This is a genomic window from Streptomyces sp. PsTaAH-124, assembly GCF_000373685.1.
GTDB classification, from domain to species: Bacteria; Actinomycetota; Actinomycetes; order Streptomycetales; family Streptomycetaceae; genus Streptomyces; species Streptomyces andamanensis.
In genome coordinates, this window is the sequence record NZ_KB892158.1 from 453,113 (window position 1) to 493,759 (window position 40,647).

Sequence of the window (40,647 nt, forward strand, 5' to 3'; positions counted from 1 at the left end):
CCGTGGAGACGCCCTCGGACGTCACCAGCCGGTACGGGGTCGTGTCCTCACCCTGGGGGAGCAGATCGGTGTACGCGAACTCAGGCATCTCAGCCCATTCCTCACTCTACGGACGGCCGCCCGTCGACGCCGACGGGCACCGAACAGCGTAGGACCTGCCGCGCGGGGCGGGCTTGTGAGGTCAGGCTCAGTTGCTCGTCCCCAGAGGTGTCGCGATCTATCGTGTTTGGGTACGCTGCTTCCGTGGACCTTCAGAAGCAGACCGCTCCCCCCGTCACGGAGTTGCGCGCCTCGGACGCCGACCGGGACCGCATCGCCGACATGCTGCGCGACGCCCTCGCCGAGGGCCGCCTGACCGCGGACGAGCACGCCGAGCGCGTCGAGGGGGTGCTGAACGCGAAGACGGTGGGTGAGCTGGAGGTCTTCGTCCAGGACCTGCCCGCCGCCCACCGGGGCCGCCCCGCACCGGCGTACGCCCCCCGGCGCCCGGCCGAGGACATACCCCAGCAGGCCGACGAGAACGTGGTGGCGGTGTTCAGCTCCGCGACCCGCCGGGGCCGCTGGCGCGCCGGGCGCAGGGTGCACGCCTACTCGGTCTTCGGCAGCGTCGAGATCGACCTCAGCGAGGCGGTCTTCGAGTACCAGCAGGTCGTCATCAAGGCCGTCTCGGTCTTCGGCGATGTCCAGATCCGGGTCCCGGAGAACGTCTCGCTGCGCGGCACCGGCGGCGGCGTCCTCGGCAACTTCGAGGTGGACACCCTGGACGCCACCGACCCCGACGCCCCCGTCGTCTACGTCGACGGCTGGGCCATCCTCGGCAATGTGGAGGCACGGCCCAAGCGCGGCAAGCTCGTCGCGGACATCCTCGACCGCGTGCAGCGCAAACTCGACAAGCATGTGCGCAAGCACCTGTGAGCAAACGGCCGGTTCACAACTGAGTGCATAGGCCCGCGCACAGCGGGTAGGCCTTGCTGCATCGTCTCTCGCTCGCGAAGCCGTCGTCAGGAGTAGACCGTGCTGCAACCGCCGCCTTCGTCCCCGCAGATCGCCGTCGTCCCGGCCCAGCGGGTGCCGATGCGAGACAGGGACCAAGACGCACCCTGGCACACCGAGGCGGTGTGCAGGCGCGACGAGGCCGGGCTGTTCTTCGCGCCCTCGAAGGAGCCCACCGCCGCCCGGCTCTCGCGCGAGGAGGCCGCCAAGCGGGTCTGCGCCCGCTGTCCGGTGATGGTCGAGTGCCGCGAGCACGCGCTGCTCCAGCCCGAGCCGTACGGCGTCTGGGGCGGCCTGACCGCCGCCGAGCGCCGGGTCGTCCTGGCCCGCCGCCGCCGGCGTGACGTGGAGCTGAAGAACGCCGCCCGCGCCACGGGCCGCATAGCGGCGGCAGGCTGACACACCGGCTCCGCTGCTCCCGGTCTCCGGCCGCTGCCCGGTCTCCCGCCGCTGTCCGGTCGTCTGTCGCTGTCCGGTCTCCTGTCGCGGCGGAGACCGTCCGGAGCGTGCGGTACGACTGCGGGGCGCCCCCTCCGCACCGGGAGCGCCCCCATGGCCGTGGACATGGCCGTACGCGCACGTGCGCCGGCCGCCGTCGACCGGCTGCCGCTGCTGCGCGCGGGCTACTTGGCGCGGTCGAAGTCGATCGCGCTGTACGCGCGCAGCTTGCTCAGCCGGTGCTCGGAGTCGATCCGGCGGACCGTGCCCGACTTGGAGCGCATCACGATCGAGTCGGTCGTCGCCGTCTCCGAGCGGTAGCGCACCCCGCGCAGCAGTTCGCCGTCGGTGATGCCGGTGGCGACGAAGAAGACGTTCTCGCCGGTGACCAGGTCCTCGGTGGTCAGCACCCGGTCGAGGTCGTGCCCGGCGTCCAGCGCCCGCTGCCGCTCATCGTCGTCCTTGGGCCACAGCTTGCCCTGGATGGTGCCGCCCAGGCACTTCACGGCGCACGCCGAGATGATGCCCTCGGGCGTGCCGCCGACGCCGAGCAGCAGGTCGATGCCGGTGCCGTCGCGCAGCGCCAGGATCGAACCGGCGACGTCACCGTCGGAGATCAGCTTGATCCGGGCCCCGGTCTCCCGGATCTCCCGGATGATGCCCTCGTGCCGCGGCCGGTCCAGGACGACCACGGTGACGTCCTCGGGCGTCGCCCGCTTGGCCTTGGCGACCCGTTTGATGTTCACCGACACCGGCGCGTCGATGTCGACGAAGTCGGCGGCCTCCGGGCCGGTGACCAGCTTGTCCATGTAGAAGACGGCGGACGGGTCGAACATGGCGCCGCGCTCGGTGGCGGCCAGTACCGCGATCGCGTTGTGCATGCCCTTGGCGGTCAGGGTGGTGCCGTCGATCGGGTCGACGGCGATGTCGACCTCCGGGCCGGTCCCGTCGCCCACGCGCTCCCCGTTGAAGAGCATCGGGGCCTCGTCCTTCTCCCCCTCGCCGATGACGACGACGCCGTTCATCGAGACGGTCGAGACGAGCGTGCGCATGGCGCGGACGGCCGCGCCGTCGGCACCGTTCTTGTCACCGCGCCCGACCCAGCGGCCCGCGGCCATCGCGGCGGCCTCGGTCACCCGGACCAGTTCGAGGGCGAGGTTGCGGTCGGGAGCTTCGGAGGGAACGTCGAGCTCGGACGGCAAGTGATGATGTTCGGTCATCGGAGCGCACCTTTCTGATACGACGACGGCCGGATGAGGGTTATGGCCATGACTCTATCCCCGGGTAGGCACTATGAGCAGGGGACCCCACGGATGAGCGCTGCGGGCACCTGCGACGATAGGGGGCGTGGCAGGCTCGAACGGCAAGCAGAAGACAGTCCGGGGCACGATCCTCACCCTGATCGTGATCGTGGCGACGGCGGCGGTCGCCTACCTCTTCGTCCCGCACGACGACCACGCCCCCGACATCAAGCGGGTCGACTACCGCGTGGAACTGATCACGGCACGCCGCGCCGCCTCCTACCCGGTGGCCGCGCCCGAGGGCCTGCCCGACACCTGGAAGGCCACCTCGGTCCGCTACCGCGCCGACGAGGGTGACCGCTGGCACCTCGGCTTCCAGGACCCCGACGGCCAGTACATCGCCGTCGAGCAGTCCACGGCCAAGCGCAAGGACTTCATCGACGACGCCAGCCAGGGCTCCCGGGCCACCAAGGTCACCCAGGAGATCGCCGGCCGCACCTGGACCCGGTACACCGGCGGCCGCTACGACGCCCTGGTCGACGAGGGCGCCAAGGGTGCCACCACGGTGGTCGCGGGCACCGCGTCCTTCGCCCAGCTCACGAAGATGGCGGAGGCGCTGAAGACGTCCTGACGGGGCGGGCGGGTGCGCTCTTCCGCGCGCGCTACTCCTCGTCGCCGTCCGCCGCGTCCGCGTCCTGGGCGGCCTCCTCCGCGAGGGCCGCGTCCAGCCGGGCGCGGGCGCCCTCCAGCCAGCGGCGGCAGGCCTTGGCCAGTTCCTCGCCGCGCTCCCACAGGGCGAGGGACTCCTCCAGGCTCGTCCCGCCCGCCTCCAGCCGCCGGACGACGTCGATCAGCTCGTCCCGCGCCTGCTCGTAGCCCAGCGCCTCGTCCGCCGGTGCCGCCGCTTCGCCCGTCATGTGTCCATCCCTGTCGGCTCGTCCCTGTTCATGGTTCATGGGGGGGTTCATACGGGTTCGTATGCCGCTCATCGGTCTGTGTCTGTGTCTGCGTCCGCGCCTGTGTCTGCGTCCGCGGCCGCGTCGACCCGTACCCGTACGGTGAACTCCCCTTCGGAGACCCGCGCGCGCAGGGTCTCGTCCGCCGTCACCTCGGCGGGATCGCGGACCACATGTCCGTCGGCGCGCTGGAGCACGGCGTACCCGCGCCGGAGCGTGGCGGCGGGGGAGAGGGCCACCACGCGCGCGCGGGTGTGCGCCAGCTCGGAGTCGGCGCGGTCCAGCAGATGCCGCAGGGTGCGCCGGCTCCGGTCGAGCAGCGCGGCCACCTGGTCCGCCCGCTCGTCGACCATGCGGTGCGGATCCTCCATGCACGGGCGCGCGAGCGCGTGCGCGAGCCCGCGCTCCTCGCGCTCGACGTGCGCCTGTACGCACCTGCGCGCCCGGTCGCGCAACTGCCGTACCCGCTCGGCCTCCTCGCCGACGTCCGGCACGACCTTCTTGGCGGCGTCGGTGGGCGTGGAGGCGCGCAGGTCGGCGACGTAGTCCAGCAGCGGAGTGTCCGGCTCGTGCCCGATCGCCGAGACGACGGGCGTACGGCAGGCGGCGACCGCGCGGACGAGCTGCTCGTCGGAGAAGGGCAGCAGATCCTCCACGCTGCCGCCGCCGCGCGCCACGACGATCACATCGACCTCGTCGAGCGCGTCCAGCTCCTTGACGGCCTGCACGACCTGCGGGACGGCGTGCACCCCCTGCACGGGCACGTTGCGCACCTCGAAGCGGACGGCGGGCCAGCGGTGCCGGGCGTTCTCCAGGACGTCCCGCTCGGCGGCGGAGGCCCGGCCGCACACCAGTCCGATCAACTGCGGAAGGAAGGGCAGCGGCTTCTTGCGGTCCGGCGCGAAAAGGCCCTCCGCCGTGAGGCTCTTCTTCAGCTGCTCCAGGCGGGCCAGCAGCTCGCCGACGCCGACCGGCCGTATCTCGGCGGCCCGCAGCGAGAGCTGCCCGCGCGGGGCGTACCACTCGGGCTTGGCGTGCACGACGACCCGGGCGCCCTCCCCGATGACGTCGGCGACCGCGTCGAACACCTCGCGGAAGCAGGTCACGCCGACGGAGATGTTGTACGACGGGTCGCGCAGCGTCAGGAAGACCACGCCCGCGCCCGGCCGCCGCGACAACTGCGTGATCTGCCCCTCGACCCACACCGCGCCGAGCCGGTCGATCCAGCCGCCGATGAGCCGGGAGACCTCGCCGACGGGCAGCGGAGCGCCGGGGGACGTGGAGAGAGCCATGCCCGCGAGCGTAACGGTCACCGCCGACACCGCCGGCATCACCGGCGCCACGGGGACGGTCCGCGCCCCCCCCGGCCCGCCGCCCGCCGCCCCGCCTCCCGGGCCGCGCACCCTCGGGATCTTCGGCGCGGCACGGACGGCCTTACGATGGGGGCCATGACTGCTACGTCTGGCCGCCGTGTCCTGCTCGCCGCCCCCCGGGGCTACTGCGCGGGTGTGGACCGCGCCGTGATCGCCGTCGAGAAAGCCCTGGAGCAGTACGGGGCTCCGGTGTACGTCCGGCACGAGATCGTCCACAACAAGTACGTCGTGCAGACCCTGGAGAAGAAGGGCGCGATCTTCGTCGAGCGGACGGAGGAGGTGCCGCCGGGCAACATCGTGATGTTCTCGGCGCACGGCGTGGCACCCGTCGTGCACGAGGAGGCCGCGCGCGGCCGGCTCGCCACCATCGACGCCACCTGCCCCCTGGTCACCAAGGTCCACAAGGAAGCCGTCCGCTTCGCCAACGAGGACTACGACATCCTCCTGATCGGCCACGAGGGCCACGAGGAGGTCATCGGCACCTCCGGCGAGGCGCCCGACCACATCACGCTCGTCGACGGGCCCGAGGACGTGGCGAAGGTCGAGGTGCGCGACCCGTCGCGGGTGGTGTGGCTCTCGCAGACCACGCTCTCCGTCGACGAGACGATGGAGACGGTCGACGCCCTCAAGGAGAAGTTCCCGCAGCTCATCTCGCCGCCCAGCGACGACATCTGCTACGCCACGCAGAACCGCCAGCTCGCCGTCAAGCAGATGGGCGCCGAGGCGGACCTCGTCATCGTGGTCGGCTCGCGCAACTCCTCCAACTCCAAGCGCCTGGTGGAGGTCGCCAAGCTCGCGGGCGCGGACCAGGCGTACCTGGTGGACTTCGCCGACGAGATCGACGAGTCCTGGCTGGAGGGCGTCAGCACGGTCGGCGTGACCTCGGGCGCCTCGGTGCCGGAGATCCTGGTCGAGCAGGTGCTCGAATGGCTCGGCGCGCGCGGCTTCGAGGACGTGGAGATCGTCAAGGCGGCCGAGGAGTCCATCATCTTCTCGCTGCCCAAGGAGCTGCGCCGGGATCTGCGCGAGGAGGCGGCGACCCTGGCGGCCGAGCGCGGCGGCTCGGGCGCGTCGGAGGGCTGAGGGCCGTCCAGGGCCCCTCAGGGCGGCACGTGACTGTCGGTGGCGCGTCGTAACGTGGTGCCATGCAGATCTTCGGTGTGGACATCGGCGGTTCGGGGATCAAGGGCGCCCCGGTGGACCTGGACAAGGGTGACCTGGCCCAGGAGCGCCACAAGGTGCTCACCCCGCGACCGGCGACGCCCGACGGGGTGGCCGACGGCGTCCGGGAGGTCGTCGCCCACTTCGGCTGGACCGGCCCGGTCGGCCTGACGTTCCCGGGCGTGGTCACCGGCGGCGCCACCGTCCGTACGGCGGCCAACGTCGACAAGAGCTGGATCGACACCGACGCGCGCGCGTTGTTCGGCGACCGGCTGGGCGGCCTCCCGGTGACGGTGGTCAACGACGCGGACGCGGCGGGCGTCGCCGAGATGCACTTCGGCGCGGGCCAGGGCCGCAGGGGCACGGTGATCCTGCTGACCTTCGGCACCGGCATCGGCAGCGCGGTCTTCGTCGACGGCGTCCTCGTCCCCAACACCGAGCTGGGCCACCTGGAGCTGGACGGCCACGAGGCGGAGAAGCGGGCCTCCAGCAAGGCCAAGGAGGACCACGACCTGTCCTGGGAGCACTGGGGTCACCGCGTCCGCGCGTACCTCGCCCATGTGGAGATGCTCTTCTCCCCCGAGCTGTTCATCATCGGCGGCGGCGTCAGCCGCAAGTCCCACAAGTTCCTGCCCTACCTGGACGGCATCCGCGCGGAGATCGTCCCGGCCCGCCTCCAGAACAACGCGGGCATCGTGGGGGCGGCGATGCGGGCGGGGGAGAGCGGGGCGGCGTAGCGGCTCCCCGCACGGCCCGGCGGCACCGGTCACCCGTCTACCGACCCACCGGTCTACCGGCGGGTGCGGCCCCGCACGCGGGCGGACACGGACGGTGCCGACGGGGACGGCGCCGGGGACGAGGCCGCTGGCCGGGACCGCTGCCGGGACCGGGCCGGGGCGGCGGCACCGCGCGCGGCCCCTCGTGCGGCACCGCGCCGTACGAGCGCGACGACCCCTGCGAGCAGCGTGCCGCCGTACAGCCATAGGGCCTGGGTGGCGAGGCCGGTCACCAGACCCGTCAGCATGCCGAGGACACCGCTGCCGCCGTCGGCCACGGGCAGCAGGCCCACGGTGAAGCCGAGGGGCGCCACCACGGGCGCGGTCAGCACGTCGCCCGGACGCATCCAGAACGCGGTGAGGACGCACACGGGCAGGAACAGCACGCCGTAGACGGCCGGCGAACCGCCCAGCAGCAGCGCGTCCAGGCAGCCGAGCACGAGCATGGCCGCACCGCAGAAGAGCCCGCCCCCGAGACCGGTCAGCCGGGGGTTCGGCGACTGCCGCAGCCGCCGCACGAGGGCGGCCGGGCCGTGGAGGCCCGGCCCGGCGGCAGGGCGCGGCGCCCGCGCGGCCCGGCCGGGCCCGCGCCCTCCTGCCCGCTCCGGGTGGGGAGCGCCGGGGCGGCCCCGGGCTCCTTGTCCGGGCAGGGGCGGCCTGCCGCGTCGCGGTCCGTGCTGCTGGGGTCGCGTCCTGGGTTGCTCCACTGGTCCAACCTAGGTCTGTTTATGTGTTGAATAGGCCGTTTGACACGCCGCACGGCCCGGCGGGACGGGACACCGGCCAAGCGTTCGAACCGCCGCGAGGGGCGGGGCGCCGCACGCCGTAGACTGGTGGATCGGCCGCCTGGCCCCCAGTCTCCTCACGTACGGGAAGTCGCAACGTGTCGCTCACGATCGGAATCGTCGGTCTGCCGAACGTCGGCAAGTCGACCCTGTTCAACGCCCTGACCAAGAACGACGTGCTCGCGGCCAACTACCCGTTCGCCACCATCGAGCCCAACGTCGGTGTCGTGGGCGTCCCGGACGGTCGCCTCGCCCAGCTCGCCTCGATCTTCAAGTCGGAGCGGATCCTCCCGGCCACCGTCGACTTCGTCGACATCGCCGGCATCGTGCGCGGTGCCAGCGAGGGCGAGGGCCTGGGCAACAAGTTCCTCGCGAACATCCGCGAGTCGGACGCGATCTGTCAGGTCATCCGCGCGTTCAAGGACGAGAACGTCGTCCATGTGGACGGCAAGGTCTCGCCCAAGGACGACATCGAGACGATCAACACCGAGCTGATCCTCGCCGACCTCCAGACCATCGAGAAGGTCCTGCCCCGCCTCCAGAAGGAGTCGCGGATCAAGAAGGACGTCGCCCCGAAGGTGAAGGCCGTCGAGGAGGCCCAGGCGATCCTGGAGAAGGGCGACACGCTCTTCTCCCAGGGCATCCTCCAGGGCACCGAGCGCGCGGAGCTGCTGCACGACCTCCACCTGCTCACCACCAAGCCCTTCCTCTACGTCTTCAACGTCGACGAGGACGAGCTGACCGACGAGGACTTCAAGAACGAGCAGCGCGCCCTGGTCGCCCCCGCCGAGGCGATCTTCCTCAACGCCAAGCTGGAGGCGGACCTCGCCGAGCTGGACGAGGAGGAGGCCCTGGAGCTGCTGGAGTCCGTCGGCCAGCACGAGCCGGGCCTCGCCACCCTCGCCCGCGTCGGCTTCACCACCCTCGGCCTCCAGACCTACCTGACGGCGGGCCCCAAGGAATCCCGCGCCTGGACCATCAAGAAGGGCGCCACCGCCCCCGAGGCCGCCGGTGTCATCCACACCGACTTCCAGAAGGGCTTCATCAAGGCCGAGGTCATCTCCTTCACCGACCTCCTCGAAACCGGCTCGGTGGCCGAAGCCCGAGCCAAGGGCAAGGCCCGCATGGAGGGCAAGGAGTATGTGATGCAGGACGGGGATGTGGTGGAGTTCCGCTTCAACGTCTGATCGCGTACCGAGAGACGGCCTGGCCTGCGACGATGCAGGTCAGGCCGACGTGCTGTCCGCACCAGTCCGCAGAACCCAGCCTGGGTGAGTCGTTCTCAGTCACACAGACCGATGTCGGCGGCCAGGGCGGCGGAAGCGGCGAGTACTCGCGCAAAGCTGGCTACAGCTGCCTTGTCCAGGTGCTCAATCGCCCCACGGAGGTGCTCCTCCCAGTCGAGGCGGAACTCGTAAGCGAGTAGGTATCCCTCTCGGTGGGTGGCCGGGCTGACGCCGAGCAGGGCGTTCAAATCGGGCGCCGGAAAGACTACGGGGGATCGGAAGATCTCGCGCTCCGCAGCACCCGGGGCGAGCCGGCTCTGGCCGATCAGGAGGGCCGGGTCCACCAACCGTGCTGCTTCCTCGCACCAGACGGTTACGTGCCCCCGGACCTCCCCCTTCTGTGTGACCACGGGCGGAAGCCCCCAGTCCGGCAGGTCGACCGATCTGCCATCGCTCCGGGACACCCGCAGCGCCGTAGGGATCAGTCGGCACTCCAGCCCCAAGGAACGTAGGGCGGCGCTGAATGCCAGCACGAGGAAGACAGGAGAGGGCGCCGCTTGCCCACCTAGGTGATAAGAAGCGGCCCCAAGCAGGCTATAAAGCGAGCGCGCATCGAGTGGAACAGCCCGGGCGAGAGCTACGGCGTTGTGCCAGGGGTATTCGGCTATCGGATACGTTCCACTGCCCCCCGATGGCGGCAACGGAAAGCGAGCAGGCCCCTCCAGGGCCAACGTTTCGGAAGGCTCGTCGTGGAGATCCTCTTCACGCAGCTCCAGGAACTGACGGGCTGTGACCGCAAGCGGTACGTGACCCCGCCCCGCGGCCTCGAACAGCTCGAGGCTCTCTCGCATCAGGGCGCGGCTCAGCTCCAGGTCACCGTCTGGATGCCCCAGAAGGTATCGGGTCCAGGCGAGCACAGCGCGTCGGTGCGGGACATGGGCCAGTACGTCCGGTCCGGCTTCGGTGTGTGCCACAAGCAGCGCCTCAGCCTGGTCGATCAACAACCCTGCGGCTTGCAGGATCCAGGCATCAACGGGCAGTCCCTTCTTCTGCCTATGGAGGCTGCCCACCATCAGGGCGTGGGCCGCGTCCACCATATGGTCCGCGTGGTGGCGCATGATGTTCACGGCTTCCCGCTCGGCGGGCTCGGGGATTCCCGCAGTGACAGCAAGGGCCTCCTCCAGCCGACCCGTGGATGCCTTGACGATGGCGTCCAGGAAGCGCAGTTCCGCACTCTTCTCGGCGTCTGCCGGAGCCGCTGCCTTGGCCTGGTCGATGGCCATAGCCGCGTCGTCCCAGTTCTGGAGCCACACGAGCGACTGCACCTGTTCCAACCGGATCCCCAAGGCAGTCGAGGGAGTCACATCCTCGCGCTGCAGAACCGCCTCGAGCCTGGCGTTGGCGCGGGCGAAGTCAGCGAAGCGGTCCGTTGCCACTGCTGCGCGCATGTGGGAGACGTGGGCCAACAGCAGATGCTCGACGCCTTCGGCGTCGAGGGCGCCCATGCCTTCCAACAGAGTCCAGGCAACCTGTGCCGCCTGCGCGCCCTCATCGAACCGCGACTGGTTTATCAAGCACTGGGCCAGTGTCGTCATCGTGGCGGCTCGCCGGTAGACGGGATCGTCGATTGCCTCTTGGCCGACGTGCTCCGCGATTGTCAGAGCCTCACGCAACAGTCCCTCGCTGCGCGCCAGATCACCATGGATGTTTGAGATCGCTCCTGCAACATTGGACAGCAGGGCCACGGTGTTGGTGTCCGCGTGGCCGCTGCTCGTTACGCAGTGCGCCACATGAACTGCATGCTCGATCAGGGTGGCGGCCTCGGCCCATGAGTGCTGTTTCTGGCAGTCCACCAGTCGCTTCACCAGCTCGTACTGGAAGCGTCCTTGCATCGCCTTGACGGCCTCGCTGTCCATCATCGCGCGGATAACTTCCTGGACGATGCGGTGGATTGCAAGGAATCCGTCTCGGGGGTCGACCAGGGAGAATCTACGCAGCTCCGCCACAGCTCGGTAGACGGCGGATCCGGTCGGCAGATCGAGTGTCGCGAGATGGAGCGGAATGAAGTCTGGGGCGAGCAGGGCGCAGCGGGCGAGCAGCGCAGCGGGGAGATGCTGTCCCAGGTCGTCGGACGAGTGCAGTGCCTGATCGAGTACCCGTTTCACGCTGAGGGTGACCGCCGCGGTCAGCGTCGCGCCCTCCCGGTAGTCGAGCGGTACGAAGCCTCGGTCGTCGAGCAACTGGGCGCGACAGTCCGCGAGTTCAGTCAGGTAGACACCGACTGGGCATTGGGTCGCCGCGATGTAGCCGATGGCCTGGGCGATGCCGAGCGGGATTCCCTCCACTGCGTTGACCAGTGCGGATGCCTCGGACTCGCAGATATGTGGCAGCCGTTCTCCAGCCCAGACAGTGGCCTCCTCGGCCGTCATCCGTTCAACGACTAGCCCGCCGTCCGCCGCAGCCCAGGCCGAGTCGCGGGTGGTGACCAACACATGCGCGCCCTCGCAGGTCGGCAGCAGACCTTGCAGCTGCTCCTGGTCCGCGACGTTGTCGTAGACGAGCAACAGCCTGGAGCCTAGGTGCGCTAGTCGAAGGCCGACCTGAGTGAGGATCTCTATGTCGGTGGCTGGCCCGGTGTCCTGCCGCTCCTCGGCGACCATCCGCCGATACGCGGCGATGACGTCCTCCCTGGTGTCGGACGGGATCCACCAGACAAAGTCGTACTGGTCTCGGTGTCGGTGGGCATACAGCCGTGCGATGCTCGATTTGCCGATCCCGCCGAGTCCGGACACGACCACCCGGGGTGTCCCAGCATCGGGCTCTTTACTGAATCGTTCCCTGAGCGTTGCCAGCTCCCTGCTCCGACCGCGCACACCGGCAGCCGAAGGGACCTCACGGAAGAGCGCATGGCCGGGCCCGGGCAGCTTGACCGCCTCGGCCGCAGGCGTGCCACGGCGTCCGCGCAGGAGGCTCGGAAGCTCGGCCAACCGGAACGTGCGCCTGCCGAGCAGGTGGTCCCCGGACCACTGAAACATCCTCACAAACAGCGCGTCGATCGTGCTGTCGATGTCCTCCGCAGCCATGGCGACGGGTGACAGTCGCAGCAGCTCCAACCGGGCCTGGTCGAGGATCTGCTCCCACGGTCCGATCCGGGTATCGATCTCCAACTGGCGGAGTAAGGCGTGGTCGTTTACGGACAGCCCGATCGAGGTCGGCGCTTCGCCCTTGCACTCTGCCAGCCATTTGTCAGGGTCCGGCATAGACCGGGCACGTGCCACCGCGTTCCGCAGGGCATGTCCCGACGAGTGCACGGGAGCGTCCGAGAGGAACCGCAGCACCGCCGTGCCTTCGGGATCTGCAGAGCCCCAGCGTCTAGCCAGCCGTATCAGTTCCGGACCTGACCATGAGCCCGGCTCGACGCGGGTCTTCGCCTGTGCCAGCAGCAGCGGCCGTCCCTGCGCGTCGCGTACTTCGAAGTCGATGGCCTCGTCGGCGCCCTCGACCCGGAAGGTCTCGGCCTCCGGGTACTCCTCCGGAGTGCGGATGAGCTGCAGAATGGCGCACGCCGTCTGGAAACTCATGCCCCGTGCCGTATCGACTCCGCCCATATGGCGATTCCCCCTTGGCCTCGGTTTCGCCCTCCAGCATGCAGGACACCACTGACAGCCCGTGTCGCAACCGTTCACAAACCGCCACGTAGCCGTCCCCCACGCACGGGATCAGCCGTTGGTGAAGTCGCATTGGAGGTCAGTCCAGCGGTGCTGGTCGGCGGGGGTGTGGCTGGGGTGGCCGAGGCGTCCTGCGCCCTTGACCCACTCGTCCCAGAGGCCGTCGGGCGGACGTACTGCCGCCCGTGCTGATCGCAGGCGCCGAAGTCCTGCTCGTTGCGCTGGGCCTCGATCAGGGAGACCTTGTTCGCCCCTCCGGCTATGGTCGGCCACCGGAACTGGGCCCCGTCGTCCTCCCAGAAACAAACGGGACAGATCTCGTACGAGCCGGGCATGTCGTCGAATATGCGGTGCCCGCAGCACGGGCAGGGGTAAGAAGTCGTTCACCTGTGCAGTTTCGTCGCAGGTCCCGCCGGTGTGCCATGGACTGCTCTGCCTCGGCACACCCGACCGGTCCGCATCCAGTCCGCAGGACACCCGAAGACGGTCGTCGGGAGCCAACGCACACTAACGAGGAATCCCAGGTCGGGATCAGTCCGCAGACATTCCGGTTCAACGTCTGATCCGTACGGCGGAAAGCCCCCTGACCTGTGGCGGAGCGGCTGCGCCCGGTTGGGCCACGGGCGGGTGTGGGTGTCCGGCGTCGTGGCCGGTCGGTGTGGGCGAGGCGCTCGGCGAGGTCGTCGTCCCGGACTCGCTGTGCTTGATCGGCGGACTGGCGTGGTGGAGCCGGTGCTCCGCGGGGACGGTTGCGACGGACGGGATGAGGCCCCGGTCCGTCGCAACCGTCCCCGCGCTGGTCTGCGCGAGGGGATGCCGCCCTCGTCGTCGCCTAGGGCGAGGCAGGACGCGTCGGCAGTGTCGGCAGTAGGGAGGGCGGTCCTCTCCGATCGATCCTCGTTCTCCCGCGATACGGTGCTGTCATGTCTCGATCAGTCGAAAAGGGTTCAATCCCGTCTCCCGTCACCGCGGACGACGTCGACCTTGCCGTGCGGCTCGCCGTGGGCGTCCTGCGGGACGTACCCCCGGAGGGGTGGGACGGGAGGGCTGGTTCGCTGGAGTGGGACTGCTGGGAGACCGTCGAGCACCTCGCCGACGACCTCTTCTACTACGCCGTCCAACTGGGGCCGCAGAGCCCGCCGCTGGACACCCACGTGCCTTTCGCGTTGAGCCGGAAGAGGCCGGAAGGACCTGTGGTCTTCGTCTACGCGGACCGTGACGCGGGTCCGGCCGGCCTGCTGCAAGTGCTGGAGGCGTGTGGCGCGCTGCTGGCCGCCATGGTGCGTACGACGCCGCCCCAGGTCCGCGCCCATCATGCCGCGGGGGTGTCGGACCCCGAAGGCTTCGCGGCGTTGGGGCTACAGGAAACGCTGGTGCACCTGCACGATGTGGCCGAGGGGCTCGGGCTCGACTGGACCCCGCCCTCCGCCCTCTGCTCCCGGGTGCTCGCCCGTCTGTTCCCCGAAGCTCCGGGCGGTGCGGATCCCTGGCTCACCCTGCTGTGGGCCACCGGCCGCGCCGAACTGCCGGGGCACCCTCGGCTCACCACGTGGCGCTCGGACAGCACAGTACGGTCGTGAGCCGGGCTCCCATCCGGCTGCGCAGTTCGGTGAGGGAATGGGGCTGGGTGCGCCGTCCTCAGACGTTCGTGAGACTCAGCGGCGCGCCCGCCAGCGCGCGCAGCCTTTCGCGGGTCTCGGGGTCGGTCGAGTACACCACGGTGCCGATCATGCCCCGCGTCAGAAGCACCTTGTAGGTGTTGCGGATCAGCTGGTCCACGTCCGCGTCCGGGGTCGACTTCTTGAAGGCCGGATCCTTGGACGCGGTGCGGTCGGTGACCCATTGGTCCCCGCGCCACACCAGATCGGGGCCGATGATGACGCCGCTCCAGTCGTACTCGAAGCCCTGCGCCGTGTACACGCAGCCCACCTGCCCGAACCCGGCCGGGTCGGTCGCCCAGAGTGCGGCCGGCGGTGCGCCGGCGACGGCGCGGTCACCGAAGACGTTCCAGGGGCGCGCCCACTCGCCGATGACGACGTCAGCGGGGAGCGCCTGACCGGGCGGCACCTTCTTCGTCCACTTCCAGCAATAGCCCGCGGACATACGGGCACCGTAACCGTGCGCGCGCTGCTCGTGGAGGAACGCCTCCAGCTCCTGCGGGCTCTCCGCGACCATCAGGCGCATCTTGTCGTCGGGTTCCCAGATCAGGGGTCCGCCGGGCTCGAGGCCCAGCAGCCGCACCACCCACCGCAGATAGGCGTCGCTGCCACCGCACCGGAACTGGCTGTCCAGCGGCACCACCTGGCACCGGAGCCCCTTCCGCGCGGCGGCCGCCTCGATCTCCGCGACCGTGCCCATCTCCCCGGGGCGGACGACCTGATGCTCGTCCAGCAGAAAGACCGGGACGCGCGCCGCGTCGATGAGTTCCTCGATCTGCGGCTTGCCGGTGCGGTTCGCCGCCGACGTGTAGCGGTTGGCCGACGTCTCCCGCATGCGGTGCGCCTCGTCGCAGATCAGTACATCGAGGCCGTTGCGCTCGGCGGTCATGAAGCTGTTGAAGTACTTGAAAAGGTCTTTGACCTCGCGCTTCCGGGCGCCCGCGACCTTCCTCATCGTCGTCGTGAACGAACTGGAGCCCGTGGCGTGCAGCGCGGGGATGTTCTGCCGGTACAGCTCTCCGAGGAGCGAGAGGGCGATGACGCTCTTGCCGGTGCCCGGCCCGCCGGTGACGACCACGACCTCCTTGTGGTCGGCCCGCTTGGCGCGGTGGACGGCGTTGAGGACCTTGCGGTACGCGACCTTCTGTTCGTCCAGCAGCACGAACTGCTCGCGCTCGCGCACCTCTTGGGCGGCCACTGCCATGAGCTGCTTGGACGGACCGATCTTCCCGTCCAGGAGTTCGTCCGCGGCCGACGCGCCGGACCCGGTCCCCAGCTTCGACCGGAGGAAGTCCAGGAACTCGCCCCGTCGCGCGCCGATGAAGAGCCGGCCGTACTGGTCCTGCTCGGCTTCGAAGAGCCCGCTGACGCCGAACTCGGTGGCGTTGTGCAGATACGCGGCGCCGCTGAGCCGTTCCGGGTGGCCGGAGAGGGCTCCGTTGAAGGAGGCGAGGTACTGGCAGTAGCCGCGCACCTGATCGACGGGGTTCAGTACCGCGCGGGCGTAGGAGTCGAGGCGGCACAGTGTCGGATCGTCGTCGTCCGGTTCGGCGCTGCTCCACTGCTTCAGTTCCACGACGACGTACGAGGGCCGGCCGGTGTCGGGGTGGACACCGGCCAGCACGGCGTCGGCCCGCTTGCTGTTCAGCGGGAGCCCGTACTCCAGGAGCATCTCCACCTGGCCGAGCCCCGAGTCGTTGAGCGCGCTCGCCAGCACCGGAATGCTGCGCTCCCACGAGCGGACCTCGGACGCACCGGGCTTGTGGCCGTGCACGTGCACGAACTGCTCCGTCAGGCGGAGGAAGAGCGAACCGGAGAGGCACTCGGCGGCGACCGCGGCGGCGGAGTCGCGGAACAGCAAGGAAGGCTCCCGGGCAGCACGAAGGGACTCGTGCGGGTGGGGGCATGTCCTCGATGACTCCGCCAGGCGGAGCGGAAGCCCGGCGGGCCGCAGCTACGACGGACCCCAGGCTACCCGTGACGTCTGCGGTAGGCAGGAGGCAGATGTGCTCCTTCGACGGTGAGCCTCGGCCGGCTGCCGTCGTGGTTCTGCATGCCGATGGATCCGGGGATGAGCCTGCGCAGTTCGGCCTGGGCGGCAGGATCGACCGCGTACACCACGGTGCCGACGACACCGCGAGTGAGGAGCACGTGGTACGCGTTGCGGACACAGCGGTCGACGTCGTCGTCGCTGACCGGGCCGCGGAAGGCCGGATCGTGGGACGCGCTCCGCTCCACCGTGAACCTGCCGTCGCGGAACACCAGGTCGGGGCCGATGATGACGCCGTTCCAGTCGTACTCGAATGTCTGTGCCGTGTAGACGCATCCGATCTGTCCGATGCCGCGGGGGTCGGTGGACCACAGATCCGACCTCGGCGCGTCCGGCACGCTGTGCTGCGGCTTGACGTTCCACGGCATGCGCCACTCACCGATGACCACGTCGTCGACGAGCCGGTCCCCGTCCGGTTTGCTCCACGGCCAGCAGAAGCCCGCGGTGATGCGTGCGGTGGCGCCCTCGAAGCCGCGTTCCCGGATGAACTGCTGCAGTTGCGCGGGGGAGTCCGCGACGGCGAGGGTCATCCGTCCGTCCGGCTGCCAGGCCACGGGATCGGGAGTGGGCAGTCCGAGCAGTTGCTGGACCCACTGCTGGTACCGCTTGCTGCCGCCCGCCCGGAACGTCCCTTCGAGATCGGTCACCTCGACCAGACAGCCGCTGTCCTCGGCGAGTTGTCTGAGGTAGTCCGCGGTGCCCACCTCGTCCGGGCGGATCGACTGGTGGTCGTCGAGCAGGAAGATCGGCACTCGGGCGGCCCTGATCAATTCCGCCGCCTGCGGCCGCTCGTCGTCCCGGAGATCCTTCGGCGTCCACCGGTCGGTCGAGTTGCGCCGCATACGGTGCGCCTCGTCGCAGATGAGGACGTCGACGCTGTCCTCGCCGGCGTCGGCGAAGCTGTTGAAATACTGGTAGAGCCTGCCGGCCGCTCTGCGTCTGGCCGCCAGTCGTCCCTGGCGTGCCGTACTGATCATGATCTCCCGCAGCGTCTCCGTGTAGGCGTGGGAACCACTGGCCAGCACGGCCTCACGTCTTTCGAGCCCCAGGGCGCGCTGCAGTTCCAGTGCCACGGCGCTCTTCCCGCTGCCGGGACCGCCCCGGAGGATGAAGACGCGTTTGCGGTCGGAGCGGGCGGCCGTCCCGGGCGCGGTGTCGGAGCCGTAGAACAGCCCGACGTCGGAACCGGTCTTGGGCGCGGTCTTCTCCAGGTGCCGGGTGATCAGGTCGAACGCGAGGTACTGCTCGTCGAGAAGCGTGAGACCGCCACCGGTGACGGACCGCTGCCGCGCCACATCGGTGACCTTGAGCAGCGGATCACGGCGGTCCTCCTCCAGCGCCGTCGCGGCGCGTTTCCCGGAGGCGGGAGAGAACCTCGCTGTGAGGGCCCGGCGGAACCGGTCCAGGTCGTCGAGGGTGTAGAGGAAGCCGTGACGGCTCTCCGGGAGGTCGAACAGTGCCTCCACGTCGGCGTCGCGCGCGTTGTGCAGCAGTGCCACGCCCGTCAGCCGGTCGTCGTCCACGCGGAGATGGGGCAGATAGCGCACCATGTATTCGCAGTAGCGCTGGATCTGGCGGACCGGGTGCAGTTTGTTCTTCCCGTCACCGAAGCCGAGGTCGACGGCGATGGGGCACCGGGGGTCCACAGTGGCGTGGCGCACCTGCTTCAGCTCCACGGCGAGGTACATGTCCGAACCCGTTCCCGGCTGTCTGCCGCAGAGCACCAGGTCGACCGCGGAGTTGGTGTGCGGCAGATCGACCTCGATCTGTACCTCGACCTCGTCGAGGCCGCAGTCCAGCAGGGCTCTGACGACTACGGGAATGCTGTTGTTCCAGGAATCGATGTTGCTCCTGTCGGCTGCTTTCCCCTTGATGTCGGCATGCGCCTCGATCAGTTTCTCCGTGAGCGGCAGACGTGCTGATCCGGCCGGTGCGGTGACGAGGCGTCCGAGTTCGGCCGCGGACATTTGCAGAAGCACGAAGGTTCCCCAGGCACGAGAGAGATCGTGCGGGTGGGGGCATGTCCTTGAGTGCTCCGCGGGGCGGAGGGGGAAGCCCGGCGGGCCGCGAGGTCGCTTCGTAGCGTAACGGCGGTCCGGGCAGGGGTGAGGGCGGGCCCTGGGGGCCCGCCCGCCGCCCGGCGTCAGCCGAGGCGGTGCACTACGGCCTGCGTCAGCGCCCACACCAGGTTCGAGCCGAGGCTCGCCATGATGCCCACCAGGACATCACGAACCCAGATGCGGTGCTTCGGCGTGTACTCGACGGCAGCCATAGAAACGCGTCCCCTTCGGTTGTTACCGGTGACGGACGCCTGGTGGCTCCCGCCGGGAGCGCTCCTTGGGGCCGCGTCACCCAACCGGAAGGGCCGGGGTCTCGCAGGTCGTCGCCCGTACCCTCCGAGGAGGAGGCGCGATGCGGGAAAACGCTAACCCATTCCCGGGTGGCCCGGTCAAGGAGTTAACGCCTCGAGTGCCCCGCTGGCTCGGCCGAGCGGCCCCCAGCCCGGCGACGGAAGGGGCCCGGCGCCGGGCCGAACGTGTCGCCGACGGGCCCTCAGACCCCCGCGATCGACTGGATCCACGACCGGTACGCCGTGACGTTGGCGTACGCCGTGGTGGACTGGCGGTCGCTGGTGGAGGCGACGCCGACCTGGACGCCGCCGGCCATCATGGGGCCGCCGGAGTCGCCGCCGGCGGTGATGCCGTTGCCGCGGGAGGCGCAGATCGCGGAGCCGCCGTAGGCGTCGGTGCAGCCGCCGCTCACGGTCACATTGGCGACCTTGAGGTAGCGGGACTGGCAGTTGATCTCGGAGCCGCACTGGGAGGTGGCGCCCCAGCCGTAGACCTGGACGCTCTGGCCGACGCGTACCGTGCCGGGCTGGCCGAGGGTGGCGTACGTGGTGGACACCGAGCGGTCCAGGCGGACCAGGGCCAGATCGGCGCTGTGGGTGTAGATCTGCACGCCGTTGGCCGTGGTGCCGCCGCTGTACTGGTCCAGGCTGCCGACGCGGAACGACAGCGAGCCGCCGGAGACGCAGTGCTTGGCCGTGAGGATCCAGGTCGGCGCGATGATCGTGGCCGAACAGCTCTCCTGGCCGTTGGCGTACAGCCGGGCCGCCCAGGGGCCGCTGGAGGCGTAGCCGCCGCCGATGATGGGCTGCGGGGCGGTGGTGGTGGGGGGCGTGGCCGGGGCGGCGCTCGCCGTGGGGGCGAGCAGGGCCAGGACGGAGACGGCGGCTGCGGCGAGTGCGGGCGCGAGTCGGGATATGCGCAAGATTCCTCGATCCGGAGGACACGTCGGTGGACGTGTGCGGGCGGGTGGGGAAGAAGGTGACGACGGCCTTGTGGGCCGGGCCCGCGCCGTACGCCGCCCGGAGGCAATTGTCGACGTGGGCATGACACAACCTTCCGGACGGGAGAGCCGCTTGGGTACTCCCATCCGGCCATAACGCGGTGATATGGCCGCGGTCGGGCCGCCCGCCGGGGAACGCGGAGCGGCGGGGTGCCGCCGCCCGTCCGTTCCCGTGCCCGGGATCGGCAGGTGGGGGACGGTACGGGCGGGCTTCCCACGTATCCTCGGCACGGGACGGGGCCGCGGATCAGGAGGTACACAGGGTGGAGTTCCGGCTGCTCGGATCCGTCGCCGTGGTGACGGAGAACGGAGACTTCGCCCCCGGTCCCGTGAAACGGTGCAGTCTGCTGGCCATGCTCCTGCTGCGGCCCAACACCGCGGTCAGCGTCGACCAGCTCACGGCCGCGCTGTGGGAGGACGAACCGCCCACCCACTTCAAGACGGTCCTGCAAGGGCACGTCTCGCGGCTGCGCGCCCTGCTCGCCGACCACGGCGCCCGCGAGTACGGCGTCGAGCTGACCACTCAGGGCGCGGCCTACGAGCTCCAGATGCCGGAGTCCCTGGTGGACGCCCACCGCTTCGAGGAACTGGTCGCCCTCTCCCGCGTGCAGCGCCGGCCCGCCGACACCGTACGCATGCTGCGCGAGGCGCTCGCCTGCTGGCAGGGCCCCGCCCTGACCGGCACGGTGCGCAGCGGTCCGCTGGAGGCGGCGGCCGGTGGCCTCGAAGACCTGCGGCTCGCCTCGGTGGAGGCGCTGGCCGAGGCGTACGGGCAGCTCGGCGAGCACGGCAGGGCGGCCGCCGTACTGCGCACCGAGGCCGTCGCGCATCCGCTGCGGGAGTCGCTGGCCGCCGCCCTCATGCTGGCCCTGGGCCGCTCGGGACGGCAGTCCGACGCGATCAACTGGTACCACCGCACCCGGCGGCTGCTCGCCGACGAACTCGGCGTGGACCCCGGCGACGCGCTCACCGAGGCCTACGCCGTTCTGCTGCGCGCCGCCGACCCCGCGCCGCTGCCCGCCCGTACGGCCGCGGAACCGGCCACCGGGCCCGCGGCGGGATCCGCGGCAGGATCCACGGCGGGATCCGGGACAGGATCCACGGCGGGCACCTCGGCCGGTACCGCCACCGGTACTGCCGCCGGGGCCGCCGCCGCTCCCGCCCCGGGCGCCGCCGAAGCCGCGGGCACCGAGGGAGCCACCGCCGGAGCGGCCACCGGGGCCGCCACCCCGCCGACCGCGGGACCGGCCGCTGAACCGGTCGACGGACACACCGCCGGACACACCGCCGGACCGGCCTCCGGACCGGCCTCCGGGCCAGCTGCCGCACCCACCGTGACCGCCCCGTCCGCCCCGCCCGCCGATTCCCTCCCGCAGCCCACCTCCCCGCCCGGACCACCGTCCGGGTCCCCGTCCGCACCGCCGTACGTCCCCCACCCCCAGTACGCCACCCCCCAGTCCCTCCCGGCCGCAGGCCACCTCGCCCCGCCGCACGCCGATCCGCCCGTACCGCAGTTGCTGCCCCGGCCGCCGCGCGGCTTCACCGGCCGGGACCGGGAACTGGCCGCGCTCGGCCGGGCCGTCACCGCCACCGACGCGCCCGTCTGCCTGATCACCGGGGCCGCCGGGGTCGGCAAGACCGCGTTCGCCCTGCACTGGGCCCACCAGCACGGCGCCGCCTTCCCCGACGGGCGGCTCTTCGCCGATCTGCGCGGCTTCAGCGACACCCCGGCGCCCGACGCCGGAACGGTGCTGCGGGAGTTCCTGCTGGCCCTGGGCGTCGCCCCGCAGCGCGTGCCCGAGACCACCGCCGCGCGCGGCGCGCTGTTCCGCACCCTCACCGACGGCCGCAGGCTGCTCGTCGTCCTCGACAACGCCCGCTCCTCCGAGCAGGTCAGACCGCTGCTCCCCGGCGGCGACCACTGCGTCACGCTGGTCACCAGCAGGGACCGGCTCGGCGGCCTCATCGCCTCCGACGCCGCCCGGCCGCTGCCGCTCGCCCACCTCCCGGCCGCCGACGCCGAGGCGCTGCTCGCCAGCGTGCTCGGCGAGGACCGGATCGCCGCCGAACCCGAGGCCGCCGCGCGGCTGGCCGGGCTCTGCGACGGGCTGCCGCTCGCCCTGCGCGTCACCGCCGCCCGGCTCGCCCAACGCCCCCAGTGGACGCTGGGCGCGATGGCCCACGAACTCGCCGACGAGCACGGCCGCCTCGCCCTGCTCGACGTCGAGGACACCGGCGTCTCCGCCGCCCTGCACCTCACCGTGCAGCAACTGCCCGAGCCCGCCGCCCGCATGTTCCGCGCCATCGGCCTGCACACCGGCTCCGACCTGGACCGGTTCGCCGCCAGCGCGCTCGCCGGGACCACCCCCGCCCAGGCCGGTGCCGATCTGGACCGGCTCGCCGCCGCCCATCTGCTCACCGAGTCCGTCCCCGGCCGCTGGACCCCGCACGACCTGGTCCGTCTCTACGCCCGCCACCTCGCCCCGCAGGCGGACCCCGAGGGCCTGCGCCGCCTGCTGGACCACTACCTGTTCACCGGGCTTGCCGCCGACGCGGCCGCCGAACCCGGGTCCCAGCCCTGCTACGCGCTGCCCGCCGACGCCCGCCGCCCCGCCGCCACCCGGGAGTTCGACGACCGGTCCGCCGCCCTCGCCTGGTACGCGGCCGAGCGCCCCGCGCTGGAGGGCGCCGTGGCCGCGGCCGCCGCCCTCGGCCTGCACGACCGGGCCTGGCGGCTCGCCCTGGTGCAGTGGCCGCTGATGCTGTGGCGGATCACCGACGGCTGGACCCCGCTGCTGGAGGCCGGACTCGCCTCCGCCGAGCACGAGGGCGACCTGGACGCGCAGTCGCGGACCCGGGCCCTGCTCGGCTGGATCCTGCACGAGGAGGGCCGGGACGCCGAGGCCCTGGTCCACCTGGAGTCGGCACCCGAACTGGCCGCCCGCGCGGGCGACGCCATCAGCGAGGCCATCGCCTGCGTCAACCTCGCCGCCGCCCTGGACGCCACCGGGGACAGCCTGCGGGCCGGGGAGCTGATGACCCGCGCGGTCGCCCTCGCCGACAGCACCTGCCACCCCGCCACCCAGGTGCTGGCCCTCCAGCACCTGGCCCAGTACTGCCTGCGCACCGGCGCCCACGAGGCCGCCATGGCCCACACCCTGCGCGCCACCGAGCTGGTCTCGCCGCACGCCGTCGTCGGCCGGGCGCAGCTGCGGATCCTGCGCGGCGAGGCCCTGGCCGGGCTGGGCCGGACCGCCGAGGCCGCGGACGAGTTCCGGCAGGCGGCGGCGGCGTCCGAGGCGGCCGGGTTCACCCAGGGTTCGGAGCGTGCGACGCGGCTGCTCTCCCTGCTGGCAGCGAAGCGTTAGCGGGACGTAAGCAGGACGGCAGCGCGGACGCCGAAGCTGTGTACATGGCACCGAGCGCGGGACACCGGGCACCGGGACGTCCGGGGACACAGGTGCCGTCCATGTCAGCTTCACACCGCCTCGGGGGAGAACCCACCATGCGCAACCACCGCAAGCACACCGTCCTGGCCGCCGCCGCCTTCGCCGCCCTCTCCCTGGGCCTGACCGCCTGCGGCAGCGGCGACGGCACCAAGGACGAGGGGAAGGCCGCGGCCTCGCAGCAGGCCACGGACTCCGCCACCGCCGCCGCGACCTCCGGCACCTCCGGGACGGCCGGCTCCGGCTCGTCCTCCTCGTCCTCCTCGGCCTCCGGTTCCGGCAAGTCCGGCTCCTCGAACTCCGGGACCGCCTCCGACGCCGCCGCCAAGAACAAGGGCGGCTCGGGCTCCGGCACCGGCACCGGCGCCGGTTCGGGCTCCGGTTCCGGTTCTGGTTCCGGCAAGTCCGGCGCGAACTCCCCCGCCTGCACCTTCAGCGACATGAAGGTCACGATGGAGAAGGCCGACGAGACGCCCACCGAGCACATCATGCTCACCGCGACCAACAAGTCCTCCCGCACCTGCCACCTGCTGAAGTACCCGCTGCTCGCCTTCGGCCCCATCCAGACCGCCAAGGACATCCCGGCCGTCGCCAAGAGCAAGTCGCTGGTCCCCGTCGTCCTGGAGCCCGGCCAGGCGGCGTACGCCAACGTCCGGGTCGCCAACGGCGGCGCGCACGAGGACAACAAGGTCGTCAAGGAGTTCGACGTGAACTTCTTCGCCGCCGACGGCCCCGCCGAGGGCACTATCGTCGTGCACGCCCCGTCCGGCGGCCTCGCGGTCGACGAGGCGGTCGCCAAGACCGGCTACTGGACCTACGAGCTGCGCAACGGCGCCGACGAGTTCTGAGCCGCCCGTCGGCACCCCCGCGGGCCCGAGGGCACGCGGGCACGAGGGCCCGGTACGACCCCCGCCGTCCGGCCGGGTCGCACCGGGCCCTCGTGGCGTACGTACATGCATATGCGTACGTACGGCATGGATAGGCGCCGCTCCGGCCGGGGTGAGGGCCACGCCCGGACGGGGCCCGGTCTCAGGCCCGCGCCAGGCCCGACTTCAGGCCCGCCCCGCACAGCGGCACCACCGCCGACCTGCCGCCGAGCGCGCCCTCGCGCACGGCCGCCCAGCACACCGCGCTCGTCGACTCGACGTACAGCCCCTGCGAGGCCAGGTCGAGCTGCGCGTGCCGGATCCGGTCCTCCGAGACGGTCAGGAAGGTGCCGCCCGAGCCGCGTACCGCGCGCAGGATCTGCCGGGCGCGCGGCGGCCGGGGGATGGCGATGCCCTCGGCGTACGTGGGGGAGAGGGTGGTGTCGCCGACGAGTCCGTCCGCGCCCTCCTGCCAGGCGTGCGCGAGCGGTGCCACCGCCGCCGCCTGCACCGCCCACAGCGCCGGACGCCGGTCCAGCAGGCCCGCTCCGTGCAGCTCGGCGATCGCCAGCGCCGCGCCCAGCAGCAGGGTGCCGTTGCCCACGGGCAGGACGAGCACATCGGGCAGCCGGCCGCCCAGGTCCTCCCACAGCTCGTGGACGTAGGTCTTGGTGCCGTGCAGGAAGTACGGGTTGTAGACGTGCGAGGCGTAGAACGTGCCCGGCTCGTCCGCCGCCCGCCGGGCCGCCGCGCCCGCCGCCTCCCGGTCGCCGTCGACCACCTCCGGGCGGGCGCCGTGCGCCTCGATCTGCTCCAGCTTCTTCGCGGACGTGCCCAGCGGGACGTACACCGTGCAGGGCAGGCGGGCGCGGGCGCAGTACGCGGCGATCGAGGTGCCCGCGTTGCCGCTGCTGTCCGCGACCACCCGGGTCGGTCCGACGCGCTGCGCCAGCTGGGCCAGCAGCACCGCGCCCCGGTCCTTGAAGGACAGCGTGGGCATCAGGTAGTCCAGCTTCGCCGACACCTCGTCCGTCAGGGTCACCAGCGGCGTACGGCCCTCGCCCAGGGAGACCGTCGGCTGGGCCAGCGGCAGCGTCTCCGCGTACCGCCACAGCGAGTTCACCCGGCCGCTCAGCGACTTCAGCGGCGCCGGGGTGGGCGCGAAGTCGAGATCCAGCGGGCCGTGGCAGGACGGGCAGCACCAGGCGAGCGAGTCACTGGGCACCCGGACGCCGTCGGTGGGGCAGTAGCGGTCCGGCAGAGGGCTCATGGGGGCAGGTTAGGGCCTGTGCGGCCGATCGGCCGGGAGCCGGGCCCCGATCCCGGCGGGCCCGCCGAGGCCGGATCCGGCGGTCCGCGCACCACCCCGGTGAACTTTTTCCCGCCCGCCCACGGTTGGTGAAGGGCGGTCGGCCGGAGGCCGACGCACCCCGAGAGGCGAACTCACACAACTCAACTCGTGCAAGAAACGTGCGACACGTATGACGCGTATGACACGTATGAAGGGGACGGGGAAGCATGGTCACTGTCGGCGAGAACTACACGGTCTCGGTGCTGCGACGGCTGTCCGCGAGGGGCGACGGTGACGCGATCGTCGCCGGGGAGCGGAGGATCAGCGGCGCCGAGGCCGCCGCCACGGTGCTGCGCTTCGCCGCGGCTCTGCGGAGCAGGGGACTGGCCGAGGGGGACGGCGTCGCGTTGTTCGTGGAGAACTCTCCGGAGGCGCTGCTGCTCCAGTTGGCCGTCCACTTCACCGGCTGCCGGCTGGTCTTCGTGCCGCCGGAGCCCGGCAACGGCGAACTCGAAGCGCTCGTCCGGCGCGCGGACGTCAAGATGCTGCTGTTCGACCCGGTGTTCGCGCAGCGGACCCGGCAGATCGCGGGCCGGGTCGGCATTCCGCACCTCCTCGGCGTCGGCCCGTCCTCCACCGCGGAGGACTTCCTGGCGTCGGCATCCGGCCGTACGGGCCTGTCGCCGGACGAGGCCGCCGACGGGCGGAGCGTCGCCACGCTCCTCTACACGGGCGGCACCACCGGGCTGCCCAAGCTCGTGGTCCACCGCAGCGGCTACTACGACACCTATGTGCGGGCCGCGAGCGCGTACGCCGATGACGCGTCGGACGGCCTCGTACTGCTGGTCTGCACGCTGGTGACGCACACCAGCGGCCACGGCACCTTCCTGGTGGGCCTCCTGAGCGGCCACACCGTCGTGCTGCTGAGGTCCTTCGACGCCGGTACGGCCCTGTCGGTGATGGAGCGCGAGCGCGTCACCCGGGTGATCGTGGTGACGCCCATGCTGTACGAGCTGCTCGACCACCCGGACTGCGTACCCGGCCGTTTCCCCGCCCTGACGACACTCCACTACACCGGAGCGGCGGCTTCCCCCGCGCGCCTTGAACAGGCGATCGAACGTTTCGGGCCAGTGCTGGACCAGATCTACGGCGCCTCGGAGAACGCGCTCGTCACCCAGCTCACCTCGCAGGAGCACGACCTCGGCCGCCCCGAGTCGCTGACCAGTTGCGGCCGCCCGGGGCCCGGTGTCGAGGTGGAGCTGCGCGACGAGGACGGCAAGCCGGTGCCGGTGGGGCACCCCGGTGAGCTGCACGTGCGCAGCGGCACGGTCATGGAGGGCTACTGGAAGGACCCGGAGCGTACCGCCGAGGTGCTCGACGACGAGGGCTGGTTCCGCAGTGGGGACATCGCGCGCGCGGACGAGAACGGCTATCTGTACCTGGTCGACCGGGCGCGGGACATCATCGTGACCGGCGCCACGGCCGACAACGTCTACTCCCGTCTCCTCGACGACTTCCTCGCCGCGCAGCCCGGCGTCCGGGAGGCCGCCACCGTCGGTCTGCCGGGCGCCGACGACCAGGAGACCGTGCACGTCGTCCTGGTGCCCGAGAATCCGGCCGGTACCCCGGACCTCCCCGGGCTGACCCGGGCGATCACCGACGCCCTCGGCACCCTCTACACGCCTGCCTCCTACTCGGTCGCCGATTCCCTGCCCCGGACGACCGTCGGCAAGACCGACAAGAAGGCGCTGCGCGCGGCACTGCTGGCGTCCCGCGGCTAGATCCCGGCCCGGACACGGCCGACGCGCCCGCCGTCGGTGCCCTCTGCCCCTGTCCTCTGCCCTTGCGCCCGGTGGGCCCTCTGCCCTTGCGCTCGGTGGCCGTCACCGAGCGCAAGGCTGTGGTCCCGGCTGCCGGGTGCGCCGTCGAGGACCGGTGTGCGGTCGGGGAGACGGCTGAGACATGCGGTGCGGAGCCCCCGTACGGCGGTTCCCATACCGGGGAGAAAGTGCCTGCGTAAAGCCCCCCGACCCCACAACTCATCACTTCGAGTGATTCCTTGGCCTCGACTTGCAAGTCACAACCTACGGTTGCCACCCTGTTGCTGTCTGTGCAACCTGATGGGAGTGGCCAGTGACTTTCGGTGAGCAGCCGGCGTATCTGCGCGTCGCGGGCGACCTCCGCAAGAAGATCGTCGACGGTCTGCTGCCCCCGCACACCCGGCTGCCCTCCCAGGCCAGGATCCGCGAGGAGTACGGCGTCTCGGACACGGTCGCCCTGGAAGCGCGCAAGGTGCTGATGGCCGAGGGCCTGGTCGAGGGCCGCTCCGGCTCGGGGACGTATGTGCGCGAGCGGCCCGCGCCGCGCCGGGTCGCCCGCTCCGGCTACCGCCCGGCCGGCGGCGCCACCCCGTTCCGGCAGGAGCAGGCGGCCGCCGACGCGCGCGGCACCTGGGAGTCGAGCAGCGCGCAGGCGGAGGCGGGCGGCGCGATCGCCGACCGGCTCGGCATCAAGCCCGGCGACCGCGTGATGCGCACCAGGTACGTGTTCCGGGACGCGGGCGAGCCGATGATGCTCTCCACCTCCTGGGAACCGCTCGCCCTCACCGGCCGCACCCCGGTCATGCTCCCGGAGGAGGGCCCGCTCGGCGGCATGGGCGTCGTGGAGCGCATGCGCGCCATCGACATCGTCGTGGACAACGTCACCGAGGAGGTCGGCGCCCGCCCCGGCCTCGCCGAGGAACTGCTCACCCTCGGCGGCGTCCCCGGCCATGTCGTCGTGGTCGTCCAGCGCACCTTCTACGCCTCCGGCCGCGCTGTGGAGACGGCCGACGTGGTGATCCCCGCCGACCGCTACCGGGTGTCGTACCACCTGCCCGTGAAGTAACAGCCTGCCTCTGCCGTCTCTGACGTCTCCGCGGTATCCCCGGCGCGCTCACGTCACCGGCGTGCGGCGCGGCGCGGGCGGGGTGGTGCGCGCCCCCTGGTGCGGTTCGGTCGGCGTATGCCTCCGTCCCGGCCTGCCCGCGAGGTGTGCGCCCGGCCCCCACGACGCTGGATTCCGGCCGTTCTCGCAGGTCGTCGCCGCGCGCACCGGCCGACGGCGCGAGGCTTGCGACCGTGCGCCCCTCATGTCCGCGTGCGGCGCGTTCGTCCCCGTGCGCCCCCTGTGGATTGGCCGGTTGCATACCTCTTTGTGAAAACCCGTATCCGCTGAGTGAAGGTTGGGCGTAGGCTCGGGCATATGCGAGCTGCGGTTTCCGCGGCAGGCGGAGGCACGGCAGAAGGCCGTAAGCCGGACGCGGTCGGGCGCGCGCGGAGCACGCGCCGGGCGGAAAGGAGCAGTGGGGGCGGGATGAACGACAGTACGGTCACTCTTCCCTGGCTGGTCGTCCGGCAGGACGACAACGGCAACCGCTACCGCGTGGGCAGATACGCCACTCGCGACGAGGCCGAGGAGACCGTCGGCAGCCTCCAGAGCCACGGCCACCAGCAGCTCTACTGGGTCGAGCGCCTCGAAGAGCGCTGAGCCGAAGCGGCGTCCCGGGACACCACTGCGGGCGGCTCCGGAGCGGGCGCCGGTGAGGAGCGCGCCCCGGCGTGCCCCGGCGCACAGGCCCGCACCGCGCTTCTCTCCTCGCTCTCGCCTCTCTGTCCCCTCCTCGGCTTCTCTGTCCCCTCCTCGGCTTCCCCGGCTTCCTCAACTTCCCTTGCTTCCGCTGCCGTTCCCGCCGCGGTTTCCTCTGCTGCTCGGCCGTCGGCGGACCTTCCTCGGCGCTCCGGCGAGCTTCTTCCGGTGCGGCGGCGAGCCGGTGCGGGCCCCGGTCTCGTGACGGGTGCCGGTCTCGTGACAGGTGCCGGTCTCGTAGGGTCCTGCCTGACGCGGGTTCCGGACGGCGAAGGCGGAGTGATGACGGTCCTGATCGACACGGTGGCGTGGGTGCGCGTGGAGAACGGCAGGATTCTCTGCGCCAGGCCCCGGGGAAAGGACGTCTTCTACATCCCCGGCGGCAAACGGGAGGGCGCGGAGAGTGATCTGGAGACCCTGCTCCGTGAGATCGAGGAGGAGCTGACCGTGCTCCTCGACCCGGCGAGCGCGCTGCACGTGGGCACGTACGAGGCCGAGGTGCCCGAGCTGCCCGGTGGTGCCGTGGTGCGTATGAGCTGCTACACCGCTGACTATCAGGGGAGGTTGGCGGTGAGCAGCGAGATCGAGGAGATGGCCTGGTTCTCGTACGCGGACCGCCCGCTGGTCCCGCCGGTCGACCAGCTGCTCTTCGACGACCTCAGGGCCGGTGGCGAATTGAGGTGAGCCGGTGCTCGGCGAGCGAGGCGGGGCGGGAGGGGGCGGGCCGGGCTTCCGGGCGGCCGGGCGGGTACCGCTCCCGGAAGTGCGGTACTGGCCGCTGGATACCGGGTATGTGCCCATTAACCCCATGAAACCGGACATGGGGGCTCGCTGGCCCGGGAAGTGATCGGCGTGACCGACTCCGAAGGCGACTGCGCCGAGTGGACCTTCTCGGCGGAGCCCGGCGCGGTGCGCACGGCCCGTGCCGCCGTCCGCGGCCAGCTGCGCACCTGGGCCCTGGACAGTGTCGGCGACACCGCGGCCCTGCTGGTGAGCGAACTGGTCACCAACTCGCTGCGGCACGCGCACGGCCCCATCGGGCTGCGTCTGGTGCGTCCGGCGGGGCTGCCTCACGTGCTGCTGGTCGAGGTCTCCGACCCGCTCCCGGACCCGCCCCGCGAACGCCGCGCCCACCCCGACGACGAGAGCGGGCGTGGTCTGCAACTGGTCGCGGCCTCCTCCCGCCGCTGGGGCACCCGGCCGGACCGGTCGGGCAAGACGGTCTGGTTCGAACTGGCGGTGCGGGCGCACGACCCGGCCGCACCGGCCGGTGACGGCGTCTCACCGGAGCGGAACGGCTCGGCCCCGTTTGGCCGCTCGAACCACACCGGTCACGCCGATCACGCCGGCCACCCCGGCCACCACGGCCCCGGCCGCTCCGGCGGTCCGACCGGCCCGGTGACGATCGCCCGTGACGAAGGGTGACGACGGATGCGGAGCGGGTCATCCGGGACGCCCCTCGCCGGCACTCGTGTGCGGCGGTTGTCCGCAGAGGGGTTCGACGGGGTGTTGCCTGGTTAGAAGACAGGTTGTGTTGTCACAGGAAGGATCGGGCCGGACCAGAATGCATCGGGATGCTCCTGTGATCGTGAACACCGTGTTGTGCGGCGCCGTAGTGCTGGATACTGCGGGCAGCCGCCCCCGGTGACCGGTGCCGGACGCGGTGAGCTGGAGGGGACGGTTCGCGTGAGCGAGATACCAGCGAAGGCCACGGAGTCCGAGGACCCGTCGGACGGCGCGAGGACGGGGACCGCGGGCGGCGGGGCCGTCGCGGGACCCGCGGGGGTCGAGGGTGTGCCGCCCGTGGACGCGATGTGGCAGAGCAGTCCGCCCGGCTCCATCTACGACTACATCAAGGTGGCGTCCTTCTCCATCGGCCCCGACGGGCACGTCGACCAGTGGAGCCTGCGCGCCGAGCAGTTGTTCGGCATTCCGGCCGAACGCGCCGTGGGGATGGACCCCATCGAGGCGTTCATCGACTCCGATCTGCGCGAGCAGGGCCAGCGCAAGATGGCCGAGATCCTCGACGGCCGGGAGTGGACCGGGGTCGTCCCGTTCCGCCTGCCCGAACCGGCCGGTGACGAGCCCCGCTCCCGTACGGAACACGGCGCGTTCACCGAGATCGGGACCGAGCTCGGGACCGAGAGCGCGATGGGGACCGGGGGCGCGCGCGGCGCGCGCGGTGCACGCGGGGCGGGAGACGCCCACGGCGCACGCGACGCGCACCGGCCGCGTGTCACGCGCGGCCTCGCCGAGGTGTACGTCATGCCGACCCGCACCGCCGAGGGCGACAAGGCCGCCGTCTGTATCGTCGTCGACGTCCGCACCCTGCGCAGCATCGAGACCGACCTCGCCGCCTCGCAGGCGATTTTCGGTCAGTCCCCGTTCGGATTCCTGCTGCTCGACCCCGATCTGCGGATCCGCCGCGCCAACCAGCGCTTCGCCGCCACCTTCGGCGGCAGCCCCGACGACCACCGCGGCAAGGGCGTCCACGACTATCTGCCCCGGGCCGAGGCCGACCGCGTCTCCGCCACCCTGCGCCGGGTCCTGGCGAGCGGCGAGTCCATCACGGACATGCACGTCACCGGCTTCGTCCCCGGCTCGGACCAGCGCCGCCACTGGTCCATCAACCTCTACCGCGTGCACAGCGGCAGCGGACGCCCCATCGGCATCGCCTGGCTCGGCACCGACATCACCGCCCGCCGGGCCGCCGCCCGCGAGGCCGCCGCGGCCCGCCGCAATCTCGCCCTCCTCAACGAGGCCGGTGCCCGCATCGGCAACTCCCTCGACCTGGAGACCACCGCCCGCGAACTCCTCGACGTCGTCGTCCCCGGCTTCTGCGACCTCGCCACCGTCGACCTGTACCAGGGCCTGCTGGCCGGCGACGAGACCCCGCCCGGACTCGCCGACGGCAGCGCCGAACTGCGCCGGGTCGCGTTCGCCAGCGCGGTCTCCGGCGCCCCGCTGTCCGCCACCGGCGCGCCCGTCGAACTGGGTGCCGTCCACCACTACGCCTTCAACTCGCGCTGCGCGCACGCCCTGCGCACGGCCCGCCCGCAGGTCGTGCCCGGCGAGGACGGCGGCCTGGTGCACTCCACGCTGGCCGTCCCGATGGTCGCCCACGACACCGTCGTAGGACTCGCGCAGTTCTCCCGGACCAAGGGCAGCGAGCCGTTCGGGGACCGCGACCGCGACCTCGCCGTGGAACTCGCCGCGCGCGCCGCCGTCTGCATCGACAACGCCCGCCTCTATCGGCGCGAGCACGAACGCGCGCTCATACTCCAGCGCTCCCTGCTGCCGCCCGGCGACCCGGAGGCGTCCGGCCTGGACATCGCCTGCCGCTATCTGCCCGGCAACGCGGCCACCGGCCGGCCCAGCGAGGTCGGCGGCGACTGGTTCGACGTCATCGAACTGCCCGGCCACCGCACCGCGCTCGTCGTCGGCGACGTGATGGGCCGCGGGCTGCGCGCCGCCGTCGCCATGGGCGAACTGCGCACCGCCGTACGCACCCTGGCGCTGCTCGACCTCGAACCGGCCGAGGTGCTCTCCCAGCTCGACGAGATCGCCCGCGGCCTCGGCGCACCCGGCGGGATCCAGCAGGCCACCCGCGCGGCCCGCCGCCCCCGCGAGGCCGACCTCTCCGAGGTCTACCTCGCGACCTGCGTCTACGCGGTCTACGACTCCGTCACGCGCCGCTGCACGTTCGCCAACGCGGGCCATCTGCCGCCGGTCCTGGTCGAACCGGGCGAGCAGGCGCTCATGCTCGACGTACCGCCCGGCCTGCCGCTCGGCGTCGGCGGCGAGCCCTTCGAGGAGGTGGAGGTCGAACTCCCCGAGGGCGCCCTGCTGGCCCTCTACACGGACGGCCTGGTCGAGTCCCGCGACCACCCGCTGGACGAGGGCCTCCAGGCGTTCGTCGGCGCGCTCACCGATCCGAACCTCCCCCTGGAGGACGTCTGCGACCACGTCCTCCACACGCTCGGCAGCCACCACGGCGAGGACGACATCGCCCTGCTCATGGCCCGCGTCCAGGGTCTGCCCGCCGACTCCGTGGGCGACTGGACGCTGCCCCGCGAGCCGCGCAGCGTCGGCCGGGCCCGCGAGTACGCCCGCACCCAGCTCCTCGCCTGGGACCTGGAGCCGCTGGTCGACACCACCGAACTGCTGGTCAGCGAACTGGTCACCAACGCGCTCCGGTACGGCGAGGGCGAGATCCGGCTGCGGCTGCTGCTGGACCGCACCCTGGTCTGCGAGGTCTGGGACTCCGGCCTCGTCCAGCCGCGCCGCCGCCGCGCCCGCGACACCGACGAGGGCGGCCGCGGCCTCCAGCTCGTCGGCCTGCTCAGCGCGGCCTGGGGCTCCCGCCGCACCCCCCGCGGCAAGACCGTCTGGTTCGAACTCCCGCTCCCGGACGGCGACACGCCCCTGACCGATCCGGCGGAAGCGCTGCTGAGCCTCTTCTGATGCTCTTCTGCCCCTCTTCCGGGCGGGCCCGGCCCGGTGGCCGGGCGCGGCACCGCGCGCCCGGCCGGGAACGCTCCGGTCAGCGCCGGGTGCCGCAGGTCGGGCAGAAGGCGCCCGACGCGGGCAGCTCACCGTTGCACGAGCCGCAGGTGTCCGGCTGCGCCACACGCAGCCCGCAGCCGGGGCAGAACGGCGTGCCGTGGGTCTCGGTACGGCACTGCGGACACACCAGCTGCCGGGGCGTGTTCACGTCGAAGCGCTGACCGGTCTGCTGACCGACGGCGTACGCACGGTCGCTGACCGCGTCGTTGAGCCCGCGCTGCTGCGCGGCGAGCGCCTCGGCGGCCGTGTCGGGGGCGCACTGGAGGCAGATGCCCTGCCCGGCGTTCCAGCAGCGGTCGCAGACGTGGTGCGTACAGCGCGGGCACCGGTTGAAGTGGTCCTGGGCGGTGGATATCGCCCGCTGGAACGCGGCGTCACGCGACTTGCCGTAACCGGCGCCCGCCAGCCCCTCGACCGCGCTGGACACGCTGCTTCCGGTCCGTCCGACCAGCCCCCACGCGGCGCTGACCCCCTTGTCGACCCAACTGGCCGCTCTGCCGCCCGTGTACGCCTCGAACGGCGAGCGCCAGGTGTCGTAGCAGCGCTGGCAGCTGAACTCGAACTGGAACCCCGCGCCCGTGCCGCGCTCCTCGCACAGGTCACGGTAGTTGTCGCTGAAGTAGATCTCGTCGCTCATGGCAGCCCTTTCCGGCCGTCGCACGACCGGGCCCCCGCCCGGCCGTCTCCCGCCCCGGCCGACACCCCCCTTGGCGTGACCGCGACGGCACCCATGGCTCTCAGCAGGGCATGGGCGTAGAACACTTTCCCATACGGCGCGGGGGCGGGTATCAGGAGTGCCCGGGGTACGAGACGACCGGGGTAGGGTCCGACGATGCCTTTCGACGACGAACCCGTCTTCCGACGAAGCAAGTTCGGCACGAACCGTTACGAGTACAACCCGGACAACCCTGTCGGCATGGCCCTGATCGTCCTCTCGCTGCTCGTCGCCGGTGTGGTGCTGCTGCTCATGCACGAACACGCCGGGCCGTTCGCCCGCCCCGCGGACCGGGAGACGTACACCCCGGCCCCCGCGGTCCCGTCGGCCCCGCCCGCGGACTCCTGGCAGCCCTGACCCACGCCATGTGTCCGGCGTCGGGCAGGAACGCGACAGCGACGATGAGGGGGACGGGGCGAGGGGGACGGTGCTGTCGCAGAGCTGCCAGCACCCCTTCCCGAGCACTGCTGGACTGATGGCGTATCACGCTGCCTCCACAGGACGGGACACCCACCATGCCCGCAACCACCACCGCCCCGGCCGACAGCCGCCCCGCGGCCCCCGGATCCCCGCTGCCGGGGTGGCCGGCCGTGATCGCGGTGACGCTCGGCCTCTTCGCCGTCGTCACCACCGAGATCCTGCCGATCGGCCTGCTGACCTCGATCGGAGCCGGCTTCACCGTCTCGGACGGCACGGCCGGGCTGACGATGACCATGCCCGGCTTCCTGGCCGCGCTCGCCGCCCCGCTGGTCACCGCGGCCACGGCACGCCTCGACCGGCGGCTGATGCTCTGCGCCTTCACGCTCCTGCTGGCCCTGGCGAACTTCCTCGCCGCCGCGGCACCCGACTACTGGCTGGTGCTGGTCTCCCGGATCATGGTCGGGATCACGATCGGCGGCTTCTGGTCGATCGGGGCGGGACTGGCGGAACGGTTCGTGCCGCCCGCCTCGGCGGGCAGGGCGACCGCCGTGATCTTCTCCGCCGTCCCGCTGGGATCCGTCCTCGGCGTGCCCCTGGGCACCCTCGTCGGAGACCTCTTCGGATGGCGGACGGCCTTCACGGCCCTGGGCGTCCTGTCCGGCGGCGTCCTGGCGATGCTGTTCCTGCTCCTGCCGCCGCTCCCGCCGGTCCGGGCGACCCGGCTGCGCGTCCTCGGCGGCCTGCTCCGCGGCCCCGGCACCCGGCGCGCGCTCCTGCTGACCTTCCTCGTCGTCCTGGCCCACTTCGGCGCCTACACCTACGTGACCCCGTTCCTGCACCAGGTCACCCACGCCACCGACGGCACGGTCACCGCGTTCCTGCTGCTCTACGGGGCCGCCGGCATCCTCGGCAACTTCCTCGGCGGCGCGTGGGCGCCCCGGCACCCCCGTGCCGTCCTCGGCACCGCGGCCGCCCTGATCGCCGCGTCGACCCTCCTGCTGCCGCTCCTGGGCCACGGCGAAACGGGCGCCGTGCTCCTCCTCCTGACCTGGGGCATCGCCTACGGAGCCGTCCCCGTCGCCTCCCGGTCCTGCTTCGCCGAGAGCACCCCGGACACCCCGGAGGCGGCATCGGTCCTCTTCACCGCCTCCTTCCAGGCGACGCTCTCCCTGGGCGCCCTGACCGGCGGAGCCACCCTCGACCGCACCTCCGCCCCCACACTCATGCTGCTGGGCGGCTGCACGGCGGCGCTGGCGGCCCTGGCGGCCCTGGCATCTCTGGCGGCGGGGACAGCGGGAGCGGCCCGCACCCGGCGGCGCGGCTGAATCAGAAGCACCGACACAGACGGCTCAGGTGCCGTACTCCCCGACCCAGGACCGCTTCAGCAGGGCCCGGGGGAGGTACTCGGACTCGACCTCGACGGGCAGGTCGGCGTCGTAGGCCATGCAGGCGACGGCGAGGGGCGCGAGGGCGACGAGCCCTTCGCCGCTCAGGGAACGGGCCTCGTTGGCCGTCCAGTACTCCTTGTGCCAGGTCAGGGCGTCGGTCAGGGCCGCGTTGAACTGCTCGGGCTCGCGGCGCAGATAGCGCTGGAACAGGTCGAGCGGCGGGTGGAGGATCTTCAGCATCAGCTCGGGACCGGCGATCGGGGCCCGTCGCGGGTCCGTCCCGTCGATCGCGGTGATGAGGGTGTCCCAGACGGCCCGGCGGCCGAACCAGAGGTGCTGGAGGGTCTCCACCCAGGCATAGACGTACTCGTCGAACTCCGCGCCCGAGGCGCGCAGGAAGGAGACCGGTACGTGGGCGAGCCGGTCGACCCGGTCGTTCTCCCGGCAGATCACCGCGAGGTAGAAGGAGGTCAGCCAGTTCCCGGGGTGCAGATGGTCCTGCGGCCCGGTCGCGGGGAGCTGCTTGACCTCGCCCCTGCTGCCGATCCGGCACGGCACCGGCCCCTCCTCCGCCGTACCGGAGGCGAACAGCGCGCTGCCGACCTGCATCGCGGTGACCCACGCCTCCCAGCTCGGGAACTCGGCGGCCCGCGGATCGGTCAGGCACCGCCACTTCGCGAGGGTGAGGGCGCTCGACAGGGCGTCGTAGCGGTCGTCCTCAGAGGTCTCGATGCCGTCGAGGATGTCCGCGGTGTTCTTGATGATCGGTGCCATGAGTTCCGTCGCGTTGCCGGTACGGAACTCATGGTGGTCGATACGGGTGGGGCGGCCGGAGATCTCCACGCGGGCGTTGCCTTCACCGCCACCGGGACAGGGCGGCTTCCGCCAGGTGCTGCTTTCGGCCATGGCGTCAGATTCCCTTCGTCAGACGGTGGATGGAATCGCGCACGATCGCTCGGTGACCGGAGCACGTGCGGCGGCTCGAACGCCGCCCACAGCTCGGCGTCGGCTTCCCACGGCTTCGGCCGAGCCGCCTTCGCACCTGCGGGTCACCGGTCTCGGAGTGATCCAGCCACCTCGGAGAACGGCCAGGAGACCGAGGGCGACGAGCGTTGTGCCGACGCATGGATCAGGTGGGGAATTCGCCGCACCAGTTCCGTCCGAGAAGAGCGAGCGGCAGGTACTCGGACTCGACCTCGATCGGAATGCCGCCGTCGTGCGCGATGCACGCCACAGCGAGGGGAGCGAGGGCGACGAAACCCGACGCTTGGGTAGCCCGGCTCTCCTCGCTCCAATACTCCTTGTGCCACTGAAGGGCTTGGGTGAGGGCAAGGTTGAAACCCTCGCGATCGCCGCGGACGAAACGGTGGAACATCTCCATCGGCGGGTACAGCAGCCTGTTCACCGTGTCCGGATCGGCGACCACCTGGGGGTCGGTGGCGTTGACCGCGGCGACCAGCTTCTGAACGAGGTCCTGGCCGCCGAGCCAGTAGGTCTGAAGGGATTCGATCCAGGCGTAATGGTGCTCCTCGAAGCGGGCACCGTTCTCGCGCAGCAGGGACACGGGCACCTGGCACAGTGCGGTGATCCGCTCCTTCTCCCGGCAGACCACGGCCAGGTAGAAGGCATTGATCCAGGAACCAGGGGTCACGTACCACTGCGCTCCCGTGGCCTTGAGCGTGCGCTCCTCATGCGCGATGCGGCACCGGACAGCATCCTCGGCCGTCGTGGCGGCGGCGAACACGGCGGAGCCGAGCTGCATCGCGGTCACCCAGGCGTCCCATGTGGGGAAGCTCGACGCCCGTGGATCCAGCAGACAGCGCGACATGGCCAGAATCAGTGCGGTCTGCTGGGCATCACCCAGATCGGTCGGGTCCTCCTCAAGACCGTCGACCAGCTCCTGCGTGTCCTCCTGGAGCATGGCGATGCCCTCTTCCGCGTTCCCGGTGGGGAACGGATGGCGGGGGATGTTCTCGACCAACGCGCTTCTCCTTGAGGGATGCCGACGTGTTGAACCCGCTGGCCGTCCTTCGCCTGCAAGGGGATCAAGGCACCCGACTACGGCTCGACCTCGCCCGCCCAGCCGAACTGTAGAAGTTCCATGGGCAGATACGGGGATTCCACGTCGATGGGGAAGCCGGCGTCACGAGCCATGCAAGCGAGTGCGAGCGGGGCCAGTGCCACCAGCCCGTCACTGCTCCGGGCACGTTCTTCGGAGGCGGTCCAGTATTCCTTGTGCCAGGTCACAGCATTGAGCAATGCCTCGTTGAATCGCTCGACCTCACGTCGCTGGTAGAGGTGAAAGAGCTCGAGCGGCGGGTACAGGATCTTGAGGAGGAGCTCCTTGTCGGCGATATGTGCGACGGCAGGGTCGCTTCCGGTGACTGCGGCTACCACCTTGTCCCACATGGTGTCCGCATGCCCCAGCCAGAAGCTCTGCAGAGCCGCCACCCAGTCGTACATGTACTCGTCGAATTGTGTGCCGGACTCCCGCAGGAACGACACGGGTACGCGTGCCAGCTGTTCCAGGCGGCTGTTCTCGCGGCAGATCGTGGCGAGGTACCAGGCGGTGACCCACGACCCCGCGTTCAGGTAGAACTGCGGGCCGGTGGCCGGAAGTTCTCTCACCTCGCCGTCGACGCCGATGCGGCAGGCCACCGGCCCCTCGGAAGCTGCCGCGGACGTGAAGATCGCGGAGCCGACCTGCATGGCTGTGACCCACGCCTCCCATGTCGCGAACTCCTCGACGTCCGGATCCTCCGCGCAGAGCGACTTGGCCACAGTCAGAGTGACCTCCAGAGCCCGAGCGCGTGACATCTCCGATCGCTCAAGGCGGTCGACCACGCGGTTCCTGCTGGCGACCATCGACGCCATGTTCTGTCGGACATCATCCACCGGCAGATCATGGCGAGGCACGTGCTGTACCACTGGGAATCTCCTGCCTTATATGTCGAGGTGCTCCAGTACAGCACCAGCGTAGGTCCCAGTGTTTTCGGTTGCCTGTACCAGCATGTACTGCAGCTTCCCCTCATCCAGGGCATCGAAGAGGGCGTCAGCGATTGCCGCGTCCTCGCCGCCTCGCTTCCACATCAACGTGAGAATCGTGTGAAGGTACGGCTTCGTGCCCTGTTTGACTCTCATGCCCTGAGCCACGTCACCGACACCATCGCGCCACTCCAGAGTCGCGGACGGCGCCTTGGACTCAACGACCGCATACCCTCCGTCGTCGTCCAATTTATACACGTCATCGAACATGTTGGCGCCATTGGGCGTCTTTGGAAGCTCGATCCGTTCGGCGTCCGGAAAAAGGTTCGGAATTACATGGTCCCGGGCTGCGGCTTCTCCGAGCCTCTCACCTAGCCTGCTGTTGTTCGGCTCACCCTGAAGCTGTTCGTCAAATGCTTTCTGCGCGTCGTCTAGAGCCTTCTCCGTCTCGATGGAAAGATTCTCGGAATGAGCCTTCTCCGCCCTTGAAAGCTCGATTCCTGCGAATCGATCCTTCGCTATCTTGTCGAGATCTGGCAGACGGTGGGCTTCGACCGTTTCACGGCCGAGCGGTGTCCTTCCGAACCTCGTTTCAGAGGGGCCATGGGGCATATCGTACTTGGCGATGAAGCTGCCATCGGGCATCTGCTTCAGAATCGGCAATTCGACGCCATCGACTATCTTGCGCTTGTTCAGTCGGTGGCCGCGGCTATCGTAATTCTCTTCGCGCCATTCCGGGTCGTGGTTGGCCTTCCAGACGTGTTCGTCCTGTAGCCGCTTCCGCTCCTCGATGGTCAGCTCGTGCTGATGGTCCTGGGAACCGTGGACAGTGCCCTCGTCTGTGCCGTGCCCAGGCGTGTCCGCGGTGTCACCCGCGCTGAGCCTGTCTTCAGGGAAAGCCGACTGGGCTCCCCCGGTCGACGGGGGCTCGTGATGGCCGCCGCCCGTGCCGTGGCCGTCCGAGCCTCCGCTGCCCCCGCTGTGTTCGCTGGCGGACGAGTTCTCGGGGTGGTGGCCGCCGCCCGTCGACGGTGTGTGGTCGTGGCCGTTGTGGAGCGGGTTGTCGAGTTCGTTGCGGGGCATGTGGTCGCCCGCGTGGCCGCCGGGGGTGTGGTCCGGGGTGGTGTCCCCGTGGTGCGGGGGAGCCAGGTCGTCGCCGGTGCGGCCGAGGTCGCCGAGGTGGGTGTCGAGGCTGTTGCCGAGGTGGAGGTGGTCGCCGGTGTGGGCGGCGGTTTCGGTGGCGGTGTGGGGAGCCGTGCCGACGAGGGCGGGTTCGCGGGTGGGGTGGGGAGTGTGGGGCAGGTCGGAGCCTGCCGGGCCCGTACCCGCTCCCGCTGCGGTGGCGGGGGGTTTGTGGAGTTCGTCGGCGTGGATGAGGACGTTGCCGTCGCCGTCGACGATGTGCCCGTCCGGGTGCCCGTACAGCGGACCCGTACCGTCCGGAGCCGGCAGGGGGTGGGCGCCGTCGTGGACGACGGGGACGTCGTCGGGGAGTTTGAAGGTGCCGTTCGGCAGTTTTGTGGCTCCCTCGGGGAGGGGGGTGCCCTCGGGGAGGTGGAAGCTGCCGTCGGGGAGCCGGAAGGCGTCCTTGGGGAGGGTGATCGCGTTCTCGGGGAGGGCCGGGATGTCGATCTTGCCGATGCCCTTCAGGGCCTTGGTGATGTCCC

At 71.2% G+C, this 40,647-nt stretch carries 32 protein-coding genes and 2 pseudogenes (1 of these 34 running past the window's edge); 17 read left to right on the forward strand and 17 right to left on the reverse strand.

Annotated features, from left to right (window positions below):
* Positions 1 to 88: the start of a fumarate hydratase gene (locus B086_RS0104305; protein WP_018565172.1), read on the reverse strand. Its footprint begins 1,583 nt before the window's first position; the window shows 88 of its 1,671 coding nt (coding positions 1–88); it begins with the start codon at positions 86 to 88; its stop codon lies beyond the left edge, outside the window.
* Positions 89 to 243: 155 nt separating this feature from the next.
* On the opposite strand from B086_RS0104305, the gene B086_RS0104310 reads away from it, so the two are divergent.
* Together B086_RS0104310 and B086_RS0104315 are read left to right on the forward strand one after the other, a co-directional pair.
* On the forward strand, positions 244 to 915 hold the full coding sequence (locus B086_RS0104310) for a DUF1707 SHOCT-like domain-containing protein (RefSeq protein ID WP_018565173.1): 672 nt from the start codon (positions 244 to 246) through the stop codon (positions 913 to 915).
* Positions 916 to 1,014: 99 nt separating this feature from the next.
* Positions 1,015 to 1,392 (forward strand): WhiB family transcriptional regulator, encoded by a 378-nt coding sequence (locus B086_RS0104315; RefSeq protein ID WP_018565174.1) that lies wholly within the window; start codon positions 1,015 to 1,017, stop codon positions 1,390 to 1,392.
* 224 nt (positions 1,393 to 1,616) lie between these two features.
* On the opposite strand, the gene glpX is transcribed toward B086_RS0104315, so the two are convergent.
* Entirely contained in the window at positions 1,617 to 2,651 is a 1,035-nt protein-coding gene (gene glpX / locus B086_RS0104320; protein ID WP_018565175.1) for a class II fructose-bisphosphatase, read from the reverse strand.
* Between the two features lie 127 nt (positions 2,652 to 2,778).
* On the opposite strand from glpX, the gene B086_RS0104325 reads away from it, so the two are divergent.
* Positions 2,779 to 3,303 (forward strand): DUF4245 domain-containing protein, encoded by a 525-nt coding sequence (locus tag B086_RS0104325; protein WP_018565176.1) that lies wholly within the window; start codon positions 2,779 to 2,781, stop codon positions 3,301 to 3,303.
* A 31-nt stretch (positions 3,304 to 3,334) separates the two neighbouring features.
* On the opposite strand, the gene B086_RS0104330 is transcribed toward B086_RS0104325, so the two are convergent.
* Positions 3,335 to 3,589 (reverse strand): exodeoxyribonuclease VII small subunit, encoded by a 255-nt coding sequence (locus B086_RS0104330; RefSeq protein WP_018565177.1) that lies wholly within the window; start codon positions 3,587 to 3,589, stop codon positions 3,335 to 3,337.
* A 68-nt stretch (positions 3,590 to 3,657) separates the two neighbouring features.
* A complete protein-coding gene (gene xseA, locus B086_RS39095; RefSeq protein WP_051115757.1) occupies positions 3,658 to 4,920 on the reverse strand; it encodes an exodeoxyribonuclease VII large subunit in 1,263 nt (420 codons plus the stop codon).
* A 147-nt stretch (positions 4,921 to 5,067) separates the two neighbouring features.
* Here xseA and B086_RS0104340 point away from each other — a divergent pair, with 147 nt between their 5' ends.
* Entirely contained in the window at positions 5,068 to 6,084 is a 1,017-nt protein-coding gene (locus B086_RS0104340; protein ID WP_086024154.1) for a 4-hydroxy-3-methylbut-2-enyl diphosphate reductase, read from the forward strand.
* Between the two features lie 62 nt (positions 6,085 to 6,146).
* Positions 6,147 to 6,899 (forward strand): polyphosphate--glucose phosphotransferase, encoded by a 753-nt coding sequence (ppgK, locus tag B086_RS0104345; RefSeq protein ID WP_018565180.1) that lies wholly within the window; start codon positions 6,147 to 6,149, stop codon positions 6,897 to 6,899.
* 53 nt (positions 6,900 to 6,952) lie between these two features.
* Here ppgK and B086_RS46050 read toward each other — a convergent pair whose 3' ends face one another.
* A complete protein-coding gene (locus B086_RS46050; RefSeq protein WP_018565181.1) occupies positions 6,953 to 7,384 on the reverse strand; it encodes a DUF6542 domain-containing protein in 432 nt (143 codons plus the stop codon).
* A gap of 437 nt (positions 7,385 to 7,821) precedes the next feature.
* Between B086_RS46050 and ychF the strand changes: the two genes are divergently transcribed.
* Entirely contained in the window at positions 7,822 to 8,910 is a 1,089-nt protein-coding gene (ychF, locus tag B086_RS0104355; protein ID WP_018565182.1) for a redox-regulated ATPase YchF, read from the forward strand.
* A 95-nt stretch (positions 8,911 to 9,005) separates the two neighbouring features.
* Here the strand turns inward: ychF and B086_RS0104360 are convergent, their stop codons facing one another.
* Positions 9,006 to 12,530, reverse strand: coding sequence for an NB-ARC domain-containing protein (locus B086_RS0104360; RefSeq protein ID WP_234029243.1), 3,525 nt, complete (start codon positions 12,528 to 12,530; stop codon positions 9,006 to 9,008).
* A 101-nt stretch (positions 12,531 to 12,631) separates the two neighbouring features.
* Positions 12,632 to 12,952, reverse strand: a complete 321-nt coding sequence (locus B086_RS42540; RefSeq protein WP_078530969.1) for a CPCC family cysteine-rich protein — start codon at positions 12,950 to 12,952, stop codon at positions 12,632 to 12,634.
* Positions 12,953 to 13,540: 588 nt separating this feature from the next.
* Here B086_RS42540 and B086_RS0104365 point away from each other — a divergent pair.
* A complete protein-coding gene (locus B086_RS0104365) occupies positions 13,541 to 14,197 on the forward strand; it encodes a hypothetical protein (RefSeq protein ID WP_018565184.1) in 657 nt (218 codons plus the stop codon).
* A 58-nt stretch (positions 14,198 to 14,255) separates the two neighbouring features.
* Here B086_RS0104365 and B086_RS0104370 read toward each other — a convergent pair whose 3' ends face one another.
* The 4 genes from B086_RS0104370 to B086_RS0104385 form a co-directional block, all read right to left on the reverse strand.
* Entirely contained in the window at positions 14,256 to 16,136 is a 1,881-nt protein-coding gene (locus tag B086_RS0104370) for a DUF2075 domain-containing protein (protein WP_018565185.1), read from the reverse strand.
* Between the two features lie 110 nt (positions 16,137 to 16,246).
* On the reverse strand, positions 16,247 to 18,304 hold the full coding sequence (locus B086_RS0104375) for a DUF2075 domain-containing protein (protein ID WP_106436009.1): 2,058 nt from the start codon (positions 18,302 to 18,304) through the stop codon (positions 16,247 to 16,249).
* A gap of 164 nt (positions 18,305 to 18,468) precedes the next feature.
* Complete coding sequence (locus B086_RS45275; RefSeq protein WP_018565187.1) at positions 18,469 to 18,597, reverse strand: DUF6408 family protein; 129 nt, start codon at positions 18,595 to 18,597, stop codon at positions 18,469 to 18,471.
* A gap of 281 nt (positions 18,598 to 18,878) precedes the next feature.
* The gene (locus B086_RS0104385; RefSeq protein WP_018565188.1) at positions 18,879 to 19,598 is read right to left on the reverse strand and encodes a S1 family peptidase; all 720 of its coding nucleotides are present in this window, start codon (positions 19,596 to 19,598) and stop codon (positions 18,879 to 18,881) included.
* A 341-nt stretch (positions 19,599 to 19,939) separates the two neighbouring features.
* Between B086_RS0104385 and B086_RS45280 the strand changes: the two genes are divergently transcribed.
* Both B086_RS45280 and B086_RS45865 read left to right on the forward strand, forming a co-directional pair.
* Positions 19,940 to 23,044 carry an AfsR/SARP family transcriptional regulator gene (locus B086_RS45280; protein WP_018565189.1) on the forward strand — a complete coding sequence of 1,035 codons (3,105 nt, stop codon included), beginning with the start codon at positions 19,940 to 19,942 and terminating at the stop codon, positions 23,042 to 23,044.
* A 101-nt stretch (positions 23,045 to 23,145) separates the two neighbouring features.
* Positions 23,146 to 23,970 (forward strand): DUF4232 domain-containing protein, encoded by an 825-nt coding sequence (locus tag B086_RS45865; protein WP_267880881.1) that lies wholly within the window; start codon positions 23,146 to 23,148, stop codon positions 23,968 to 23,970.
* A 181-nt stretch (positions 23,971 to 24,151) separates the two neighbouring features.
* Here the strand turns inward: B086_RS45865 and B086_RS0104400 are convergent, their stop codons facing one another.
* Positions 24,152 to 25,258, reverse strand: coding sequence for a pyridoxal-phosphate dependent enzyme (locus tag B086_RS0104400; protein WP_018565191.1), 1,107 nt, complete (start codon positions 25,256 to 25,258; stop codon positions 24,152 to 24,154).
* Positions 25,259 to 25,506: 248 nt separating this feature from the next.
* On the opposite strand from B086_RS0104400, the gene B086_RS0104405 reads away from it, so the two are divergent.
* The 6 genes and pseudogenes from B086_RS0104405 (at position 25,507) to B086_RS0104430 (ending at position 33,370) form a co-directional block, all read left to right on the forward strand.
* Complete coding sequence (locus tag B086_RS0104405; RefSeq protein WP_018565192.1) at positions 25,507 to 27,060, forward strand: AMP-binding protein; 1,554 nt, start codon at positions 25,507 to 25,509, stop codon at positions 27,058 to 27,060.
* A 352-nt stretch (positions 27,061 to 27,412) separates the two neighbouring features.
* A complete protein-coding gene (locus tag B086_RS0104410; protein ID WP_018565193.1) occupies positions 27,413 to 28,165 on the forward strand; it encodes a GntR family transcriptional regulator in 753 nt (250 codons plus the stop codon).
* A gap of 468 nt (positions 28,166 to 28,633) precedes the next feature.
* Positions 28,634 to 28,807 (forward strand): SPOR domain-containing protein, encoded by a 174-nt coding sequence (locus B086_RS44505; RefSeq protein ID WP_018565194.1) that lies wholly within the window; start codon positions 28,634 to 28,636, stop codon positions 28,805 to 28,807.
* A gap of 381 nt (positions 28,808 to 29,188) precedes the next feature.
* Positions 29,189 to 29,590, forward strand: a complete 402-nt coding sequence (locus B086_RS0104420; RefSeq protein ID WP_018565195.1) for an NUDIX hydrolase — start codon at positions 29,189 to 29,191, stop codon at positions 29,588 to 29,590.
* A gap of 124 nt (positions 29,591 to 29,714) precedes the next feature.
* A pseudogene (locus B086_RS39105) lies at positions 29,715 to 30,148 on the forward strand (ATP-binding protein); the annotation flags it as partial.
* Between the two features lie 444 nt (positions 30,149 to 30,592).
* A complete protein-coding gene (locus B086_RS0104430) occupies positions 30,593 to 33,370 on the forward strand; it encodes a SpoIIE family protein phosphatase (RefSeq protein WP_018565197.1) in 2,778 nt (925 codons plus the stop codon).
* Between the two features lie 79 nt (positions 33,371 to 33,449).
* On the opposite strand, the gene B086_RS0104435 is transcribed toward B086_RS0104430, so the two are convergent.
* Positions 33,450 to 34,109 (reverse strand): zinc ribbon domain-containing protein, encoded by a 660-nt coding sequence (locus tag B086_RS0104435; RefSeq protein ID WP_018565198.1) that lies wholly within the window; start codon positions 34,107 to 34,109, stop codon positions 33,450 to 33,452.
* A 195-nt stretch (positions 34,110 to 34,304) separates the two neighbouring features.
* Between B086_RS0104435 and B086_RS0104440 the strand changes: the two genes are divergently transcribed.
* Both B086_RS0104440 and B086_RS0104445 read left to right on the forward strand, forming a co-directional pair.
* A complete protein-coding gene (locus tag B086_RS0104440) occupies positions 34,305 to 34,544 on the forward strand; it encodes a hypothetical protein (RefSeq protein WP_018565199.1) in 240 nt (79 codons plus the stop codon).
* A gap of 158 nt (positions 34,545 to 34,702) precedes the next feature.
* Entirely contained in the window at positions 34,703 to 35,932 is a 1,230-nt protein-coding gene (locus B086_RS0104445; protein WP_018565200.1) for an MFS transporter, read from the forward strand.
* A 24-nt stretch (positions 35,933 to 35,956) separates the two neighbouring features.
* Here the strand turns inward: B086_RS0104445 and B086_RS0104450 are convergent, their stop codons facing one another.
* The 4 genes and pseudogenes from B086_RS0104450 to B086_RS0104465 form a co-directional block, all read right to left on the reverse strand.
* Complete coding sequence (locus tag B086_RS0104450) at positions 35,957 to 36,901, reverse strand: immunity 49 family protein (protein ID WP_018565201.1); 945 nt, start codon at positions 36,899 to 36,901, stop codon at positions 35,957 to 35,959.
* 223 nt (positions 36,902 to 37,124) lie between these two features.
* Positions 37,125 to 37,976, reverse strand: a complete 852-nt coding sequence (locus B086_RS0104455; RefSeq protein ID WP_018565202.1) for an immunity 49 family protein — start codon at positions 37,974 to 37,976, stop codon at positions 37,125 to 37,127.
* 77 nt (positions 37,977 to 38,053) lie between these two features.
* The gene (locus B086_RS0104460; RefSeq protein ID WP_018565203.1) at positions 38,054 to 38,923 is read right to left on the reverse strand and encodes an immunity 49 family protein; all 870 of its coding nucleotides are present in this window, start codon (positions 38,921 to 38,923) and stop codon (positions 38,054 to 38,056) included.
* A 15-nt stretch (positions 38,924 to 38,938) separates the two neighbouring features.
* Positions 38,939 to 40,647 (reverse strand): annotated as a pseudogene (locus tag B086_RS0104465) (hypothetical protein); the annotation flags it as partial.

Coding starts and splice junctions, on each gene's coding strand:
- glpX (WP_018565175.1), bottom strand. CDS start 2,651: ATGACCGAACATCATCACTTGCCGTCCGAGCTCGACGTTCCCTCCGAA.
- B086_RS0104330 (WP_018565177.1), bottom strand. CDS start 3,589: ATGACGGGCGAAGCGGCGGCACCGGCGGACGAGGCGCTGGGCTACGAG.
- xseA (WP_051115757.1), bottom strand. CDS start 4,920: ATGGCTCTCTCCACGTCCCCCGGCGCTCCGCTGCCCGTCGGCGAGGTC.
- B086_RS0104340 (WP_086024154.1), top strand. CDS start 5,068: ATGGGGGCCATGACTGCTACGTCTGGCCGCCGTGTCCTGCTCGCCGCC.
- ppgK (WP_018565180.1), top strand. CDS start 6,147: ATGCAGATCTTCGGTGTGGACATCGGCGGTTCGGGGATCAAGGGCGCC.
- B086_RS46050 (WP_018565181.1), bottom strand. CDS start 7,384: ATGCTCGTGCTCGGCTGCCTGGACGCGCTGCTGCTGGGCGGTTCGCCG.
- B086_RS0104360 (WP_234029243.1), bottom strand. CDS start 12,530: ATGAGTTTCCAGACGGCGTGCGCCATTCTGCAGCTCATCCGCACTCCG.
- B086_RS42540 (WP_078530969.1), bottom strand. CDS start 12,952: ATGCCCGGCTCGTACGAGATCTGTCCCGTTTGTTTCTGGGAGGACGAC.
- B086_RS0104365 (WP_018565184.1), top strand. CDS start 13,541: ATGTCTCGATCAGTCGAAAAGGGTTCAATCCCGTCTCCCGTCACCGCG.
- B086_RS45275 (WP_018565187.1), bottom strand. CDS start 18,597: ATGGCTGCCGTCGAGTACACGCCGAAGCACCGCATCTGGGTTCGTGAT.
- B086_RS45865 (WP_267880881.1), top strand. CDS start 23,146: ATGTCAGCTTCACACCGCCTCGGGGGAGAACCCACCATGCGCAACCAC.
- B086_RS0104400 (WP_018565191.1), bottom strand. CDS start 25,258: ATGAGCCCTCTGCCGGACCGCTACTGCCCCACCGACGGCGTCCGGGTG.
- B086_RS0104405 (WP_018565192.1), top strand. CDS start 25,507: ATGGTCACTGTCGGCGAGAACTACACGGTCTCGGTGCTGCGACGGCTG.
- B086_RS44505 (WP_018565194.1), top strand. CDS start 28,634: ATGAACGACAGTACGGTCACTCTTCCCTGGCTGGTCGTCCGGCAGGAC.
- B086_RS0104420 (WP_018565195.1), top strand. CDS start 29,189: ATGACGGTCCTGATCGACACGGTGGCGTGGGTGCGCGTGGAGAACGGC.
- B086_RS0104435 (WP_018565198.1), bottom strand. CDS start 34,109: ATGAGCGACGAGATCTACTTCAGCGACAACTACCGTGACCTGTGCGAG.
- B086_RS0104440 (WP_018565199.1), top strand. CDS start 34,305: ATGCCTTTCGACGACGAACCCGTCTTCCGACGAAGCAAGTTCGGCACG.
- B086_RS0104445 (WP_018565200.1), top strand. CDS start 34,703: ATGCCCGCAACCACCACCGCCCCGGCCGACAGCCGCCCCGCGGCCCCC.
- B086_RS0104450 (WP_018565201.1), bottom strand. CDS start 36,901: ATGGCCGAAAGCAGCACCTGGCGGAAGCCGCCCTGTCCCGGTGGCGGT.